57 protein-coding genes and 1 tRNA gene (2 of these 58 cut by a window edge) are annotated in these 56,147 nt (G+C 69.6%); 10 read left to right on the top strand and 48 right to left on the bottom strand.

What is annotated here, in order from left to right; genetic code table 11:
- Positions 1-67: the 5' end (the start) of a 2,4-dihydroxyhept-2-ene-1,7-dioic acid aldolase gene (gene hpaI, locus QN206_03580; GenBank protein MDR7613885.1), read on the bottom strand. 845 nt of this gene lie to the left of the window's left edge; 67 of the gene's 912 nt are visible here — the first part of the coding sequence; it begins with the start codon at positions 65-67; its stop codon lies off the left edge, out of view.
- On the bottom strand, positions 64-780 hold the full coding sequence (locus tag QN206_03585) for a GntR family transcriptional regulator (protein MDR7613886.1): 717 nt from the start codon (positions 778-780) through the stop codon (positions 64-66). The genes hpaI and QN206_03585 overlap by 4 nt, the downstream gene beginning before the upstream one ends.
- 74 nt (positions 781-854) lie before the next feature.
- On the opposite strand from QN206_03585, the gene hpaD reads away from it, so the two are divergent.
- Genes hpaD through QN206_03605 form a run of 4 tightly spaced genes read left to right on the top strand, consistent with a single transcriptional unit; the run spans position 855 to position 5,333 of the window.
- Positions 855-1,796 (top strand): 3,4-dihydroxyphenylacetate 2,3-dioxygenase, encoded by a 942-nt coding sequence (hpaD, locus tag QN206_03590; protein ID MDR7613887.1) that lies wholly within the window; start codon positions 855-857, stop codon positions 1,794-1,796.
- A complete protein-coding gene (locus QN206_03595; protein MDR7613888.1) occupies positions 1,793-2,689 on the top strand; it encodes a branched-chain amino acid ABC transporter permease in 897 nt (298 codons plus the stop codon). Before hpaD ends, QN206_03595 begins: the two co-directional genes overlap by 4 nt.
- Positions 2,686-4,548 (top strand): branched-chain amino acid ABC transporter ATP-binding protein/permease, encoded by a 1,863-nt coding sequence (locus QN206_03600; GenBank protein ID MDR7613889.1) that lies wholly within the window; start codon positions 2,686-2,688, stop codon positions 4,546-4,548. The genes QN206_03595 and QN206_03600 overlap by 4 nt, the downstream gene beginning before the upstream one ends.
- Positions 4,545-5,333, top strand: coding sequence for an ABC transporter ATP-binding protein (locus tag QN206_03605; protein ID MDR7613890.1), 789 nt, complete (start codon positions 4,545-4,547; stop codon positions 5,331-5,333). Before QN206_03600 ends, QN206_03605 begins: the two co-directional genes overlap by 4 nt.
- 1 nt (position 5,334) lies before the next feature.
- Here the strand turns inward: QN206_03605 and QN206_03610 are convergent, their stop codons facing one another.
- The 8 genes from QN206_03610 to QN206_03645 all read right to left on the bottom strand — a co-directional run bounded on the left by QN206_03610 (position 5,335) and on the right by QN206_03645 (position 13,436).
- Positions 5,335-6,051 carry an ABC transporter ATP-binding protein gene (locus QN206_03610; protein ID MDR7613891.1) on the bottom strand — a complete coding sequence of 239 codons (717 nt, stop codon included), beginning with the start codon at positions 6,049-6,051 and terminating at the stop codon, positions 5,335-5,337.
- Positions 6,048-6,782: an ABC transporter ATP-binding protein gene (locus QN206_03615; GenBank protein MDR7613892.1), complete on the bottom strand. Its 735-nt coding sequence runs from the start codon at positions 6,780-6,782 to the stop codon at positions 6,048-6,050. Before QN206_03615 ends, QN206_03610 begins: the two co-directional genes overlap by 4 nt.
- A gap of 5 nt (positions 6,783-6,787) precedes the next feature.
- Entirely contained in the window at positions 6,788-7,708 is a 921-nt protein-coding gene (locus tag QN206_03620; protein MDR7613893.1) for a branched-chain amino acid ABC transporter permease, read from the bottom strand.
- The gene (locus QN206_03625; GenBank protein ID MDR7613894.1) at positions 7,705-8,571 is read right to left on the bottom strand and encodes a branched-chain amino acid ABC transporter permease; all 867 of its coding nucleotides are present in this window, start codon (positions 8,569-8,571) and stop codon (positions 7,705-7,707) included. The genes QN206_03620 and QN206_03625 overlap by 4 nt, the downstream gene beginning before the upstream one ends.
- 8 nt (positions 8,572-8,579) lie before the next feature.
- Positions 8,580-9,869 carry an ABC transporter substrate-binding protein gene (locus QN206_03630; protein ID MDR7613895.1) on the bottom strand — a complete coding sequence of 430 codons (1,290 nt, stop codon included), beginning with the start codon at positions 9,867-9,869 and terminating at the stop codon, positions 8,580-8,582.
- Between the two features lie 64 nt (positions 9,870-9,933).
- Complete coding sequence (gene ftsH, locus QN206_03635; protein ID MDR7613896.1) at positions 9,934-11,856, bottom strand: ATP-dependent zinc metalloprotease FtsH; 1,923 nt, start codon at positions 11,854-11,856, stop codon at positions 9,934-9,936.
- Positions 11,857-11,865: 9 nt separating this feature from the next.
- Positions 11,866-13,317, bottom strand: a complete 1,452-nt coding sequence (gene tilS, locus QN206_03640; GenBank protein ID MDR7613897.1) for a tRNA lysidine(34) synthetase TilS — start codon at positions 13,315-13,317, stop codon at positions 11,866-11,868.
- Positions 13,318-13,360: 43 nt separating this feature from the next.
- Positions 13,361-13,436 (bottom strand) — tRNA-Met (locus QN206_03645).
- A 71-nt stretch (positions 13,437-13,507) separates the two neighbouring features.
- On the opposite strand from QN206_03645, the gene QN206_03650 reads away from it, so the two are divergent.
- Positions 13,508-14,695, top strand: coding sequence for a phospholipid carrier-dependent glycosyltransferase (locus tag QN206_03650; GenBank protein MDR7613898.1), 1,188 nt, complete (start codon positions 13,508-13,510; stop codon positions 14,693-14,695).
- Positions 14,692-15,486, top strand: coding sequence for a glycosyltransferase family 2 protein (locus tag QN206_03655; GenBank protein ID MDR7613899.1), 795 nt, complete (start codon positions 14,692-14,694; stop codon positions 15,484-15,486). Before QN206_03650 ends, QN206_03655 begins: the two co-directional genes overlap by 4 nt.
- On the opposite strand, the gene QN206_03660 is transcribed toward QN206_03655, so the two are convergent.
- Complete coding sequence (locus QN206_03660) at positions 15,374-16,534, bottom strand: hypothetical protein (GenBank protein MDR7613900.1); 1,161 nt, start codon at positions 16,532-16,534, stop codon at positions 15,374-15,376. The two genes, QN206_03655 and QN206_03660, sit on opposite strands and share 113 nt — an antisense overlap.
- A gap of 59 nt (positions 16,535-16,593) precedes the next feature.
- Between QN206_03660 and ald the strand changes: the two genes are divergently transcribed.
- Positions 16,594-17,712 carry an alanine dehydrogenase gene (ald, locus tag QN206_03665; protein ID MDR7613901.1) on the top strand — a complete coding sequence of 373 codons (1,119 nt, stop codon included), beginning with the start codon at positions 16,594-16,596 and terminating at the stop codon, positions 17,710-17,712.
- Here ald and rpoZ read toward each other — a convergent pair.
- Genes rpoZ through infC form a run of 16 tightly spaced genes read right to left on the bottom strand, consistent with a single transcriptional unit; the run spans position 17,709 to position 32,498 of the window.
- Positions 17,709-17,930, bottom strand: coding sequence for a DNA-directed RNA polymerase subunit omega (rpoZ, locus tag QN206_03670; GenBank protein ID MDR7613902.1), 222 nt, complete (start codon positions 17,928-17,930; stop codon positions 17,709-17,711). The two genes, ald and rpoZ, sit on opposite strands and share 4 nt — an antisense overlap.
- 45 nt (positions 17,931-17,975) lie before the next feature.
- Positions 17,976-18,701, bottom strand: coding sequence for an endonuclease III (nth, locus tag QN206_03675; GenBank protein MDR7613903.1), 726 nt, complete (start codon positions 18,699-18,701; stop codon positions 17,976-17,978).
- Positions 18,698-19,480 carry a DUF72 domain-containing protein gene (locus QN206_03680; GenBank protein ID MDR7613904.1) on the bottom strand — a complete coding sequence of 261 codons (783 nt, stop codon included), beginning with the start codon at positions 19,478-19,480 and terminating at the stop codon, positions 18,698-18,700. Before QN206_03680 ends, nth begins: the two co-directional genes overlap by 4 nt.
- Before the next feature lie 4 nt (positions 19,481-19,484).
- The gene (gene tyrS, locus QN206_03685) at positions 19,485-20,708 is read right to left on the bottom strand and encodes a tyrosine--tRNA ligase (protein ID MDR7613905.1); all 1,224 of its coding nucleotides are present in this window, start codon (positions 20,706-20,708) and stop codon (positions 19,485-19,487) included.
- A complete protein-coding gene (locus QN206_03690; protein MDR7613906.1) occupies positions 20,705-21,199 on the bottom strand; it encodes a QueT transporter family protein in 495 nt (164 codons plus the stop codon). The genes tyrS and QN206_03690 overlap by 4 nt, the downstream gene beginning before the upstream one ends.
- Positions 21,196-22,308, bottom strand: a complete 1,113-nt coding sequence (locus QN206_03695; protein MDR7613907.1) for a mandelate racemase/muconate lactonizing enzyme family protein — start codon at positions 22,306-22,308, stop codon at positions 21,196-21,198. The genes QN206_03690 and QN206_03695 overlap by 4 nt, the downstream gene beginning before the upstream one ends.
- A complete protein-coding gene (locus tag QN206_03700; GenBank protein ID MDR7613908.1) occupies positions 22,305-24,647 on the bottom strand; it encodes an endonuclease MutS2 in 2,343 nt (780 codons plus the stop codon). Before QN206_03700 ends, QN206_03695 begins: the two co-directional genes overlap by 4 nt.
- 2 nt (positions 24,648-24,649) lie before the next feature.
- Complete coding sequence (locus tag QN206_03705) at positions 24,650-25,264, bottom strand: DNA-3-methyladenine glycosylase (GenBank protein MDR7613909.1); 615 nt, start codon at positions 25,262-25,264, stop codon at positions 24,650-24,652.
- Positions 25,261-27,003 (bottom strand): DNA polymerase/3'-5' exonuclease PolX, encoded by a 1,743-nt coding sequence (polX, locus tag QN206_03710; GenBank protein MDR7613910.1) that lies wholly within the window; start codon positions 27,001-27,003, stop codon positions 25,261-25,263. Before polX ends, QN206_03705 begins: the two co-directional genes overlap by 4 nt.
- Positions 27,004-27,516, bottom strand: coding sequence for a CvpA family protein (locus QN206_03715; protein ID MDR7613911.1), 513 nt, complete (start codon positions 27,514-27,516; stop codon positions 27,004-27,006). It lies immediately after the preceding gene.
- 50 nt (positions 27,517-27,566) lie between these two features.
- Positions 27,567-29,636 carry a phenylalanine--tRNA ligase subunit beta gene (gene pheT, locus QN206_03720; GenBank protein MDR7613912.1) on the bottom strand — a complete coding sequence of 690 codons (2,070 nt, stop codon included), beginning with the start codon at positions 29,634-29,636 and terminating at the stop codon, positions 27,567-27,569.
- A gap of 9 nt (positions 29,637-29,645) precedes the next feature.
- Entirely contained in the window at positions 29,646-30,629 is a 984-nt protein-coding gene (gene pheS, locus QN206_03725) for a phenylalanine--tRNA ligase subunit alpha (protein ID MDR7613913.1), read from the bottom strand.
- 55 nt (positions 30,630-30,684) lie between these two features.
- On the bottom strand, positions 30,685-31,422 hold the full coding sequence (locus tag QN206_03730; GenBank protein MDR7613914.1) for an RNA methyltransferase: 738 nt from the start codon (positions 31,420-31,422) through the stop codon (positions 30,685-30,687).
- Positions 31,419-31,775, bottom strand: coding sequence for a 50S ribosomal protein L20 (gene rplT, locus QN206_03735; GenBank protein ID MDR7613915.1), 357 nt, complete (start codon positions 31,773-31,775; stop codon positions 31,419-31,421). The genes QN206_03730 and rplT overlap by 4 nt, the downstream gene beginning before the upstream one ends.
- 12 nt (positions 31,776-31,787) lie before the next feature.
- Positions 31,788-31,991 carry a 50S ribosomal protein L35 gene (gene rpmI, locus QN206_03740; protein MDR7613916.1) on the bottom strand — a complete coding sequence of 68 codons (204 nt, stop codon included), beginning with the start codon at positions 31,989-31,991 and terminating at the stop codon, positions 31,788-31,790.
- Between the two features lie 12 nt (positions 31,992-32,003).
- A complete protein-coding gene (gene infC, locus QN206_03745; GenBank protein MDR7613917.1) occupies positions 32,004-32,498 on the bottom strand; it encodes a translation initiation factor IF-3 in 495 nt (164 codons plus the stop codon).
- Between the two features lie 263 nt (positions 32,499-32,761).
- Here infC and QN206_03750 point away from each other — a divergent pair, with 263 nt between their 5' ends.
- Genes QN206_03750 through QN206_03760 form a run of 3 tightly spaced genes read left to right on the top strand, consistent with a single transcriptional unit; the run spans position 32,762 to position 35,717 of the window.
- Positions 32,762-33,508 carry an ABC transporter permease gene (locus QN206_03750; GenBank protein MDR7613918.1) on the top strand — a complete coding sequence of 249 codons (747 nt, stop codon included), beginning with the start codon at positions 32,762-32,764 and terminating at the stop codon, positions 33,506-33,508.
- Between the two features lie 11 nt (positions 33,509-33,519).
- Complete coding sequence (locus QN206_03755; GenBank protein ID MDR7613919.1) at positions 33,520-34,293, top strand: ABC transporter ATP-binding protein; 774 nt, start codon at positions 33,520-33,522, stop codon at positions 34,291-34,293.
- Positions 34,290-35,717 carry an MlaD family protein gene (locus tag QN206_03760; protein MDR7613920.1) on the top strand — a complete coding sequence of 476 codons (1,428 nt, stop codon included), beginning with the start codon at positions 34,290-34,292 and terminating at the stop codon, positions 35,715-35,717. Before QN206_03755 ends, QN206_03760 begins: the two co-directional genes overlap by 4 nt.
- A gap of 245 nt (positions 35,718-35,962) precedes the next feature.
- Here QN206_03760 and QN206_03765 read toward each other — a convergent pair whose 3' ends face one another.
- From QN206_03765 to pyrH, 21 genes are all read right to left on the bottom strand, one after another.
- On the bottom strand, positions 35,963-36,991 hold the full coding sequence (locus tag QN206_03765; GenBank protein MDR7613921.1) for a GntG family PLP-dependent aldolase: 1,029 nt from the start codon (positions 36,989-36,991) through the stop codon (positions 35,963-35,965).
- A 6-nt stretch (positions 36,992-36,997) separates the two neighbouring features.
- Complete coding sequence (locus QN206_03770) at positions 36,998-37,294, bottom strand: hypothetical protein (GenBank protein ID MDR7613922.1); 297 nt, start codon at positions 37,292-37,294, stop codon at positions 36,998-37,000.
- Between the two features lie 33 nt (positions 37,295-37,327).
- A complete protein-coding gene (locus tag QN206_03775; protein MDR7613923.1) occupies positions 37,328-38,143 on the bottom strand; it encodes an S-methyl-5'-thioadenosine phosphorylase in 816 nt (271 codons plus the stop codon).
- Complete coding sequence (locus tag QN206_03780; GenBank protein MDR7613924.1) at positions 38,140-40,806, bottom strand: VWA domain-containing protein; 2,667 nt, start codon at positions 40,804-40,806, stop codon at positions 38,140-38,142. The genes QN206_03775 and QN206_03780 overlap by 4 nt, the downstream gene beginning before the upstream one ends.
- Positions 40,803-42,581: a BatA and WFA domain-containing protein gene (locus QN206_03785; GenBank protein MDR7613925.1), complete on the bottom strand. Its 1,779-nt coding sequence runs from the start codon at positions 42,579-42,581 to the stop codon at positions 40,803-40,805. Before QN206_03785 ends, QN206_03780 begins: the two co-directional genes overlap by 4 nt.
- Positions 42,578-43,462: a DUF58 domain-containing protein gene (locus tag QN206_03790; GenBank protein MDR7613926.1), complete on the bottom strand. Its 885-nt coding sequence runs from the start codon at positions 43,460-43,462 to the stop codon at positions 42,578-42,580. Before QN206_03790 ends, QN206_03785 begins: the two co-directional genes overlap by 4 nt.
- Complete coding sequence (locus tag QN206_03795; protein MDR7613927.1) at positions 43,459-44,463, bottom strand: MoxR family ATPase; 1,005 nt, start codon at positions 44,461-44,463, stop codon at positions 43,459-43,461. Before QN206_03795 ends, QN206_03790 begins: the two co-directional genes overlap by 4 nt.
- Positions 44,460-45,974 carry a hypothetical protein gene (locus QN206_03800; protein ID MDR7613928.1) on the bottom strand — a complete coding sequence of 505 codons (1,515 nt, stop codon included), beginning with the start codon at positions 45,972-45,974 and terminating at the stop codon, positions 44,460-44,462. Before QN206_03800 ends, QN206_03795 begins: the two co-directional genes overlap by 4 nt.
- Complete coding sequence (locus tag QN206_03805; GenBank protein MDR7613929.1) at positions 45,971-46,648, bottom strand: hypothetical protein; 678 nt, start codon at positions 46,646-46,648, stop codon at positions 45,971-45,973. The genes QN206_03800 and QN206_03805 overlap by 4 nt, the downstream gene beginning before the upstream one ends.
- A complete protein-coding gene (locus QN206_03810) occupies positions 46,645-48,018 on the bottom strand; it encodes a hypothetical protein (protein ID MDR7613930.1) in 1,374 nt (457 codons plus the stop codon). The genes QN206_03805 and QN206_03810 overlap by 4 nt, the downstream gene beginning before the upstream one ends.
- Positions 48,019-48,151: 133 nt before the next feature.
- Entirely contained in the window at positions 48,152-48,430 is a 279-nt protein-coding gene (locus QN206_03815; GenBank protein MDR7613931.1) for a zinc ribbon domain-containing protein, read from the bottom strand.
- A gap of 47 nt (positions 48,431-48,477) precedes the next feature.
- A complete protein-coding gene (locus tag QN206_03820; GenBank protein ID MDR7613932.1) occupies positions 48,478-49,680 on the bottom strand; it encodes a methionine adenosyltransferase in 1,203 nt (400 codons plus the stop codon).
- 30 nt (positions 49,681-49,710) lie between these two features.
- Positions 49,711-50,379: a rhomboid family intramembrane serine protease gene (locus tag QN206_03825; GenBank protein MDR7613933.1), complete on the bottom strand. Its 669-nt coding sequence runs from the start codon at positions 50,377-50,379 to the stop codon at positions 49,711-49,713.
- A gap of 12 nt (positions 50,380-50,391) precedes the next feature.
- Entirely contained in the window at positions 50,392-51,048 is a 657-nt protein-coding gene (locus tag QN206_03830) for an MgtC/SapB family protein (GenBank protein ID MDR7613934.1), read from the bottom strand.
- Positions 51,049-51,063: 15 nt separating this feature from the next.
- Positions 51,064-52,098, bottom strand: coding sequence for an RIP metalloprotease RseP (gene rseP / locus QN206_03835; GenBank protein ID MDR7613935.1), 1,035 nt, complete (start codon positions 52,096-52,098; stop codon positions 51,064-51,066).
- Positions 52,098-53,246 (bottom strand): 1-deoxy-D-xylulose-5-phosphate reductoisomerase, encoded by a 1,149-nt coding sequence (locus tag QN206_03840; GenBank protein MDR7613936.1) that lies wholly within the window; start codon positions 53,244-53,246, stop codon positions 52,098-52,100. The genes rseP and QN206_03840 overlap by 1 nt, the downstream gene beginning before the upstream one ends.
- On the bottom strand, positions 53,243-54,034 hold the full coding sequence (locus tag QN206_03845) for a phosphatidate cytidylyltransferase (GenBank protein ID MDR7613937.1): 792 nt from the start codon (positions 54,032-54,034) through the stop codon (positions 53,243-53,245). Before QN206_03845 ends, QN206_03840 begins: the two co-directional genes overlap by 4 nt.
- The gene (locus QN206_03850) at positions 54,028-54,843 is read right to left on the bottom strand and encodes an isoprenyl transferase (GenBank protein ID MDR7613938.1); all 816 of its coding nucleotides are present in this window, start codon (positions 54,841-54,843) and stop codon (positions 54,028-54,030) included. The genes QN206_03845 and QN206_03850 overlap by 7 nt, the downstream gene beginning before the upstream one ends.
- A gap of 1 nt (position 54,844) precedes the next feature.
- Complete coding sequence (locus tag QN206_03855) at positions 54,845-55,060, bottom strand: PASTA domain-containing protein (protein ID MDR7613939.1); 216 nt, start codon at positions 55,058-55,060, stop codon at positions 54,845-54,847.
- 1 nt (position 55,061) lies between these two features.
- Positions 55,062-55,619: a ribosome recycling factor gene (gene frr / locus QN206_03860; protein ID MDR7613940.1), complete on the bottom strand. Its 558-nt coding sequence runs from the start codon at positions 55,617-55,619 to the stop codon at positions 55,062-55,064.
- Positions 55,616-56,147, bottom strand: the 3' portion of a protein-coding gene (gene pyrH, locus QN206_03865) for a UMP kinase (protein ID MDR7613941.1). The gene runs 200 nt beyond the window's last position; only the last 532 of its 732 coding nucleotides appear in the window; its start codon lies off the right edge, out of view; the stop codon is at positions 55,616-55,618. The genes frr and pyrH overlap by 4 nt, the downstream gene beginning before the upstream one ends.

The raw sequence follows: 56,147 nt of genomic DNA on the forward strand, positions 1-56,147 counted from the left end.
CGAGCTGTCCATTTTGGAAGGGCGTGACCAGCGGGACGATGGAACCCCGCAGACGTTGCAAGTTCATCGTGTCCCCTCACGCGCTTCGACGAGCGTTTCCCATCTCTCCCCCCGCACGCGTTCCTCGGCGTCCATGTGCCTTTTCCATCTCAAGTAGGCTTCTAGGGTGCGGAGCTTGTGCTGCCGTGCGAAGCGCTCGATCTGCAGCGGATCCGCTCCTTGCTCGATGAGGTCCACCAAGCGGTCATGCTCCTTTACCGAGTCCAGCCCTCGGTGCGGGATGAAGGGGAAGATGCTGCGGCGGATGGTGTCCATGCGGTTCCAGGTGGCCCGGAGAAGCTCCAGGAGGTAGCGGTGATCACATCCCGCGCAGAGGGTCATGTGGAACCGACGGTTGAGGCGATCGAAGAGGGGAAGATCGAAGGAGGCCATCGCCTGGCGCATGCGCTCGTTCATGCGTCGCAACTCCCGCAGGGTCCTCGGGGCAAGTCGGGGGGCAGCCAAGGCGGTAGCGTACCCCTCCAGAAGGGCCAGCAACGAGAGGGTCTCGGTGTAGGCCCGTTCGTCCACCTGAGCTACCCGGGCCCCTTGGTAGCGCTCGTAGGTGACCACCCCTTCCGCCTGAAGGCGCCGGAGGGCTTCCCGTACGGGGGTGGGGCTCATCCCGAACTCTCTGGCGAGGGCCTCGATGCTGAGGCGGTAGCCGGGCCCGTACTCTCCCCGCAGGATGCGCTCATAGATGCGCCGGTAGGCCTCCGCGTACTTCCCGCCTTGTTTCATATTGACAATCCTATAGGATTTCGCCTATAAACCTAGCCAGGTTGTTGTCTGTTGTCAACCCACGGGGTGGGGGGATGGAAATCCGAGCGCCGCGAGTCGTCCGGGCAGGACACGTGGTCCTCTACGTCTCGGATCTCCAGGCCGCCCGTCGGTTCTACGTGGAGTTGCTGGGCTTCTCCATCCTGCATGAGGGCCCCGACGCCCTTTACCTGCGGGGATACGAGGAGCGGGAGTGGAGCCTGAAGCTCCAGCTGCACCCCCGTCCTGGGCTTCGGCACATCGCCTTCAAGGTGGCCGAGGAGAAAGACCTCGACTCGGCCATCGAGATGGCCAAAGGGTTCGGACTCCCGTGGCGGGAGGAGGAGGAGTTCGAACGCCCCCACATGGTCCGCATCCAGGACCCATTCGGATTTCCCGTGGCCTTTTACCGGCGATCCAGCCGCCACCCTCCCCTCCTGCAGGAGTACCACCGATATCGAGGGCCCGGGATCCAGCGGCTGGACCACTTCAACCTCTTCAGCCCGAAGGTGCCGGAGGTGGTGCGGTTCTATATGGACGTGCTGGGGTTCCGGCTGACGGAGTATACCGTGGACGATCACGACCAGCTGTGGGGGGCCTGGCTCCAGCGGAAAGGGAACGTGCACGACCTCGCCCTCACTTCCGGTCCGGGACCCCGTCTCCACCACATCGGCTATTGGGTGCAGGACGTCCACGGAATCCTGCGGGCCGCGGACATCCTGGCCTCCGCGCGGTGTGTCCACCAGCTGGAACGTGGGCCCGGCCGACACGGAATCAGCAACGCCATGTTCCTCTACCTCCGGGATCCAGACGGCCACCGGGTGGAGCTGTACACCTCGGACTACCTCACTGTGGATCCCGAGTTCGAACCGGTCCGCTGGCACCTGCGTGACCCCCGCCGCCAGACTCTCTGGGGGCAAGCAGCCCCCGAGAGCTGGTTCCAGGAAGGGAGCGCGGTCGAGGGCTTCACCGGCCAGTTCGTGGAACCCTCGTCATGAGCCTCGGTCAGCAGCTCACCCAGTTCATCGCCGTGGGGGTCGTCAACGGAGCCATCTATGCCTTGCTGGGATTGGGTCTCGTGGTCATCTACTCCGTTACCCGTGCGGTAAACGTGGCCCAAGGGGAGTTCGCGGCGTTGGGGGCCCTCCTCGCCGCGACCCTGGCAAGCGCCGGTTGGCCGGCGGAGGTTGTCCTCCCCGCAGGAACCGCGGCGTCTGCCCTGCTCGGATTGCTGACCTACCTCGGTGGGATCCGTCCCGTCCGCACCGCAAGCCCCCTCGTGCTCATCATCGTGACCCTCGCCATGCACCTCACCCTCAAAGGCCTCTTGCTGCTGGTCTGGGGAACGGATCCCTACGCGCTCCCGCCCTTCTCTCAGGGAGCCCCTCTGCGGATCCTGGGCGCCGTGGTGGCCCGCCAGAGCCTGTGGATTCTGGGGACCGTGGTGGCGGCCCTCATGGTCCTGTACGGGTTCTTCGGGTACACCCTGTACGGCAAGGCCCTGCGGGCCTGCGCCATCAACGAGCTCGCCGCGCGCCTGATGGGCATCCGTCCCCAGACCATGGGTGCCATCGCTTGGACCCTGGCCGGAGCCCTAGGAGGCCTCGCGGGAGTGCTCATCACCCCGCTCACCCTCGCCACCTACGACATGGGACTGATGCTGGGACTCAAGGGGTTCGTGGGCGCGGTGGCCGCGGGGCTCACCAGCTATCCACTAGCCGTGCTCGGGTGTTTGCTGTTCGGCATCGTGGAGTCTCTGGTGGCCGGGCTACTCCCCTCCGGCTATCGAGACGCCATCGCTTTCGGGGTCCTCGTGGTTGCCCTGCTCACCCGAGCGGTCCTGGCTCTCCGTCAGGGCGTGCTGGTGAAAGAGGAGGTTCTCTCCGAATGAACCGCGCATGGTTCCTCCGGGGAGGAGGTCTATTGCTCCTGCTCCTTTTGCCCTGGGTCCTCCGGGATCGTCTCTCCCTCACCGTTCCCTTCGTTATCGGGCTCCACGCGGTCCTGGCCATCGGGCTCGCCATGCTCGCCGGCCAGGCTGGTCAGGTCTCCCTGGGACAGGCGGCCTTCTACGGCATCGGGGCGTACACCGCGGCGCTCCTCACCGTCCGGCTGGGATGGGATCCCTGGATCGCCCTCGGGATGGCCGTACTGGTGGCCGCTTCCCTGGCCTTCATCCTGGGAGCGCCCGTGATGGCCCTGCGTGGCCACTACCTGGTACTGGGAACCCTGGCCCTGAACGTGGTGGTGGAGGTGGTCCTGCGCAACTGGCAGTCCCTCACGGGTGGGGCGAACGGCCTGAGCGGGGTTCCACCGCTTCACCTGGGCCCCTTCGGCGCGCTTCAGGGAACCCTTCCTTACTACTACCTGAGCTGGGGACTCGTGCTCCTCTCCCTCTGGCTCGGCCACAATCTGCTGCGCTCCCGGGTGGGGCGGGCGCTGGCGGCCATCCGGGCAAGCGAGGTGGCCGCGGTCAGTCTGGGGATTCCGCCGACCCGCTACAAGCTGCAGCTGTTTGCCTACAGCGCCGGGTGCGCCGCAGTGGCCGGCGGCCTGTACGCCTACGAACTCGGGTTCGTGAGTCCTTCCCCCTTCGGATTTGAACTCTCCATCGCAATCCTGGTCATGGGCGTCCTCGGCGGCATCCATCACCTTCCGGGTGCAGTGCTGGGAGCCGCGGTCGTCACCCTCCTCCGGGAGCTGCTCCGCAGCCTGCTCCCCCGGTTTTTCCGCGGGGGAGCGTCCGCAGAGTACGAAGCCGTGGTGTATGGCCTCCTCCTCGCCGCCACGGTCATCGCCGCGCCCATGGGGCTGTGGCCCTTCCTCGCCCGCTGGACGCGCCGCCCGGCACCGGAGCGCTGGGCCCAATCAGCGCATCCAGCCCCCTCGCCGCTCGTCCCGACACCCGTGGATCCTCCCGGCCCTGAAGACACCGGAGACGCCGTGGTAGAGACCCGGAGCTTGACCAAGCGCTTTGGCGGACTCGTGGCGGTGGACGATCTCTCCTTCGCCGTTCACCCGGGCGAGATCTACGCCATCATCGGACCCAACGGAGCGGGGAAGACCACGGTGCTGAACCTGATCACCGGCCTGCTCCGCCCTACCGCCGGGACCATTGCCCTGTTTGGATCCTCCGTTCATGCGCTGTCCCCCGAACGCATCGCGTCCCTCGGCGTGGCGCGTACCTTCCAGACCCCCCGGGTGGTGTGGGAGCTCACGGTGCTGGACAACGTGCGGCTCGGCATGCACCTCCACCTGCGAGCGGGCTTCCTCACCTCCCTGATGGGCCTCAACCACAGGGAAGAGGTCTGGTCCATCCGTCGGGCTCTAGCCCTCCTGGATCGGTTAGGGCTCGCCGCGGAAGCTCACGAGGCCGCCGAGAACCTCCCCTTCGGATCCCTGCGTCTGCTGGAGCTCGCCCGGGCCCTGGCCCTCCAACCCCGTCTCCTCCTGCTGGACGAGCCCGCCTCCGGTCTCAGCCAGGCGCAGCGGATGGAGCTGGCCCGACTCATCCGGGAGATCCGCGCGGAGGGTGTGACGGTGGTACTGGTGGAGCATGACGTGGAGATGGTGCTGCAGACAGCGGATCGGGTCCTGGTTCTGCACCAGGGACGACGCATCGCGGAGGGTCCCCCTGCGGTGGTCCGGTCGCACCCGGAGGTGATCTCCGCCTACCTGGGTCCTGACGTGGCGGAGATCACTACGGCAGGACCCAATCACCTTCGGAGGAGCCGAAGGGCACAGGCATGAAGCCCTCCCGGGATCGCGGGAGTCTGGAAAGTGCCCGAAACACCGGGGGACACCTACAGGTGTACGACCTCCACGCCTCCTACGGGCCCGTGCAGGCCCTCCGGGGTGCCACCCTGGAATGCACCCCTGGGGAGCTCGTGGCCATCATCGGCCCCAATGGGGCCGGCAAGAGTACCCTGCTCCGGGCAATCCTGGGCCTTCTCCCCCATCGCGGGGATGTCCTGCTGGATGGCCGATCGCTTAGGGCGCTCTCCACGGAGGATCGGGTTCGGTGCGGTCTGGCCCTGGTCCCAGAACGCCGGCAGCTTTTCGACACCCTCAGCGTGCGGGACAACCTCCTGCTGAGCGGATTCGGACGGGGGCTTGCGCGGTCCCGGATGGAGGAGCGGCTGCGCCTGGTGTTCTCCCTATTCCCCGCGCTGGCCGAGCGTCCACGGGCCCCCGCCCGGTCCCTCTCCGGCGGACAGCAGCAGATGCTGGCCATCGGACGGGCCCTTATGGGGGAACCCCGCGTGCTCCTGATGGACGAGCCCCTCCTCGGACTCGCCCCCCTCATCGTCTCGGAATTGCTGGGGCTCCTGCGGAAGCTGTGCACTGAGGGGCTCTCCGTGGTCCTGGTGGAACAGAATGCCCGGGCGGCGCTCGCGGTGGCCGACCGGGCGTACGTCCTGGAACGGGGACGGATCGTCCGGAGCGGCTCCACCCGGGATCTGCGGTCAGACCCCACGGTGCAGAGCGCCTACCTGGGCGGTCCCATGGAGCCCGAGGCCACTCGGGGAAAGTGAGCTAACGCGGGGATCGCCGCACGCCCAGTGCGCGGATCAGGCGCTCGGGTTCGCGGGAGATCTCCTCCTGGGTGCCGAGGGGATGGATGCGTCCGCCCTCTAGGAGAAGCCCGCGGTGCAGAACCCGGAGGGCCGAGCCCACCCGCTGCTCCGCCAGCAGCACCCCCACCCCCTCCTGGGCGAGGTGGGTGAGCACCTCCAGGACCCGCTGGACCATCCCGGGCATCAGCCCTTCCAGGGGCTCGTCCAGGAGGAGCAGGATCGGGCGGAGGCAGAGGGCGCGGGCGATGGCCACCATCTGCTGTTCGCCGCCAGACAGTCTTCCCGCAGGCTGATCCCACCGTTCCCGCAGGACGGGGAACAGCTCCAGCACCCACGCCAGGGCCTCCCCCTCCGAACCCCGAACCCGCAGCCCCATCCGCAGGTTCTCGCCCACCGTCAGCTCGGGGAAAAGCCGACGACCCTGCGGGACGTACCCGATGCCGAGCCGGGGGATCTCATGAGGGGCAAGTCCCGTGAGCTCCACGCCGTCCAGCCGGACGCGACCCTGCACGGGCCGCACCAGTCCCATGATGGCCCGCAGCAGGGTGGTCTTGCCCGCGCCGTTGCGGCCGAGGAGTCCCACCACCTCCCCGGAACCCACCTCCAGGGAGACTCCCCGCAGGACCGGCGCACCCCCGTATCCGCAGACCAGCCCCTCCACGCGCAGGGTTCTCATCCCCCCGCTCCCAGGTACACCCGCTGCACCGCGGGCTCCTCTTCCACCTCCCTGGGGGTCCCCTCAAAGAGGATGCGGCCTCGGTCCATGACCGTTATCCGGTGCGCGAGTTCCAGCACCACGGGGAGGTTGTGCTCGATGAGGAGGACGGTGGTGGTTTGGGCCACCCGACGGATCAAGGCGATCCAGTTGTCGATCTCCTCGGGGCTCAGGCCCTGCGTGGGCTCGTCGAGCACCAAAAGGCGCGGCCGGAGGGCGAGCGCCATGGCCAGCTCCAGGAGCCGCTGGTGGCCGTACGGGAGGGCCCCCGCGCGCTCCTCCCGCAGATCTCCCAGCCCCACCGCATCCAGCACCGCGCGAACCCGGATCCTCAAAGCCTCCTCCTGCGGTCGCAGGAAGTCGAGGGGGCGGCGGAGCTCGGTCCGCTGGAGGGCGAGCAGGACGTTCTCGAACACCGACAGGCCCCGCAGCACCGAGGGGATCTGCAGGGTGCACACGATGCCCATCCGCACGCGGCGGTGGGGGGGGAGGAAGGTGATCTCCTCCCCCTCGAAGTACACGCGGCCAGAGGTGGGGCGCAATCGGCCGGTGAGGAGGTTCGCGAGGGTGGTCTTGCCTGCGCCGTTCGGGCCGATGAGGCCCCGGATCTCTGCCACCTCCACCCGGAAGTCCACATCGTCCACGGCCACGATCCCCCCAAAGGTGCGCCGGACCTTAACCGCCTCCACCATCGGCCTCACGGGAGCCACCGCCACCTCCGATCCCGTAGGCTCCCCAGGATCCCCTGAGGGAAGGCCCGGATGAGGAGGACGAGGGCGATCCCCACGACCACGAGATACGCGTTCAGAAGGCCGCTCGCCGCCTCCACCGTGTACGTCACGAGGGCTACGCCCAGCAGCGGCCCCAGGGTGGTGCCCGCCCCGCCCACCAGGACCCACAGCAAGGGGTACACGGAGTACAGGACGGAGGCGAAGGCGTTCCCCACGTAGGCGAACAGCAGGGCATAGGCGGCCCCCGCGGCTCCGGAGAGGGCGCCGGAGAGGAGATGCGCCGTCCACCGGTAGAGGAAGGGATCGTATCCCAGCAGGTGTGTGCGCTCCTCGTGCTCCCGCAGTCCCATCAATACCCGGCCGAAGGGTGATCGCACGAGCCACAGGGTGCCGAGAAGCGCGCTCCCGAACAGCAGCAGGGCGAGGTTGTAGCGGAGGGGAGGAGGGACCTGGACGGGGAGGGTAAGGCCCTGGTCGGCCCAGGTGATCCGGTTGAAGTACAGGGTCAGGAGATACCCCGTCTGTCCGAACAGCAGGGTCACGATGGAGAAGGCTAGCCCCGCGGTGCGGAGGGCGGGAATTCCCAGCAGGGCCGCGACCGCCATGCTCCCGAGCATGCCCACGAAGAACGCCCCTACGGCATCTAGACCCAGGTAGTACACGGGGAGCCCGGCGCCGTACAGACCGGCGGCGAAATAGAGGGCGTGCCCGAGGCTCAATAGACCCGTATAGCCCAGTAGGAGGTTGTAGGCCACGGCGTACGTGCCGAACAGGAGGATCCGGGTCACGACGCCGTGGTGGTACGGAGGCAGGAGGAACTGCAGCACGCCCAGGCCCACCAGGACCCCGAGGTGCAGGCCCCAGACCCGGCGCGCCTGCACCCTCATCCCGCCCGCTCGTCCCACAGCCCTCCCCGCCGCACCACCAGGACCAAGGCCACCACCAGGGTGGCGAGGATGCGGGCGAGGGTGGGGGTGAAGAACAAGGAGATGAACCCGTCCATCCACCCGACGAGGAGGCTCGCGACCACCGTTCCCCCGAGACTCCCCAGCCCTCCCAGGATGACCACCACGAAGGAGAGCAGCAGGACATCGAGACCCATGAGGTAGTGGGCCTGTTGCACGGGCACCACCAGAACTCCCGCCACCGCGGCCAGCCCTGCACCGAGGGCGAACACCGTGGTGTACACCCGCTCCACCGGAACGCCCAAAGCAACCGCCATCTCCGGATCCTGCCGGGTGGCCCGCATCACCAATCCCAGATCCGTGCCCCGCAGCAGGACGCCCAGAGCGGAGAGGAGGGCCGCGGACAGGCCCGCGATGGCCAGCTTGTAACCGGAGTACCCAAACCACGGGAACTCCACGGTGCCCCCGAAGGGCGCGGCGATCCCTCGGGCTTCGGGACCGTACAGCAGGAGGGTCAGCTGCTGGAGCACGTAGAGCACCCCCAGGGTGGCCACCACGGTGGGTTGGGCCGCGTAGCGGAGGGGGCGGAGCACCAGCCGATCCACCCCGACGGCCAGGGCCATCACTGCAGCCGGCGCGAGCAGCAGGGCCAACGGGAAACTTCCCGTGACCGTGACGACCGCCCACGCGAGCACGGCGCCCAGCATGAAGAACTCGCCGTGGGCCACGTTCACGATGCGCAGGATCCCAAAGCTCAGGGAGAAGCCCACCGCGGTGAGGGCCAGCAGGAGCCCGTTCGTGGTCCCGTCCAGGAGGGCGAGGGCAAGGGGCCCTGGAAAGGGCATGCGGGGAGCTACAGGGACTGCCTGCGGTAGTCCGCCTCCGGCGGGTACAGGCTGTCCTCGATGCGGGTCCGGTGCACCACCCGCAGCTTCCGGCCCTCCACCCGGGAGATGAACTGCTGTCCGAAGGCCTGATGGATCTGGCCCACGAACCGCTTGGGCCCCTGCGGGTGGCCGAGCCCCTCCTCGAATCGCTCCGTGGCCTCCAGGGTTTCGATGAAGGCGCGGTAGTCCCGGAGGTTCCGGTTGCGGTAGCCGCTGCGCTCCACGATCTCTTTGATGACGAACAGGGTCTCCCACACTCCGAACATGTGGGAGTAGGTGGAGACGTCCCGGGGATCCGTTTTGCTGGCACCGTTGGCATCCACCCCCACCGCCTCCCGGAACGCCCGCTCCCAGGGGGTGTCGTACTGCCCCGCGTAACGGGGAAGGGCCTCCCAGAAGTAGGTGCCCTCCAGGAACTCCAGGCCTGGGCTCGCGAGGTCCACCCCCTCCAGGGAATCGATGAAGCCGAAGAACTGCGGTCGGCGTCGGCCGAAGTACTCCCCCATCTCCCGGACGAAGGTGAGCACCGCGGGCCCCACCATCACGTGGTAGACCACCTCCACATTGCGGGGAATCCTGGGGAAGTACTTCGTGAAGCTGGTCTCCGTGGGGGGAATGGGCACCAGCGCCACGATCTCCGCGCCCAGGCGGCGGGCGGCCGCGGTGAAGAAGTCCCGATGGTCGTAGCCGAAGGCGTAGTCCGGAAAGATCATGGCGATGCGCCGGCCGAGGTTCCTGACGATCCAGGGAGCCACCGCGGTCACCTGGGATCGCACATCCGTGATTCCGGGTTGAAAGGTCCACCGGTTGAGCCTCCCGCTGGGCACGTGGTAACCCTCGCTCACCACCAGGTACGGGATCTTCAGCTCCGCGGCCCGGGGAGCAGATGCCACCACCACGTTGGAGAACAGGGTGCCGAAGATGAAGTCCACCCGGTGCTGCAGGGCGAGCTTCTCCACCACCTCGATCCCGCGCTTGGGATCCGTACCGTCGTCCTCCACCACCAGCTGCACGGGCCGACCTCCGATGCCTCCCCGGGCGTTCAGGGTCCGCACCGCGGCCCGGGCGGTGCGTTCATACCACTTCCCGTACACGGCCCCGATCCCCGTGCGGTGGGCCTGCAGTCCTACCCGGAGCGGGGGTTGCCCAGCGGTTCCCGCGTACGCGTACGGCGCGAGCAGGCGGAAGGCGCTCGCCCCCACAAGCGCCCCTACGGTCCTAAGCATCTCCCGTCGGGTCAGCAACTGGGCGGACATGCAGACCACCTCCGCCTGTTTATTGTAGAAATCCCGTGTGGGGCCGTGCGGGACGGATCTCCGTTTACCCGGCCTCCGGCTTGGGCCGCAGGCTCGGAAGGGGTGGAGCCACAGGCCTCACGGGCTCCGGAGCCGCTTGAGGAGCCGGCGGAGACGGAGGGGTGGATACGGGCTCCAGGGGTTGCCCGCTCACCAGGCGATCCAGCTCTTCCGCGTCCAGGGTCTCCTTCTCCAGCAAGGTGCGGGCGATGCGCTCCAGCTTGTCCCGATGGGCCTCCAAGGTCGAGCGGGCCCGGGTGTAGCACTCGTCGATGATGCGCCGCACCTCCTTGTCGATCTCGTAGGCCACCTCCTCGCTGTAGTTCCGGCTCTCCACCAGGTCGCGCCCCAGGAAGATGGGACCGTGGCGCTTGCCGAAGGACATGGGGCCCAGCTTCTCCGACATCCCGTACTCCGTGACCATGCGGCGGGCCATGTCCGTGGCCTGTTCGAAGTCGTTCTCCGCCCCGGTGGTGATCTCCCCGAACACGAGCTCCTCCGCCACCCGGCCGCCCATGGCCACGGTGATCTCGTCCAGGAGCTCCGCCCGGGTGCGGGTGTACCGGTCCTCCGGTGGCATCCCCATCACGTAGCCCAGGGCCATGCCCCGGGAGACAATGGTGACCTTGCTGGGCGGATCCGCGTGCGGCAACAGCTTGCGGAGCAGGGCGTGCCCGGCCTCGTGGTAGGCCACCAGCTCCCGCTCCCGGGGGGAGAGCACCCGGCTGCGGCGCTGCGGTCCCGCGATGACCCGCTCGATGGCCTCGTCGAACTCCGCCATGGTGATCCTGCGCTTGTTGCGGCGTGCGGCCAGCAGCGCCGCCTCGTTCACGAGATTCGCGAGGTCCGCGCCGGAGAACCCCGGGGTGCGCTTGGCGAGCAGCTCCACGTTCACATCCTCGGCGAGAGGCTTGCCCCGCAGGTGGACCTCCAGGATGGCCCTGCGCCCCTTGGTGTCCGGGTTGTCCACCACGATACGGCGGTCAAAGCGGCCCGGACGCAGGAGGGCGGGATCCAGGATGTCGGGCCGGTTGGTGGCCGCGATGACCACGATGCCCGCGTTGGGGTCGAACCCGTCCATCTCCACCAGGAGCTGGTTCAGGGTCTGCTCCCGCTCATCGTGGCCGCCTCCGAGCCCAGCCCCCCGCTGCCGGCCCACCGCGTCGATCTCGTCGATGAACACCAGGCACGGCGCGCTCTTCTTGGCCTGGTCAAAGAGGTCCCGGACCCGGCTCGCCCCTACCCCGACGAACATCTCCACGAACTCCGAACCGGAAATGGAGTAGAAGGGGACTCCGGCCTCCCCGGCCACCGCCTTAGCCAGGAGGGTCTTGCCGGAACCCGGCGGCCCAACCAGGAGAACCCCTCGGGGGATCTTGGCGCCCAGGGCCTGAAACTTCTTGGGGTGCTTGAGGAACTCGATGATCTCCTGGAGCTCCTCCTTGGCCTCGTCCACGCCCGCCACGTCCTCGAAGGTCACCCGGGTCTTGGATTCGTGGTGGAGCCGGGCCCGGCTCTTCCCGAAGGACATGGCCTGGTTGCTGCCGGACTGGGCCTGCCGGATCATCAGAAACCACAGCCCGATGATCAGAAGCACGGGCAGGAAGCTGCCGAGGAGGTTGGGCCAGGGCGAGTTGCGGGCGGACGCCTCGATGCGGAAGGGAATCCGCCGCTCCCGCAGCATCTTCTGGATCTCCGGAGTGGTCTCCCGGGAGTAGGTGGTGCGGAAGGGCTGTCCGTCCCGGGTGGTGCCGTAGATGGTGCTGGAATCCTCATTGAACACCACGGTGTCCCGAATCCGGCCCGCCTCCACCCAGCTCAGGAACTGACTGAAGTCCACCTGATGCGAGGTCGTCCGGGTGCTCCGGTACATGGGCACCAGGACGAACAGCACCACGGTGATCACCAGGGACCAGATCACCAGACTGCGTAGGTACCGGTTCGCCACGCTCTCCTCCTACCGGCCACCTCCGGCCGCCCCATTATAACACCCCGAGCCCCCGCCGCCCGCTTCGAGCCGCCACGCCCGCATCCGCAGGCATCTGCCCTCCCGGGGGGGAGGGAGGGCGGCCGCGCAGTAGCCGATCACCCAGAGGACCTCTCCATCCCGGGTAGCCACGATTCCCACCCCATCCCGCTCCCACCGGGGAACCCCGGCCTCCGTAAGGACGTCCTGCACCTTGCGATGCCCCCCCCGGAGCCGGATCCGATCCCCGGGCCGGCGGTTGCGGAGGACCAACCCCCGCTCGCTCACCGCGGGGTCCAGTTCCACCTCCCACTCCCCCTGTACGGCCCCGGCTCCCTCCACCGGCTCGATCCTCGCCTCCACGAGAAGCCCAAGCTCCGTGCTGAGCACCTCTCCGGGCACCGGAAGCGGCACCTCCACGGGCGGACGAGATCCCGTGTCCCCCCGATCCACGATCAGCACCTCCCGGGCCACCCGGACCCGCACCCCGTGCGGCAGGATGAACTCGTTCCCCGTCTCTCCCCGCAAGACCGCGCGACGGATCCGCTCCACGTGAACGAACGTGACATCTGCTCCGATTCCGAGCTCCTCGACCAGTGCCCGGAGCAGCCGCCGCTGGAGGGCGGGGGCGAGTTCCTGGAAACCCAGGCGGTCCACCCGCAAGGCCCCTTCCCCTCTGCGGGCCACCAGGGTCTCCCGCAGGGTCTCCAGCTGTTCCTCCCACCACGCCTCCTCCGCCCGCACCATCTCCGCCAGATGCGCCAGGGCTTCCCGGATCCGCGGATTCTCCCTCTCCAGCAGGGGGAGGATGAGATGTCGGATCCGACTGCGCGGGCGCGCGAGGTCCGCGTTCGTCGGGTCCTCCCGCCAGGAGAGGCCGAGGGCGGAGAGGAAGGCCCGGAGCTCCTGGCGTCGGGTCCACAGCAAGGGCCGGACGACCGCGACCCCTGGCCGAAGGGGTCGGAGGGGCAGGATTCCCCCGAGCCCCGCCACGCCCGTACCCCGCACCAGCCGGAGGAGCACCGTCTCCGCCTGATCGTCCAGAGTGTGGCCCGTGGCCACCACGGAGGCACCGACGGCCTGCGCGATCTGGCCCAGGGCCTGATAGCGGGCCTCCCGGGCCCGGGATTCGAGGTTGGGGTCCTGTGGCTTGAGATCCGTCAGGCGCGCCAGGTGAAAGGGAACCCCGAGCTGCGCGCACAGGGCTTGGACGAAGGCCGCGTCCTCATCCGCCTCCGGGCGAAGGCCGTGGTGCACGTGGCCCACGGCGAGCTGCAGGCCCCAGAAGTCCGGAAAACGCCGCAGGATGTGAAGGAGGGCGGTGCTGTCGGCCCCACCGGAGCATGCCACCAGGATCCGCGCACCGGGTGGAAACAGGCGGTACTCCGTCACCGCTTCCTGGATGCGGGCGATCAGACGATCCACGGACACCGAAGACGCCATTTCCGGGGTTCACGGTCCGCGCGAAACCGCGCGTCTTTGCCGTTGGTGGCGGCGGTGGGACTCGAACCCACGACACCGCGGGTATGAGCCGCGTGCTCTGACCTCTGAGCTACGCCGCCCCCTTCTTTTTTATCACCCTCCGCCCCGGGGAGGAAGCCAAGACCGGAAGGGAATGGCTACAATAGCGACGATGCGCCCGGTCTGGGGAATGGTGCTCCTCCTGCTGGCGGCCGCCGTGTTGCGGTTCTGGCGGCTCGGGGAGCCCCCCAAGCAGTTCTTCGACGAGATCTACTACGCCCGGACCGCCCAGGAGTACCTCACGGGCCGCCCCATCTACGAGTGGACCCACCCGCCCCTCTCCAAGCTCCTCGTGGCGGGCAGCATCCGGGCCTTCGGCTTCACCCCGTGGGGGTGGCGGTTCGCATCCGCCCTGGCGGGGGTGCTGGGGGTGGCGGCCCTCTATGCCCTGGGATGCGCGGTGCTCGGGGATTCCCGTAAGGGCCTCACGGTGGCGGCCCTGGGCGCGTGGGACAGCCTGCTCCTGGTGGAGTCCCGGATCGCAAAGCCCGAGATCTTCCTCCTGCTCTTCGGCACCGCCGCCTACGCCGCGTGGTGGACGGCCCTCCGCACCCGCCGCCCGGGATGGTATCTCGCCGCAGGGCTCTGCGCGGGCGCGGCGATGGCCACGAAGTGGACGGGGCTCACGAGCGCGGGAATCCTGCTGGTCGCTAGCCTCCTCGCCTGGCGAAGAGGGGAACTCGCGGCTCCCGGGGCTAACTTCGCGGCCCTGCTGCTCCTCCCCGCGGTCCCCTACACGGCCTCCTACCTCCCCCACCTCCTGCGGGGGGAGACGCTTGGGGATCTTCTGCGCCTCCACGAGAACATGTACCGGTACCACAGCACCCTGGTGGCCACCCATCCGTACGCGAGCCGCTGGTGGAGCTGGCCGCTCCTGCTGCGGCCCATGTGGTACCACTACGAGGCGCACGCGGGGATCATGACGGGAATCTTCGCGGTGGGAAACCCGATGGTGTGGTGGGCCATCCTCCCTGCGGTCGGGTTTGTGGCCTGGCGCACGGCCCGCAAGAGCCGCCCAGAGGACCCGTTCATCCTCGCGGGATTCCTCCTGTCCTACCTCCCCTATGCCTTCATCGGCCGGCTCCTCTTCGTCTATCACATGTTGCCCGCCCTCCCTTTCGCGTATCTTGCCATCGCGGAGGCCCTGGACGCGGTGGAAAGGCGGATGGGAAGGAAGTGGAAGCGAGCGTACCTCCTCGTGGTGGCCATGGTCTTCGCGTTCCAGCTGCCGGTTCTCGTGGCCTATCCCGTGCCCGCCCGGTGGCTGCGGTGGTGGATCTGGATGCCCACATGGGTATGAAGCCTTCCCTGAGTGCCTTCTTTCCCGCCCACAACGAGGAGGGAAACATCGAGGAAACCGTCCGGCGGGCACTCGAGGTGCTGCCCGCGTACGCGGAGACGTTTGAGGTCATCGTGGTAGACGACGGGAGTACGGACCGCACCGCGGAGGTGGTGCGCCGCCTCATGGAGGAGGACCCTCGCGTGCGGCTCGTGCAGCACGAGCGGAACCGGGGCTATGGAGCGGCCCTACGCACGGGATTTGCGGTCGCCCGGTACGAGTGGGTGTTCTTCAGCGACGCGGATCTGCAGTTCGATCTCGCGGATCTGGGCCGGCTCGTTCTCCACACGGATCGAGGGGACCTCATCGTGGGCTACCGGCTTCGACGTCGGGACCCGCCTCATCGTCGTCTCATCGGCCGGGCCTGGAACCTGCTGGTGCGGTGGGGATTCGGGGTGCGGGTGCGGGACGTGGACTGCGCCTTCAAGCTCCTGCGTCGGGAAGTGGTGCAGCGCCTGCCCCTGCGAAGCGATGGGGCCTTCATCAGCACGGAGTTGCTTTGCCGGGCCGCAGCCTTAGGAGCCCGCATCGTAGAGGTAGGAGTCCCGCACTACCCCCGGCGGTGGGGCCGACAGGGCGGGGCAAGCCTGCGGGTGATCCTCCGAGCCCTACAGGAGCTGTGGCGGCTTCGACGGGAGCTCAGGCAGGCTTCCGGGTCAGGAGAACCAGCATCCACCCCAGCGCCGTCAGATGGAGGAGGGAGAGGACGGTGGTCACGGGGGGGAGGAAGAGGTTCCACACCGCGTGGGTAAAGGGGGTACGGGTTGCGGGGTGCGTGCTCAGGTAGGCGAGGCCGTAGACGAGATCCACAAAGAGCAGGAAGGTGAGGGCGCCGACCGGTGGAAGCCCGATCCGCCCGCGGCCCCAGGCGAGGAGCCCGAAGGGCAGGGCCGGAAAGAGATAGCGCTCGTGCATCCGGGTGCCCAGGGTGAAGGCGCCCAGGAAGAGGGCGGCCGCGGCGAGATCATAGGACCCAGGTCCTCCCTCCCGGGCACACCGCCACAGGACGATCCCTCCGACCGCGCCCACCAGCAGCAGCCCCCACACGTTCGCCGGCATGCCCATCCACGGGATGGCATCGGATTTCCAGTTAAACCCGAGGAGGTGCCACAGGTTGAGGGCGTTGACGGACCCGTAGGGGTAGACCCGGACGGCCTGGACGACCAGGGCGAGAAGCCGTGTGGGCGTCAAGCCAAACCCGAGGGAGGGGAGCACCACGGCCGCGGCTCCGGTTGCCAGAACCCGTCCCCAATCCTCCCGAGGCAGTACCCTGGAACGGATCCCCCAAAGACCCATCAGGGGCAGCACCAGGGCGTACTGGGGTTTGGTGAGGATCCCGAACCCGAGGAGCGCTCCCGCCAAGGTAGCCTTGCGGCTCTGCAGTGCCCACCAGCCCCCGAGGAGCCAGGCCACGGCCACGCTCTCCGCCTGCCCCCACAGGGCCCCGATGCAGAGCACCGCGGGGTTCCACAGGTACCACGAGGCCGCCCGCGCCCCGCCCAGTCGCGCCACCAATCCCGCCACCGCGAAGTCCGCGAGGGCAGGGGGGAGCTTGACGAGCACCGGCCCGGCCTGTGGCACAAGCCGCATCAGGATCCCCACGGGCCACAGCACCAGCAGGTAACCGGGGGTGTAGTCCACGAAGGTGTCCGGAGCGTAGAAGCGGAGGGGGCCGGTCTGGGCCATCCGCACGGCCCAGGACTGGAAGGTGGCCACGTCTACCGCGTGCCCGGGGAGGAAGAGGAGCACGCCTCGCAGGAGAGCGGGCCACAGCCAGAAGGAAGCCGGTGGAACCTCCACGGCACCATGGTAGCGGATCGCCAGGAAGCAGGCGGAAACGGTTAGGAGGAGAGGCCGCGATGCGGATCGGAGTGCCCAGGGAGCGCAAGGAGCAGGAGTACCGGGTGGGGATCACGCCCGCGGGCGTGATGCAGCTGGTGGAGGCCGGCCACGAGGTCCTCGTCGAGGCGGGAGCCGGGGAGGGCAGCGGGTTCTCGGACGAGGAGTACGGGCGCCGGGGTGCCCGGGTGATCCGGGACCCCGCGGAGGTGTGGGGCGCAGACCTCGTGCTGAAGGTGAAGGAGCCCCTCCCGGAGGAGTACCGGTATCTGAGGCCTGGACTCGTCCTGTTCGCCTTCCTGCACCTGGCCGCGGATCCGCAACTCACCCATGCCCTGCTCGGTTCCCGAGCGGTGGCCATCGCCTACGAGACCGTGCAGCTCCCGGACGGGGAACTGCCCCTGCTCACCCCCATGAGCGAGGTGGCCGGGAAGCTCGCCGTCCAGGAGGCCGCTTACCACCTGAAGCGCACGGGGGGCGGGAAGGGGACGCTCCTGGGAGGGGTCACCGGTGTCGCGCCGGGCACGGTGGTCATCCTGGGGGGCGGCGTGGTGGGCACCAATGCCGCGCGGGTGGCACTGGGCATGGGCGCTCAGGTCACCGTTCTCGAGAAAAACCCCCGGAGGATGCGGTTCCTGGATGAGGTGCTCCACGGCAGATTCCAGGCCCTGGCGAGCAACCCCTACACCATCGAGCAGGCGGTGGCGTACGCGGACGTGCTGGTGGGCGCGGTCCTGGTCCCCGGGGCGCGCACGCCGCGGCTGGTGACGGAAGAGATGGTGAAGGCCATGAAGCCGGGGTCCGTCATCGTGGACGTCTCCATCGACCAGGGCGGGTGCGTGGAGGGGATCCGGCCCACCACCCACCGCGACCCCGTGTACGTCCGGCACGGGGTGGTTCACTACGCGGTTCCAAACATGCCCTCAGCTGTCCCCCGGACCTCCACCGTGGCCCTCACCAACGCCACCATCCCCTACGCCCTGCAGATCGCGGCCAAGGGATGGATCCGGGCCTGCCGGGAGGACCCGGCGCTCCGGAGGGGGCTCAACGTGGTGGAGGGTGCCCTCACCCATCCGGGTGTGGCCGAGGCCCACGGGCTCCCGTATGCTCCCGCGGAGGAGATCCTGGAACCTCGCTAGACGTCCCGGAAAATGGCGAGAGGCTCCCGCGGCCACTCCGGCCGGACCCGCCCGGCCGCGACTTCCTCGAGGGCGATGGTGACCGGGTTCTGGGAATCGACGTCCACAAGCGGCAGCTGGCCCGTGCCCAGCTGCTGGGCCCGCTTCGCAGCCAGCATCACCAAGGCGTACTTGTTGGGCACGCGCTCCAGCAGCACCTCGATGGGCGGTCGGATCATCCCCATCACCTCGCAGGGCCCATTGTAGCGAGTCCGGAGAATCCGTCAAAGTCCAGCTCGCGGGGGCCCCGGGGGAGCAGGTTGGGGAGAAGTCCGGCCGACATAGGCCGCGCAGGCTCTGCGGAGGGGGCACCCCGTGCACCGGGGCGCGTGGGCCCGGCAGATCTCCCGGCCGTGGCGCACCAGCAGGAGGTGGAAGGGGGCGTACCGCTCGGGCGGAACCAGGGCCTCCATCCACCCGTGCGCGGCCTCTCGGGACATCCCGGAGGGCACGAGTCCCACCCGCCGCGTCACCCGGTACACGTGGGTGTCCACGGGGAAGGCAGGGAGCCTCAGGCCGAACAGGAGCACGATGGCCGCGGTCTTCGGTCCGATCCCGGGTTGTCCGAGCAGCCACGCCCTCGCCTCCTCCGGGGAGGCACTCCGGAGGAAGTCCAGGGAGGGTTCACCTCCTGCTTCTGGGAGCGCCCGGAGGAGGGTCCGGATGCGGCGGGCCCGGACCGTGCTCAGGCCCGCGGGCCGGATGAGGGCCTCCACCGTGCGGAGGGGCGCGTCCCGCACCGCGCGCCACGTCCGGAGGCGCTCCCGCAACCGGGTAAAGGCCCGGTCGCTGTTCCGGTCGGAGGTGTTCTGGGAAAGGACCGCGCGCACGAGGACCCCCACCGGATCCCGGACCGGGCGGATTCGAGGCGGTCCGTAGAAGGCCTCCAGCAGGCGGTCCACGGTCCGGGCGCGGCGTCGGAGGGCCGGGGAGGGAGCGTACTCCGTCATGCGCTGGACACCTCCGCCCACACCCGCCCCGCGAGGGAGAGGGCGTCGCGCACCGCGTGACCTCCCACGTCGTTGTTGTAAAACACGTATACGTCCCGTCCGGCCTCCAGCTCCTTTCGGATCCAGGTGGCATCCGCCCGGATGTGTTGTTCGGTGTAACCGCTGCCGTAGAGGGATCCCGGGCCATGGCGGCGCAGGTAGCTCCAGCGGGCCGTGTGTGGCACCCGCACCGGAGACCGCTCGAGGGGCTGCGGATGCATCCCGGGAAGCAGCACCTGAAACGGCCAGTCTGCCCCCACCACCGCGGCATCCCTTGCCTCCAGCCGGCGGTACACGGCCTCTGAAAACCATGAGGGATCCCGGAACTCGAAGGCGTGCCGGACCGAGGAGGGGAGCAAGCCCAGGAACGCCCCCAGCCGCTCCGCATCCGCGGGGAAGCGGGGCGGGAGCTGCCACAACACGCAGCTCAGGCGATCTCCCAGGGGCTCCGCGTGCGCGAAGAACCGGTCCAGGGCCTCTTGGACCTCCCGCAGACGGCGGAGGTGCGTGATGAAACGGCTTCCCTTCAGCACGAACCGGAACCCTTCTGGAACCTCTCGGGCCCAGGCCTCAAAGGTCCTGCGCGGCGGCAGACGGTAAAAGGTGACGTTCATCTCCACCGCGTTGAAGTGCTCCGCGTAGCGCGCAAGCCACCGGCGGGAGGGAAGACCCTCCGGGTAGAGCACCCCCACCCAGTGCCGGTAGTTGAACCCTGAGGTCCCGATCCACGCGGTGGCCACGGGGTCACTCCCTCAGGCGGATGCGGGCGAACCGACGCTTGCCCACGCGGAGCACCATGCCCTCCCGAACCTCCACCCGCGCTTCGGGGTCGTCCAACCGTGTCCCGTCCACCCGTACCCCCCCCTGCAGGACGAGCCGCCGTGCCTCGCTGCGGCTGGAAGCGAGTCCCGCGCGGACCACGAGCTGCACGATGGGCATCCGTCCCTCCACCAGCTCCGATCCTCGGAGGGAGACCTCCGGGATCTGTTCTGGGAGCTCCTTCCGGGCGAAGACCCGGTCGAAGGCCTCTTCCGCATCCCGGGCCTCCTCCTCCCCGTGCCAGAGGCGCACGATCTCCCGGGCGAGCCGGCGTTTGGCGTCCCGAGGGTGCACCGCGCCCCGCTCCAGGCCCTCCACCAGGGTTCGGATCTCCTCCTCGGGAAGCTCCGTGCACAGCGCGAAGTAGGTGGGCATGAGGGCGTCCGGCAGGGACATCACCTTCCCGTACATCTCCTGCGGGGGTTCCGCGATCCCGATGTAGTTGCCCAGGGACTTGCTCATCTTCTCCACGCCATCCAGCCCCGGCAGAAGCGGCATGAGGAAGGCTACCTGCGGGGCTTGGCCGAACTCCCGCTGGAGGTTCCGCCCCATGAGGAGGTTGAACTTCTGATCCGTGCCTCCCAGCTCCACGTCCGCCCGGAGGGCCACGGAGTCGTACGCCTGGCAGAGGGGGTAGAGGAGCTCGTGAAGGCCGATGGGAATCCCCTCCCGCCAGCGCTCCGTGAAGTCGTCCCGCTCCATCACCCGGGCCACGGTCACCTTGCTGGCGAGCCGGATCACGTCCGCAAACCGCATGGGCGCAAGCCACTGGCTGTTGAACACCACCCGGGTGCGCTCGGGATCCAGGATGCGGCTGTACTGCGCCCGGTAGGTGGCGGCGTTGCGCTCCACCTCTTCCGGGGTGAGCATGGGCCGGGTCTGCTTCTTGCCCGAGGGATCCCCGATGAGGGCGGTGAAGTCCCCGATCACGAGGATGGCCTCGTGCCCCAGGTCCTGGAACTGCCGCAGCTTCCGGAGGACCACCGCGAACCCCAGGTGGATGTCGGGCGCCGTGGGATCCAGCCCGAGCTTCACTCGGAGCGGCCGACCCTCCCGCAGCTTCTCAAGCAGCTCCTCTTCCGAGACGATCTCCGCGGCACCCCGGCGCAAAAGCGCCAGCTGCGCCTCCGGAGAGGGCCGGGGAGTCATCGCGGCCTCCGGGAGGGCCAGCCCAGGATCTCCGGCCGGGCCTGGAGGGCCAGAAGCAGCGGGTACCCGATCCCGTAACAGGCCACGAGCTGGCCGAGGAACACCGTGCCCACGGTGGGCCAGTACGGCACGCCCGCGAGGAACTGGAGGTAAAGCGGCACGCCCAGGGCGTTGACCACCACCGGGGGAAGCGGCGCAAGCCACGCCCTAGGCATACGGGCGGTGAGGAGGGCCGCCCCCAGGCTGAGGAGGGTCCCCAGCACCACGTCCACCAGTCCGTACGGGCCCAGCAGGTTCGCGATGAACACCCCGAGCGCCAGCCCCAGGGTTCCGGAGACGGGGTCCAGGTAGGGGAGCACGGTGAGGGCTTCGGAAACCCGTACCTGCACGGGCCCGTAGCCGAGCTCCCCCAGGGATACGGTGACCGCCGCGTACACGCCCGCGATGATCCCCGCCCGGACCAACCATCCGATCTTCGTCGTCCCTCTCATCCCCCTTCCCCCTCCGTGGCGAACAGCAGCCGCAGCCCGCTCCGATCCACCTCCACCCCAAGACCCGGCCCCGGAGGCGGGGCCCCGAACCCGCCCTGGGAGCGGGGTTGATGCCCCGCCACGTGCTCCAGAACCCAGTCGTTCATGAAAGAGGCCGCCAGAAACGCCTCGGGCCGGGTGCTGGCGGCCAGGTGGCTTGCGGCCGCCGTCACGAGGTCTCCCCCCCATGTGTCCTCGATGATGAGGGAGAGGCCCAGTTCCTGCGCCAGGTCCCGCACGAGGCGCGATCCGGTGAGACCCCCGAACCGGCTGATCTTGAGGTTGATCCCCACCGCCCCCATTCCCACGGCTTCCAGCACCTCCCGCACGTCCGTCACCACCTCGTCCAGGATCAAGGGGAGCGAGGCTCCTCCGCGGAGTGCCCGGCACTCCTCCAGGGTGGGGCAGGGCTGCTCGAGGATGACACGGTCCACTCCCGCGAGAAGGCGGGAGAGCACCGCGGCTTGGTGCAACCGGTACGCTCCGTTCGCGTCCGCGATCACCACCTCCTCCTCCCCGGTGACGTCCAGGACCGCCCGCACCCGGGCCAGATCCTCCTGAGGCGCGGTGCCGACCTTCAGCTGGAACCGACGGACGCCCAGAGCACGTTGCTCCCGCACGAAGTCCGCCATCTCCCCGGCGTCCCGCAACGGAACAGCCACGTAGAGGGGAAACCGCTCCTGCCACCGTCCGCCCAGCAGCAGGTAGACGGGAAGCCCCGTGGCCTTCCCCACCAGATCCCAGCACGCCATGTCCACGGGGCTTTTGGCGAACGCGAATCCCCGCAGGGTGCTGTCCATGCGTCGGTGAAGGACCGCGAGGTCCCGGGGGTCCAGACCCACGAGAGGCGGAAGGAGTTCTCTGAGCGCGGCCCGGGCTCCTTCCGCAAAGGCCGGGAGGTAGGTAGAACCCAGAGGGCAGACCTCCCCCCACCCCTCCAGTCCTTCGTCCGTGAGGATCCGCACCACGGTGGAGGGCAAGGTGCGGACCACGCGGCCGCCGGACATCCCGTAGGTCCCGTGGCGGTAGGTGAGCTCGTACCCGTACACCTCGATGCGCACGATCCTCACGGCTCGAGCTCCACCACGGTCACCCCCTCTCCCCCCTCGCTCGGGGGAGCCAGGTGGAACCGGATGCCTGGGTGGGCGCTCAAGGCCTCGTGAACGGCCCGCCGGAGGGCCCCCGTGCCCTTGCCGTGCACCACCACCAGGCGCCGCACGCCCCGGACCAGCGCGGTGTCCAGGGCCCGCTCCAGCTCGTAGACCGCGTCGTCCGCCTTCATTCCCCGGAGATCCAGACGGGCGGCGGATTCCACGGCAAAAGCCCGCTGTGCGGGCATCCGCGGCTGGGAAGACGGTGCGGGACCGGTGGGCAGCCGCAGGTCCGCCCGAGGGACCCGAACCCTCCACCGTCCGACCTGCACCTCCACCTCATCCCGCTCCGTAACGCCCACCACGATCCCCTCGGCCCGTAAGGAGGCTACCCGCACCCGATCCCCAGGGACCACGGTCTCCACGGGTTCCCCCGCCTCCAAGGCCTGCCCGGCCCTTAAGGCCTTCTGGAGCTCCGCGAGCCGGGAGTGGGCCTCCTGCGCCACCTGAGCCCGGCGCTCCTCCCGCAACTCCGCGAGCACCCTCCGGACCTCCTCCCGGGTCCGCTCCAGGAGCTCCCGGGCCTCCTCCCGGGCCCGGGCGAGCAGCCGCTCCCGCTCTGACCGGAGTTGCGCCTGCAGCGCTTCGTAGCGTGCTCGCTCCTCCTCCGCCTCCCGGCGCAACCGCTCCGCCTCCGCCCGGGCCAACTCCATCCGCCGCCGGTCCTCGTTCAACCCCGTCAGCACGGTCTCCATCTCCACCATCTTCCGCCCGAGCGATTCCCGCGCCCGGTCCAGGATCTCCGGAGGGAGCCCCAGGCGCTGGGCGATGATGAAGGCGTGGCTGCTTCCCGGAACTCCGATCCGTAGCCGGTAGGTGGGGCGCAGGGTCTCCGCGTCGAAGTCCACGGAGGCGTTCTGCACGCCCTCCAGGCTGTAAGCGAGGGATTTGAGCTCCCCGTAATGGGTGGTGGCCACCACCCGGCAGCCCCGCTCGTGTAAGGTCTCCAGGACGGCTCGGGCCAGGGCCGAGCCCTCCGCGGGGTCCGTGCCCGCCCCGATCTCGTCCAGAAGGACCAGGGCACCGGGCCGGGCCCGGTGCAGGATGTCCACGATGGCCCGCATGTGGCCGCTGAAGGTGGAGAGGGACTGCTCGATGCTCTGCTCATCCCCGATGTCCGCGAAGATCTGGGGGAACACGCCCATCCGACTACGGGGGGAAGCGGGGACGAACAACCCTGATTGCAGCATGAGCTGCAACAGGCCGATGGTCTTCAGGGCCACGGTCTTCCCCCCCGTGTTGGGGCCCGTGAGGAGAAGGGTACGGAAATCCGTTCCCAGCCACACGTCGATGGGAACCACCGGCCGTTGCGGATCCCGCCGGTGGGCGTAGACGAGGAGGGGATGTCGGGCCTCCACCAGCTCCAGCCGCGGCTCCGGCAGGAGTTCCGGATCCACCGCGTCCAGCTCCTCCGCCAGGCGCGCCTTGGCGAGGGCGAGATCCAGTCGGGCCAATCTCCGCACGGCCTCCTCCAGGGGGACCGCGCAGGCCGCCACCCGTTCCGAGAGCCAGGCCAAAACCCGCTGGATCTCCCGCTCCTCTGCCCCCCGCAGGGCCCGGAGGCGGTTTCCGAGCTGCACGGCCACCAGCGGCTCCATGAAGGCGGTCTGGCCGGTACCGGACTGGTCGTGGAGGATCCCGGGGAACTGGTGCGCGTACTGCTGCTTCACGGGCACCACGTACCGGTCGCCCCGCACGGTGATGATGGGATCCTGCAGCATCCGGGCCCACCGGGGGGAGCGGAGGAGCTCCTCCAGCCGAGTGCGCAGCTCCTGCTCCGTGGCCCGCAGCTGTTTTCTGATCCGGGCGAGCTCCGGGCTCGCGGAATCCAGCACGCGGCCGTCCTCCCCGAGGGCCCGCTCCAGCTCCGCCTCCAGCGGTTCGAAGGTCGGCAGGTCCCGAACCAGGGCGGACAACTGCGGCACCCGCTCCGCCCGGGAAAGGACTCCCCCCTTCACCCTCCGGGCGACCCGGACCGTGTGCAGGACCCGGAGCAGGTCCTCCGGCGAAAGCACTCCTCCCACCCGGACCCGGGCGAGAAGGGGCCGGAGGTCGTACACCCCGCGCAGGGACAGCTCGCCCGCCCGCAAGAGCTCCCGGGCCTCCGCGGTCTCCTGCAGCCGCTCCTGCACCGCGCGGAAATCCGCGGTGGGCCCGAGTTCTGCCACAAGCTCTGTGCCCACCGCGGTCTCCGTAAGCTGCCGCAGGCGGTCCCGGATCTTTTCGAATTCCAGAACCCGGAGGGTGCGCTCATCCATCCCTAATTCCCCGCGCCATTGTATACCGGCCGGGAGAGAAAGGGGCTCTCGGGGTCCACGAACCGCCAGGGGCGGTCCCGAGCACGCCGGATTCCGATGCGCGGGGTGGTGAGAAGGCGGCGGGGGGGAATTCCCGCGGCAAGGTAGAGGGGGCCTGGCTGCGTGAGATCCGCTCCATGATGGGAGAGATCGATGCCGAAGGCCTGGGTGAGGCGGCCCGGACCGCTACACAGGAGCCGTACCTCCTCCACACCCCGGAGCCGCCGCATGACCTCCAGCCCCTCCATGGGCTCCGCGGCTCGCAGGAGCACGGCCCCGGGTTTGCCCTCCGGCTCCGTGACCACGTTGATGCAATGGTGGTTGCCGTACGTGAAGTACACGTAGGCGATCCCCGGAGGGCCCCACATGATGGCGCTGCGGGCGGTACGGCGGTAGGCGTGGCTTGCGGGATCCTCCGGTCCCAGATACGCCTCCACCTCCACGAGGCGCCCCACCAGCCGCACGCCCTCGGGAAGGAGGCGCACCAGGAGGGCTCCCACCAGTTCCGGCGCCACCTCCAGGGTGGGGCGGGCGAAGAAGGGGCGGGGAAGGGGACGGAGGGAACGTCCCGGGATCATCCGGAGCGCTTCCCGCGGGCGGCAGGACGTTTGCGGCCCAAGACCTCCAGGAGCTTCCGAAGCGGCAGGGTGTTCACCACGTCCTTCGCCTCTGCCCATCCCCGGCGGGCGGTGCCCACGCCCAGCTCCATGTGCCGGAGCTGTGCAGGGCTGTGGGCGTCCGTATTGATGCAGAGCAGCACTCCGTGCTCTCTGGCCAGTCGCACGTGCACGTCCTTCAGATCCAGCCGCTCCGGAGCCGCGTTCACCTCCAGGATGGTGCCGGTCCTGCGGGCCGCTTCCACCAGCCGCTCCACGTCTACGGAGTATGGGTCCCGCTGCTGGACAAGCCGGCCCGTGGGGTGCCCGAGGATGGTCACGTAGGGGTTGTGCATGGCCCGCACGATGCGCTCCGTCATGGCGCGAGCCTCCATGCGGAAGTGCGTGTGCACGGAGGCCACCACCACGTCCAGATCCGCCAGGACCTCATCGGGGTAGTCCAGGGACCCATCCGGGAGGATGTCCACCTCGGAGCCGATGAGGACCGTGATCCCCTCCAGCCGTTCGCTGAGCCGTCGCACGTCCCGGATATGCCGCCGGAGATCCTCCACCGTCACCCCGCCTGCGAACTTCAGGCTCTGGGAGTGATCCGTGATGCAGATGTACTCGTAGCCCATCTCCCGGGCGGCCCGGGCCATCTCCTCCACCGTGGCGGCCCCGTCGCTCCACCGGGTGTGCATGTGGAGGTCGCCCCGGATGTCCCGAAGGGTCACCAGGTCCGGAAGCTCCCCCCGTTCCGCGGCCTCCAGTTCCCCCTGATCCTCGCGCAGCTCCGGCGGGATCCAGGGAAGTCCCACCGCGGCGTACACCTCTTCCTCCGTCCGGCCCGCGATGCGCCGCTCTCCCCGGAAGACCCCGTACTCGTTGATCTTGAGGCCCATCCGCACGGCCCGCTCCCGCAGTCGGATGTTGTGCTCCTTGCTTCCCGTGAAGTACTGCAGGGCCGCGCCGAAGGAGACCGGCTCCACCACCCGCAGGTCTGCCTGGACCCCCACCCGGAGCAACACGCTGCTCCGGGTGGAGCCGTGCGACAGCACCTCCCCCACCTCCGGCATCCGCACGAAGGCCTCCATGGCCTCTTCTGGGGCGCTGCTGGTCACGAGGATGTCGATGTCGCCGATGGTGTCCTTCATGCGGCGGAGACTCCCGGCCACGTGGATCTCACGGACGGACGGCAGCCTCTGCAACCGTGCCACGATCTCCTGAGCGTAGGGCCGCACGGTTCCCAGCGGGAGCCGCTTTCCCGCCCGGCGCACCTGCTCGATCCCCCGCAGGATGTTCTCCACCGTCTTCTGGCCCATCCGGGGAAGGCCCGATAACCTCCCGGACCGTGCGGCCTGTTCCAGCTCCTCGAGGGTGGTGATCCCCAGGTGCCGGTAGAGGAGCATGGCGGTCTTCGGCCCCAGCCCCGGGATCCGCAGGAGGGTGGTGATGCCCGCGGGGAGCTCCCGCAACAGGTCCCCGTGATAGGCGATCTTCCCCGTGCGGAGGTATTCCTGGATCTTCTCCGCGATGCTCTTCCCGACCCCGGGGATCTCTTCCAGGGCTCCACGGGCCGCCAGTTCCTCCACGTCCTCCGTCAGGCTCTCCAGGGCCCGGGCCGCCCGGCGGTACGCGTTTACCCGGAAGGGGCTCTCTCCTTTCAGCTCCAGCAGGTCCGCGATCTCGTTGAGCAGGGACGCCAGCTCCAGGTTCTTCATTCAGAAGGACTCCCCCCCGGGCCCCAGCTCCGGGATCCTCCAGGGAAGGACGGTGTTGAGGCTCCGCACCGCAGCCGCCTCCCAGCTGGCTATGGAGGGCGCGAGCACGGATCGCTCTACATCCGGACGTACCGCGGCCCGGAAGGGCGCGGCCAGCAGGAACACCAGGAAGACCATGGAGAGCACGGCTCCTTTCAGCACCCCCACAATCCCCCCCAGAAGGATCCGGATCCCGGTGGCCGCCTTGCGACCCGCTATGGCCGCGGTGAGATAGTTGCCCACCACCACGAGCACCACCAGCATCGCCAGAAAGGTCAAGGTCGCCGCCCAGTCCGGCCAGGGGAAGTCCCGGCCGAAGAGGGCCTCCGCCACGGCCTTGTAGAACCGGCTCGTGAGCCCGAAGGCGAGGGCCAGAAAGCACGTCTCGAGCAGGGTCCTGAGCGGACCCCGCTGAAGCCCCGAGAGGATCATGAGCAAGGTCAGGGCGAGGATGATCCAGTCCACCCACGTCATGCCGCTCCCTCCACCGCAGGATTCGCGGCACCGCGGGGAGTTCCTGCGTTCTACGCGCCCCGGATCCGGGCTCCGAACCGCTGTCGCAGCCCCTGGCGGATCCCTTCCAGGACCGCCTCCACCTCCCGGGCCTCCAGGGTGCGGTCCGGGGATCGGAACCGGAGGGAGAAGGCGATGCTTTTGTGGCCCGCAGGGACCTGGGGTCCCGTGTACACATCGAAGGGCTCCACCGCCTCCAGCACCGGCCCTCCCGACCTCCGGATCTCCTCCACGAGTTCCGCCGCGGTCACCCCCTCCCGCACCACCACCGCGAGGTCCCGATCCACCGCGGGGTAGCGGGGGAGGGGGCGGAGCTGCGGAGGTCGGGTGTGCGCGAGCAGGGGCATGAGGGCCACCTCTGCCACATACGCCCTTCCCCGCAGGTCATAGGCCTCCGCCACCTGTGGGTGCACCTCCCCCATCCATCCGATCCGCTCTCTTCCAATCCACAGGGAGGCGGCGCGGTAGGGGTGGAGCCACGGAGCGGATTCCGGCACGAGACGCCAATCGGGAATGTGGAGCTCCTCCAGGAGGGTCTCCAGGACCCCCTTCAGGTGGTAGAAGGTGGTCTCCCCGAACTCCTCCGGGAGGTTCCAGCGACCCAGGAGCACCCGGCCCATGCGGGCGATCCCCACCACCTTGCGCTCCTCCCACCCCTCCCCGGAGGGAAAGTACACCCGGCCGATCTCGAAGATGTGCACGTCCGGGATTCCCCGGGCGCGGTTCGTGCGCAGGACCTCGAGGAGGGACGGAAGGAGCGTGGTGCGGAGGTGTGTGTGTTCCTCGGTAAGGGGGTTCAGGAGCCTGGGGGCCTTCCGGAGCGGGTGGTCCGGCGGAATCCGGACGCGATCCAGGTCCCGGGGGTGGAGGAGGGAAAGGGTGAACACCTCCGTGAGGCCGCCGCGCAGCAGCGTCTCCCGCACCTCCCGCTCCCGCGCGAGCTCCTCGGGGAGCCTTCCCACTCCCATCTCAGCCACGGGCATGGTCTCCGGGATCCGGTCGTAGCCCCACAACCGGGCGACCTCCTCGATGAGGTCCTCCTCCCGCTCCACGTCCCGGCGGTGGGAGGGAACCCGAACCAGGGCGCGGTCCTCCAGGCTCTCCAGATCGAATCCCAGCCGTCTGAGGATTTCCTCGGCCTCCTCCCGGGGAATCTCGGCCCCTAACACCCTCCGGAGGCGCCCGTACCGCAAGGCCACCACCCGGGGTGATTCCGGGTTGGGGTAAACGTCCACCTCGCCGCGTAGGACCCGGCCCCCGCAATAGCGGCGCATGAGCTCCGCGGCGCGGGCGGCGGCAACCCGCACGCGCTCCGGATCACCCCCCCGCTCGTGTCGGGTGCTCGCCTCCGTACGCAATCCCACGGCCCGGGCCGTGCGGCGCACCGCCACGGGGTTGAACCACGCGGACTCCAGCAGCACCCGCCGGGAAGTGGGCCGGATCTCGGTGTCCGCGCCCCCCATGATCCCGCCCAGGGCCACGGGTCGCTCCGCGTCCGCGATCACGAGCGCCCCTTCCGGCAGCACCCGCTCCACCCCGTCCAGGGTCACGAGCCGCTCTCCCGCTCGGGCGGCCCGCACCACGATCCTGCCGCCCAAGATCCCCTCGTAATCGAAGGCGTGGAGGGGCTGACCCAGCTCCAGCATCACGTAGTTGGTGATGTCCACCACGTTGTTGATGCTGCGGATCCCGCACTTCTCCAAGCGGTCCGCCATCCACCGGGGGGCCGGGCCGACCTGGACCTCCACGATCACCCGGGCCACGTACCGGTAGCAGAGGTCGGGATCCTCGAACGTCACGGAGGCCAGGGTCTGGGCCGGAGGATCCTCTTCCTCCAGGGCCACGGAGGGGACCAACAGCTCCCCACCCGTGGCGGCCGCCACTTCCCGGGCGATCCCCACCATCCCCAACCAGTCGGGCCGGTTCGTGGTGGTCTCCAGGTCGAACACCCAGTCGTCCCCCCACCGCTCCACGGCCTCCACGCCCAGCCCCAGCATGGGGAACCGCTCCACCCATGCCTCGGGGTCGAGGGGGTCTGAGGTGCGCACCAGTTCCCGGAGCCAGGTCCACGGAACCCGCATCCCGCCCTCCTAGAACTGGTTCAAGAACCGCAGGTCGTTCTCCCAGAAGAGGCGGATGTCCCCGATGCCGTAGCGGACCATGGCCGGCCGCTCCACGCCGAGCCCGAAGGCGAAGGCGGTGTACCGCTCGGGATCGATCCCCGAGAATTCGAGAACCCGGGGGTGGAACATCCCGCATCCTCCGATCTCCAGCCACCGGCCGCCGAAATACACCGCGATCTCCGCGCTGGGCTCCGTGAAGGGGAAGTAGGAGGGCTGGAAGCGGACCCGGGTCTGGGGCCCCCACATCTCCCGCGCGAACCGGGAGAGCACCCCTTTGAGGTCCGAGAACCGCACGCCTTCGTCCACCAGGAAGCCGTCCACTTGGTGGAACACGGGCGCGTGGGTGGCATCGAGGGCATCCCGGCGGTAGCACCGGCCGATGCTCACCACCCGGAGGGGAGGCCTGCGCACCGCCATCACCCGCACGTCCACCGCGGTGACCTGGGTCCGCAGGAGGTGCTCACGGTCCAGGTAGAAGGAGTCCTGCATGTCCCGGGCGGGGTGGTCCTCCGGGATGTTCAGTCGGCGGAAGTTGAACTCCTCCGTCTCGATCTCCGGTCCCTCCACCACCTCGAATCCCATGGACCGGAAGATCTCCAGGATCTCCTGAATGGTCCGGCCCAGGACGTGCGGCCGTCCCGGGATGGGGCGGCGGCCGGGAAGGGTGACGTCTATGGCCTCCGCGCGAAGCCGATGTTCCAGGGCGAGCGCCCGGACCACCTCCGCCCGAGCTTCCAGCTGGGCCACGAGCCACGCCTTGGTCTCGTTCAGGAGGGCACCCACCCGGGCCCGCTCCTCCGGAGGAAGACTTCCAAGACCCCGCAACAGCTGGGTAAGCCGCCCCCGCTTGCCGAGATATCGGCGCCGGACGGCCTCCACGGCCTCCGGGCTTTCGGCCCGCTGGATCTCCTGCCCAGCCTCCTCCCGCAGGGTCCGGATCTCCTGCTCCACGCTTTCTCCCCCGGACGTGCGCGGTCTTCTGAAGTATATCAGGGGCAGGATGACCTCAGCCACCGCGCCGGGCCTCGTACAGAAGCACGGCCGCCGCGGCCACCACGTTTAGGGATTCCGCCCTGCCGTAGATCGGGATCCGAACCCGGGAGGAAAGGGGCCAGGGATGGCGGGGCCCGCTCCCCTCACTGCCCAACACGAGGGCCACGGGAGGCGTGTAGTCTGCCTCCCGGTAATCCACCTCCCCCCTCGGGTCCGCCACATACACCCGCCCCTCCCGCACTTCCTCCGGCGTGGCCCGCGCAATGGGAAGCGCAAAGCAGGAACCCGCGCTCGCGCGGACGGCCCTCGGGTGGAAGGGATCCACGGTCCCCTCGAGCACGGCCAGGGCGTCAAACCCCGCGGCGTCCGCGGTGCGGATTAGGGCCCCGAGGTTTCCCGGATCCTGGATCCCGTCCGCCACCACGAGCCGGGACCACCGGAGGGCAGAGAGGGAGCGTACCTCGGGGATCCGGACCACCGCGCATACGGGTTGGGGGGTCTCCACGTCCGCCAGGGCCTCGATCACCCGCGGCCCCACCCGGAGTATCCGCACCCCCGTGCGCTGAGCCAGGCGCTCCAGCTCCGGCAGGGGTTCTGCCACCAGGAGTTCCTCCACCCGTCCCCCCACCCGGAGAACGGTCTCCACGAGCCGGATCCCGCTCACCACCAACCGGCCTTGGGCCCACCGCTCCCGCCGACGGGCCAGGGCCCGGAGTTCCCGGATGTGCGGGTTCTTGGGGCTGGTGATCACCCCGGACGGGCCGTGGCGCTGCGGACGATCTCCGCGAATGCCTGGGGATCCCGAACCGCCAGATCCGCCAGGACCTTGCGGTTCAGGGCGATGCCGTTCTGGCGCAGGGCATGCATGAGCCGGCTGTACGACAGGCCGTGCTGGCGGGCAGCCGCGTTGATGCGGACGATCCACAGGCGTCGGAAATCTCGCTTGCGCTGCCGGCGATCCCGGTACGCGTTGCGGAGGGCCCGCATCACGTACTGGTTTGCCAGCTTGAACCACCGGCTCTTCTTGCCCCAGTAGCCCTTGGCGAGCTTGAGGATCTTCTTGTGGCGGCGGCGTACGGTCTTTCCCCGCTTCACCCTCGGCATGTTCCGCTCCCCTCACTCCAGATCGTACGGGATCAGGGCCCGGATGCGCCTCGTGTCCTGGGGTGCCACCGGCACCTCCTGGGCGAGGCTGCGCAGCCGCCGGGCCCGTTTCTTCTCCTTCAGATGCCCTCCGCCCTGACGCCGGCGGAGGAGCCTGCCGCTTCCCGTTACCTTGATCCGCTTGCGCGTGCCCTGATGGGTCTTGGCCTTGGGCATCCTCCAGCCTCCTCACCGCCGGGCCGGGTTGTACACCACCACCATGTTTCGCCCCTCCATGGAGGGGGGGCGCTCCACGGTGGCGATGGGCGAGACGTACTCCGTGAGCCGGTCCAGGATCATGCGACCCAGCTCCGGGTGCACCGCCTCCCGGCCCCGGAACCACATCTCCACCTTCACCTTGTGCCCTTCCTGCAGGAAGTTGTAGACCATCTTCGCCTTCGTCTGGAAATCGTGATCTCCGATCTTCGGGGTCATCCGGATCCGTTTCAACTCCATGATCCGGGTCTTGCGGTGCGCCTCCCGGTCCCGCTTGCTCTGCTCGTACTTGTACTTCCCGTAGTCCATGATCCTGACCACGGGCGGATCCGCCTGAGGCGCGACCTCCACCAGATCCAACCCCGCCTCCCGGGCCCGCTGCAGGGCCACGTGGATGGGAACGATCCCGAGATTCTCTCCGCCCGGCCCGATCAGCCGGACCTCATGTGCTCGAATCCGTTCGTTCACCCGGGGTTCCCGATGGATGCTCTCCCCTCCCTCTCTTGGGGCATCCTCGGAGGATGCCCCCATGATCCCGGTAAAATGAAAGCGGGCAGCAGAAGCCGCCCGCAAGATGTGTCCCGCGCGGAATCTCCCTGTCCCATCACGCGGGCATGGGATCCCCGTCGCGGAAGGAATCGCCAGGCTTCTGCGCGCACCCGAGCCGCGATCACCCTAACATGGGCGTGGAGGTCCGTCAAGCCAGGTCACGGCCGTCCCTCTGGGAGGCGATGGGGCGCGTTGTGCTGGGCTGGCTCGAGGAGCTGGGCGCGGGAACGCTGCTCCTCCTGCGGGTCCTCGGGGCCCTTGCCCGCTTCCGGTGGGAGGGCCGGGAGACCCTCCGCCAGATGGACCGGGCGGGCGTGGAGTCCATCCCCCTGGTCCTGCTCACCGGGACCTTTTCCGGCATGGTCCTCGCCTTCCAGACCGCCCGGCAGCTCCTGGCCATGGGAGCCGAAGGGTTCGTGGGGGGACTTGTGGCGGTGTCCATGGCCCGGGAGGCGGCTCCCGTGTTCACCGCGGTCACCGTGGCGGGCCGGGTGGGGGCAGGGTTCGCCGCGGAACTGGGCACCATGAAGGTCACGGAGCAGGTGGACGCCCTGGAGGTCATGGCCACGGATCCCGTGGAGTACCTGGTGCTGCCCCGGGTGACGGCCCTGGTGGGGATGTTGCCCGTCCTGGTCCTCCTGGCGAACGCGGTGGGCGGATTGGGGGGCTATGTGGTCGCGGTCCTCGCGGGGGTGCCGGGGAGCATGTACCTGAGCTCCGTGCGGGAGTTCCTGGACTTCACGGATGTGCTCAAGGGGCTCGGAAAGGCTGCGGCCTTTGGGGCGGCCACCGGCCTCGTGGCCTGCACCAAGGGGCTGCGGGCCTCCGGCGGCGCGGAGGGGGTGGGGCGGGCCACCACGGGCAGCGTGGTGACCGCCATCGTGCTCCTCCTCGTCCTCAACTACTTCCTGGACCTCCTGCTGTTCTGAGCGGTGGAGCCATGATCCTGGAGGGTCGCATCGAGGTGGTAGACCTCCACAAATCCTTCGGAACGCAAGCGGTGCTGCGGGGCATCTCGCTCGTGGTGGAGCCCGGAGAGTCCGTGGCCATCCTGGGGCCCAGCGGTGCTGGCAAGAGCGTGCTCCTCAAGCACATGGTGGGCCTCCTGCAGCCGGATCTGGGCGAGGTCCGGATTGACGGGCACCCGGTGCACACCCTGCGCGGCCCGCAGCTGGGTGCCCTGCGCATGCAGATGGGGATGGTCTTCCAGGGTTCCGCCCTCCTTGACTCGCTCACCGTGGGGGAGAACGTGGCGTTCCCCCTTCGCCGCCACCGCCGGATGGACGAGGGTACCCTCCAGGAAAAGGTCCTGGAGAAGTTGAAGCTGGTGGGCATGGAAGGCGCGAAGGATCGGATGCCGGCGGAACTCTCGGGAGGCATGCGCAAGCGGGTGGGCATCGCCCGGGCCCTGGCGCTGGAGCCCCGCATCCTCCTCTACGACGAGCCCACGGCAGGACTCGACCCGGTCACCGCCCGCGCGGTGGACGAACTCATCCTCCGTGTCCAGAAGCAGACCGGGACCACCACGGTGCTGGTCACCCACGACCTCCTGACCGCCTTGCGGGTGGCCCAGCGCATCGCGGTGCTGGACGGAGGCCGGTTCATCCTCGTGGGCCCTCCGGAGACCCTCTGGCGGTCGGATCACCCTCTGGTGGTGGAGTTCCTCCGCGCGAGCCGACTGCCCACCCGCCCTGAAGAGGAGGGAAGGTCATGAAGCCGGAAGCCCGGGTCGGGCTCGCGGTCCTGCTAGGTCTTTTGCTGCTGGGAGCCCTGGCGGGATTCCTGGGACGGATTCCGCTCTTCGAACGAGGGTATGAATTCACCGTGGTGTTCGAGAGCGCGGAAGGGCTCGGTCCCGGCACTCCCGTCCGCATGGCCGGGGTGCCGGTGGGGGAGGTGCGCGCCCTCCGCCTCACCCCCGATCACCGGGCCGCGGTGCGGGTACGCGTCCGGCCCGAGATCCGTATCCCCGCGGGATCCCGGTTCCAGATCGCCAGCAGCACCTTGCTGGGAAACCGTTACCTGGCCATCCTCCCCTCCGGGGAAGCTGAATCCATCCCGCCGGAGGCGGTGGTCCCGGGAGACCGGGCCTTCACCGTGGAGGACCTCTACCGGAGGGTGGAGGCTCTCGCGAGGGAGGTGGAGACGGCGGTGCGGGATGTGCGCCGCCTCGTGCGATCCGCCCAGGGCGTGGTAGAGCGTCTGGATCGGACCGTGGGCGCCGTTCAGGAGACGGTGGCCGATCCCCGGCTCCGGGCCCGACTGATCCGAACCGCGGAGCACCTGGAGGGCGCGGGCCGGTCCGTGGAGCGGACGACCAGGCACGTGGAGAGGGTGGCGGAGGAGGTCGGGACGGAGGTCACCCAGGCCGCCCGCAGCCTGAGGGACTTCGCGCGGGACCTCCGGGCCACCGCCCAGGAGATCCGCCGGTTCACGGAGGACGTCACCGCCCGGGGGGAAACCGCCTCCCGGATCCGCCGTTCCGTGGCCTCCGCGGAGGAGGCCATCCTCGCCGCCCAGCGCACCGCGGCCAGCGTGGAGCGGACCGCCCGGCGCGTGGAGGAGATGAGCCGCGATCTCCAGGAGGGGCTCATCAACGAGGCACGGCTGCGGGAGGCCCGGGGAGTTCTCGCAGACGCGCGCACGGCCGCCCGCCGGGTGGACGAAGTGATGGGCAAGATCGAGCGGACCGTGGAGGGTTTCACCCCCATCCTGCAGCGGGTCCAGGAGGGGATCCTTCTCCTCCCCAACCTGCACGTCACCTACGCGGTGTGGTACAACACCCGGACCCAGCTCCGCCACGATCTCGACCTCTGGGTGACCCCGGGAGAGGGCCGCTCTTACCGGTTGGGGATCCACGACGTGGGACGGGAGAACCTGCTGCAGCTCCAGGCGGGGTTCCGCCTCACGGATGCCCTGGCGTGGCGGGTGGGGCTTGTGGATTCCCAAGTGGGCATGGGACTCGACTACCAAGGTGAAGGGGGGTGGCGGGTTGCCCTGGACCTCACGAACTTCAACCGCCCCACCCTCCACCTCTCCCTTTACCACGCGGTCCAGCCCGCCTTGGCCATCGGCCTGCACCTGCGGGACGTGCTCCGGGAGCCCTCGTACGGGATCGGCCTGCGGTACCGGTTCTAAAACAGAAAAGCCCCGGGACCGTGGAAGGTCCCGAGGCAAGCACGAGCGCTCGGGGAAGCGTTACCGCTTCTTCTTCGCGCTCTTCTTCGCCGTGGACTTGGCGGAGGTCTTCTTGGCGGTGGCCTTCTTGCTGGCCGCCTTCTTCGCCGCCATGGCTCGGCTACCTCCTTTCCGTTTGGTTTGTAAGAAGTATACGCAGGGAGTGCGAGAATTCCTCCTCCCTTTTCGCAAATTCGTTCGGGATTTCACGCGAAGGCCTGGACCCGTCGGAAGGCTTCCACCGCCCAGGCCACGTCCTCATCCGAGATGTGCCGGTGGGTGACGAGCCGGATCTCATGCGGGGAGAGGGCAAAGCAGAGAACGCCCTGGGCCGCGAGCCGGGCGACGAGCGCGCGGGCATCCCCTTCCACCCGCACCAGGACGATGTTCGTGTCCACCTGGTCCGGATCCACCTCCACGCCGGGGAGGCGGGAGAGTCCCCTGGCCAGCGCCTTGGCCCGTCGGTGATCCTCCGCGAGGCGGTCCACCATCTCCTGGAGGGCCACGATTCCCGCGGCGGCCAGCACCCCCGCCTGCCGCATCCCGCCGCCCACCACCTGCCGCCAGCGCCGCGCACGCTCGATGAAGGATTTGTCGCCACACAGCACGGAGCCCACGGGTGCGCTCAGTCCCTTGGAGAGGGAGAACATCACGGAGTCCACCGGCTCCGCCAGAGCCCTCGCGGGGACTCCCAGGGCCACCGCGGCGTTGAAGATGCGGGCCCCGTCCAGATGCACCGCGAGCCCCGCCCGGTGGGCGGCGGCGGTGGTGGCCGCGATGCGATCCGGGGAGAGGACCACGCCTCCCGCCCGGTTGTGGGTGTTCTCCAGGCACACGAGGCGCGGAGGCGGGGAGTGGGAACCTGCGGGGTGCAAGGCCGCTTGCAGGGCCTCCGGGGAGATCCAGCCGCGCTCGCCCCGGATGGGACGCAGGGCGGCTCCCGCGAGCGCGCTGAGGCCTTGGCGCTCGTGCTCGTAGACGTGCGCGGTGGCCTCGCACAGCACCTCGTCTCCCCGCTGGGTGTGCGTGAGCACGGCCACCAGGTTCGCCATGGTGCCGCTCGTGCAGAACAGGGCCGCCTCCTTTCCCATCCGCTCCGCGGCGAGCTCCTCCAGAGCACGCACGGTGGGGTCTTCCCCGTACACGTCATCCCCCACTTGGGCCTGCGCCATGGCCTCCCGCATCCGCTCCGTGGGCTGGGTGACGGTGTCGCTGCGCAGGTCCACCTCCCGCATTCTCCCTCACTCCTGGGGTTCCGGGGCTCGGGCCGCCTGGTACATTCCGATCCCCCGCCCCGCGATGGCGGAGGCGAGGTACCCGAGGAGGAAGAGGAAGAGGGCGCGCACCAACAGGGCCAGGACCAGGTTGAGATCCGGCCCCTGTTGCGGGGCCGGGGAGGTGAGCCGGCTCAGGGCGCCGGCCGCCAGCTCCGCGTACGCGGAGTAGAAGACGTAGATGAGCAGGAGTACCCCCACCACGAACACCACCATGCCCAGGATGCGGCCCGGCGGGTCCGCGGTGCTCCTTCCTCCCGGCATCGCCTCACCTCCTGCCGATTGGGGTTTCGCGGCTCATCGCGCCTCCACCCGGGCCCGATCCAGGGCGTTCGGGCAGAGGGGACAGGTGTTGTCCTCGGGCAGCCGCGTGATGGCCTCCAGGATGAGCGCGCGCAGCTTTGCGTTGTTCGCCGAGAACATGCGCATCACCTCCTCCGCGCTCACGGGCTCCACGTCCGCCCTCCCCTCCAGGCCCACGTCGTAGTCCGTGACCAGGGAGATGTTCACGTAGCAGATTCCCAGCTCCCGGCTCAGGATGGCCTCCGGATACTGGGTCATGTTGATCACCTCCCACCCCTGCGCCTGGAACCAACGGCTCTCCGCCCGGGTGCTGAACCTGGGCCCCTGGATCACCACCACGGTCCCCCGCTCGTGCAGGGGAAGCCCCTGCTCCCGGGCCACCTCCGCCACCAGCTTCCGCAGGGTGGGGCAGTAGGGATCCGCGGCGCTCACGTGCGTGGTGATGGGACCGTCGTAGAAGGTGTCCGCCCGCCCCCGGGTGCGGTCCACGAACTGATCGCACAGCACGAAGTCCCCGGGCCGGATGTGGGGCTGGAGGCTGCCGACCGCACAGGGCCCGAAAATCCACCGCACGCCCAGCTCCCGCATGGCCCACAGGTTCGCCCGGTAGTTGATGCGGTGGGGCGGGATGCTGTGGTCCCGGCCGTGCCGGGGCAGGAACGCCACGCGCTTGGTGCCCACCTGTCCGATGGTCACCGCGTCGCTGGGAGGACCGTAGGGCGTCTCCACCCGGTACTCCTCCACCTCTTCCAGGAGCTGGTAGAACCCCGAACCTCCGAACACGCCCACATCCGCGCGAACCGCCCTCATGCTTCCTCCTGCTCATCCCTGGATTGCCTCAGCCGGGCGATGTACAGGCGCGTGAGCGCCTCCGTGGAGGCCGGCAGAGGCTCCTCCGGGAACCTCCACCGATCCGCCTCCTCGTACGCCCGGTCCTCTTCCTGCCTCCCCGACCCGCGGAGGCGGGAGGCCATCCACCGCCACGCGGCCTGGAGGGCGGGGATCCGGCGGATGGCCACTTCCCCCAAGAGGAGGCCGAGGGCGACCCCCACCAGCAGGTCTGCGAGATTCCGGCGGGTCTGGGCGGAAGGGTCCCGCCGGAGGGCCTCCGCGGGGTGCCGTACCACCTGTCCTCCCGTCACCTCCGCGATCCGTTCCAGAAGGGACGTCCCGTCGGAACCATACCGCAGCTCCGGCGAGTAGGGGAGCACCACGGGGACCGTGGAGGACCCCACCCTCCGCCCGTCGAGGAAGGCGGAAACCCCAAGGGCGTAGGTCCCGGGCCCGGGGAGCCGGACGCGCGCCTCGTACCACCCGGGCCCGGCCTGCATGAACCGGATCCGCTGCGTCTCCCGTCCCACCAGGGTGCCCGTCACCGTGAGTCCGTCGAGTGGGTTGCCCTCCGCGTCCCGGGCGTCCACCACCGCCTCCAAGGCAGCGCCCCTTAAGTTTACCCGCACGTCCAGGGGCTCCATGTGGGATCGCATCGCCCACCGGACTGCCCGGGACCAGAAGGCGGCGAAGTACGGCCACTGCCGCCACTCCACCGCCCACCGAACCCCCGTATCCGAGGTGAAGGCCACTGCCCGCCCCAACCCGTACCGCCAGGAGGCGAGGAGAGGATCCCGATATGGGGAGAGGAGGTAGACCTGGCTTGCGGGTTTCGGGGAGGTCGCCACGTATCCCCGCAGGGGAGGGACTGCGGGAATCCCGGGGAGAAGGGCGGTGTCGGTTTGCCGTGGGACAAACCGCTCCTCCACGAGGTAGGCCCGGCGGGTGAGGGTGACCTCCGCGGTCAGAAGCTGCGGGACGGTGTAGGGATCCCGGGCATGGTAGTGCCGGCCTCCCCCCCACTCCGCGAGCCGGCGCATGAAGGGGACGTCCGCATCCCGGCCCACAGAAACCGCGGTAAGGGTGATCCCTGCCCCGCGCATGCGGAGGGCGAGGCCCTGGAAATCCCCGGGATCCGTCTGGCCATCGGAGAGGACGATGACGTGTCTCACCCGGGCCCGAACCTCCCTGAGGGCTTCTGCCGCGGCCCGCAGGGCCGGCCACATGTCCGTTCCTCCGCCCGTGCGCAGCCGGGCCACCCGCTCTCCGATCCGATCCCGATCCCGGGCCGGGGTGAGGGGGACCAGCCACCGGTACTCCTGGTCGAAGGCGATGATCCCGATGAGATCCTGCTCCCCGAGGAAGTCGAGGACGCTCCGAGCCGCTTCCTTCGCGAGCTCCACCTTGGCGGGCTCGTTGCTGAGGCCCGCCATGCTGGCGGAGGTGTCCAGCACCAGGACCACGGCCGCGTGCACGAGCCCCACCCGGTGTCGGACATCTGCGGAGACGGGCAGCGCCTCCTCCAGCGGGGTTCCCGCGTAGCCTCCGGGCCCGTACGCGTGTGGCCCTCCCGCGACGACCAGTCCTCCCCCCAGGGAAGCCACGTACGCGCGCAGGGCCTCCATCTGGGCCCGGGAGAGCCGGTGGGCGGGGACATCGTCCAGGACGACGGCCTCGTACCGTGCCAGAGAGGCGGCGTTGCCCGGAAGCCGCTCCGGACTCGCCTCTTCCACCCGCAGGCCTTGAGCCCGAAGGACCCCGGGAAGGTCCCCGGACCCTACGTACAGGACCTCGGGCACCCCGTGCCCCCGGACGAACGCCTCCGCCACGTTGTTCTCCAGAACCCCGTCCTGCTCGGGAAACAGGTCGGCCCGGAGGGGAAGCCACCCGCTCGGGGCGCTCACGGTGAACGGTACCGCCGTCCACCCCTGGGTCAGCCGGACCTCCTTGCGGGCCACCCGGCGTCCCCCGGCTGCGAGTTCCAGGCGGGCCCGCTGCGGCCGGGAGGACCAGAGGAGGACCTGGATCTCGAACCGCTCCCCTGCCCGAACCTCCGCGGGCGTCAGGAGATCCTCGATGCGCGCCCCGTCCCGGTCGAAGGCGGACCGCAACGGCACGACGAAGATGGGCACCCCGGCCGCGGCCACACGACGCGCGGCCTCCATCGCTTTGCCCCGCAGATCCAGCCCATCGCTCAGAAGCACGAGCCGCCGACCGCCCTCTTCCGGGAGGGCGGCGAGCGCGAGGTCCAGGGCAGCCCCGATGTCCGTGTCCGCGGGATCCGGACGGGAGGCAGGAGAGGGGTCGAATCGCTCCGTGGGCGCCTGCTCGACCACGGCCCTCCCGCCAAAGGTCACGAGGCCGAGCCGGTCGCCCGGTTGTCGGAACCTGGTGGCAGCCGCGAGGAACCGCTCGGCCCGCACGGCCTCCTCCGGAAGAAGGCTGTCGGATCGGTCCAGGACGAACACCACGGAGATGGGTCCCCCGGGAACGGCAACCTGTGTTCCCGCGAGGGCCAGCACCACGCATCCCAGGGCCACCATCCGGAGGGCGGGGCCGACCCGGAAAGGGCGGGAAGCCCGCCACAGGAGGGGGAGGAGAAGGAGCAGGAGCAAGGCGGCGGGAGAGGAGAAGCGGATCACCGTTTCCCCCCAGGAGCCGCAGAACCCCGCTGTCTCAGGAAGAGCGCCCACTCCCCCACCAGGAGCCCCAACAGGACCCACAGGAACTCCCGGGAGAGGTCGCGGCCTCCTGCACGGGTCTCCTCGGGCCTGAAGGAAGGAAGGGAAGCCGTGGGGGGAGGCGCGAGGGGACGCCGCTCCGCCGCGGGCTGCACCGCGACCGTACGCACCGTCCCAGAGCCCGTCCTCAGGCGGTAGATGCCCGCGCGATCCAGAGGCGGGGTGCGGAACACGCCGGCCACGGCCAGCAGGCGCCGTGGGCCCAAGGGCCCCTCAAGCCAGGCTTCGGGATGCCCCCCCGCGGGAAAGGTGAGGACCTCCCCGGCCTGCACCACGGACCGGCTCGGACCGCCCAACCAGTCGAGGACGTTGGACAGGAAGATGGGGAACGCGGGCCGAAGGCCGAGGTCCGAGCCCGTAAGATCGAAGGCGAGCAGCACTACCCGGTGGGTTCCCGACTCGTACGCCCACACCAAAGGGCCGGCTCCTTCCGCCAGCACCTCCCCGGCCCGGGTCTCCAGGGCTAAGGCGTCCCGGATCCGCACCTCCGAAAGGTCCACGAACCGGAGGAGGGAATGCGTCCGGTGGAAGCGGACCACCCGCGGTTCCCGGACGATTCCGGCCACCTGCACCGGAAGGTTTTTGGGGACGGTGCGGACCAGGAGCGCGTTGCCGGGCGGGAGCGCCCGCACGGGGACCCGGTCCACGATGACCACGTCGGAGGGGGGCCATTGCCATGGATCCGGAGAGTCGGTCCGCGCCACCTCCCGCACCCCCATGGCCCGCAGGGCCTCCAGGAAGAACGCGGGGGAGCGGCCCACCACCAGCACGGTGGGGAGGGGACGTCTCCCCAGGGCGATCCGTCGGTCGTCCGCGGGCAGGTCGTCTCGGCCGAGCAGGCGTCCCTCCACCACCTCCCCTTCCGGCACGTCGAGCCGCACCACCCGCTCCCCTCCCGCGGCAAGATCCACCGGAGCCCGCCACACCTCCTTCCCGTCCACCCACACTCCAAGGGGGACGTGCGAGGGTGCGGAGGTGTCGTTGCGAACCCGGAGGACCACCCGTAGCCGGCCAGGCCCCCGGGGGTAGGCAAGGATCTCGACGAGCCCCAGGTTGCGGGCAGCTCCGCCGAAGAGGTGCGCCACGGCTCCGGGAACCGGCCGGTCCGAGAAGACGTGGACTTCCAAGGAGCGGCCCGGCCGGGCGAGGGCCCGCGCCAACTGAACCGCACCTTCTAGATCCGCCTCTCCGTCCGTGGGCTCCAGCTCCCTGAGGGCCCTGAGGGCCTCGGAGGGAGGGCCGAGCGGGCGGATCAGGCGGGGCGTGCGGGCGGCGCCCAGAAGGGCCGCGGCGTGGCCGGGTCCCACCCTTGCCAGGAGCTCCTGGGCCCCGCGGCGGGCCGCCTCGAACCGGCTGGGCGGGAGATCCCGGGTTTGCATGCTCAGGGAGAGATCCATCACCACCGCCACATCCGCCCCTACGCCGCCGGGGAGGAGGAGGCGGGGGCGCGCGAGAGCGAGGGAGGCGGCGCAGACCGCCAGGATCTGCAGCAGCAGGAGGAGGTTGCGCTCGAGTCGCCGGACCGGCCGGCGCACCAGCAGCTCCCTGGCCGAGCGTTGCCAGAGGAGCAGGCTGGGAACCACCACCTCCGTGCGCCGGGGCCGTAGGAGGTACAGGAGCACCAGGAAGGGAATGCTCGCCAGCCACCACAGGGCAGAAGGATTTTGAAGCGTCATCCCCGCACCAGTCCCGCGGCCCGCATGTAGCGCAGCACCAGCTCCCGCACCGGCACACGGGTGGTGGTCCGGAGGTAGGCGATCCCGTGCCGGAAGCAGAACTGCCGGCACGCCTCCAGGAACCCGTCCCGGGCTCGCACGAAGGCCTCCAGGCTCTCCCGGGAACTCGTCCACTCCAGGACGGACCCCGTCTCCGCATCCACCAGCCGCAGCTCTCCCCGGAGGGTTGGGAAGAGCTCCTCCTCGCTGAGGATCTGGACGAGGAACGTCTCGAACCGTCCGTAGCGCAGCCGTCTCAGCGCTTCCTCGTAGCCCGCGGGGTCCAGAAGATCCGTGAGCAGGATCGCCACGCCCCGACGCCGGGTGCGGGCGGTGTAGTCCGCGAGGGCGGAGGCCAGGGCCGTGGGACCTTCCGGCCGGACCTGCTCCAGGAAGGAGAAGAGGGTGTGTGCGTACTGCCGACCCCGGCGGGGCGGAAGCACCTGGATGCGGCGGCCCTGCAGGACCACCACGCCCACCCGTTCCAGGTTCACCAGGGAGATGTACCCCAGAGCCGCCGCCAGTTGCTTCGCATAGTCCATCTTGGTCGGGGAGCCGAACCCCATGGAAGCGCTCGCGTCCAGAAGGAGGTGGACGTCAAGGTCCTCCTCCGTGGTGGTGAGCTTCACGAACAGCCGGTCCAGACGGGCGTACGCGTTCCAGTCCACGAACCGGTAGTCGTCGCCCACCTGGTAGGAGCGGTAGTCCGCGAACTCCACCCCGCGGCCCACGAGCGCGCTGGGCCGATCCCCGCCGGACCGGCTGCGGACCCGCCGGCGCACGAGGAGGGTGAGGCGCTCCAGCTCGCGGAGGAAGTCGGGATCCAGCAGGAGGGCGCTCACGGCGTCGGGAGGGACTCCGCGGGCTCGAGCTCGGGGGTGTGGGCGAGGACGTCCCGAAGGATCCGGTCCGGATCCACCCCCTCTGCCTCGCCCTCGAAGTTCAGGAGGATCCGATGCCGCAGGGCCGGCAGCACCACGGACCGGATGTCCTCCGCGCTCACGTGGGCCCGGCCCGCCGCGAGGGCCCGTACCTTTGCGCCGAGGAGGATGGCCTGGGCTCCCCGGGGGCTGCTGCCGTACCGCACGAACCGGGAGACGAGGGCAGAGCAGCGGGGGCTCGTCGGGTGGGTGGCCTCCACCAAGCGGGCCACGTAGCCGAGGAGATGCGGAGCCACCGCCACCTCCCGTACCAGGGCCTGCATGGCCAGTACGGTGGCGCCGTCCGCCACGGGCTCGGCTTCCGAGAGGACCGCCCCCGTGGTACGATCGAGGATCTCCACGAGGGAGTCCACATCCGGATACGGGACGCGCAGCTTGAAGAAGAACCGGTCCAGCTGGGCCTCGGGAAGCGGATACGTTCCCTCCATCTCGATGGGGTTCTGGGTGGCGAGCACGAAGAAGGGACGCTCAAGAGGGTAGGACACTCCGGAGACGGTCACCGCCAGCTCCTGCATGGCCTCCAGCAGGGCGGACTGGGTTTTGGGCGTGGCCCGGTTGATCTCGTCCGCGAGCACCAGCTGGCTGAACACGGGCCCGGGCTGGAAGGTGAAGTGCCGGCGGCCATCCTCATCCGTCACGAGGACGTTGGTGCCCACGATGTCCGCGGGCATGAGGTCCGGGGTGAACTGAATCCGCGAGAACCGCAGATTCAGCACGCGGGCCACGGTCTTCACGAGGAGCGTCTTGCCCACACCCGGAACCCCTTCCAGGAGCACGTGTCCCCCCGCGAACAGAGCCACGAGGACGAGCTCCACCAGCTCCTCGTGGCCCACCATCACCTTCCCGACCTCTGACCGGATCCTCCGATAGAGGTGCTGAAACTCGTGGATCTCCAACCTCATTCCCTCCGTCGTCCGAGCTCCAGGAAGTACCGCCCCACCAGATCCCGATACGGCCCGGGGATCCGTTCGCGGGCCATGGCCTCGTCCAACCGCCGCACCACCAGGGGGGAGACGTGGACGGGAGCGGTCCGAGGCGGGTTTCGCACGCCCGTACCCGGCACCTCTACGAGGGTAGGCTTTCCCCTTCCGGGGCTCCCCTGAAGGCGCTCTTGCCTGAGCCCGGTCCCCAGCCGCCCCGTGGGCTCCCCCAGTTTCTCCCGCACGCTCCCCTGCCCGGCCCGAAGTCCCTCGTCCGGGCCCTCCGTGAGCCCCCCCGGTCTCGGCCCAGGGCGCTCCCTGGCCCGCCCGGCGCCCGCGGGGGATGCGGGGAAGGGAACGGCTCCCGTCACGATGTCCCGCTCCTCCATCGCGGTGTGGGTCTCCGTCGGTGCCTGGATGCGTTGGAGGGTCGCCTCCGTCTCCCGCGCCAGCATCCGCAGGGTTTCGACCTCCGAGACCAGGCGTTGCACCTCCCGGAGGTCCTCCCGGGCCTGACCAAGAGCCTGGAGGGCGGAGGGCCCATCCGATCGTCGCACGGCTTGGCGGGCTCTCCGGAGGGAGGCCCGGACGGGCGGAGGGAGATCCCGGCTGTGGACCAGGTCCCGGAGGGCTTCCTCGATCCGCCGCCGCTCTTGAGGGGAGGGGGCAGTGCTCAACCGTAGCTGGAGAGCTTCCAAGCTCTGGATGCGCTGGTCCAAAGCCTCCCGGGAGGGCAGCCGAGGAACATTGGCTTCCTCCCTGAGCAGCTCCTCGGCTTGAGAGCGGGCACCCTCCACCTGGCGCACCAGCGCCTGCAACCGCCCCACCGCCTCGTGCCGCGTGGCCCGTCCCTGCCGCAGGGTCCGGGCCACCTGCCGAGCCCGCTCCGCCTGCTCCGCCGCGCGCGACAGCCTCTGCGCCCGCGCCCTCTCCCCGATCTGTCCCACCCTCTGTTCCAGTCGCCGGCTTTCCGCCCGGACGACCTCCTGCACCCGGCGGGCAGGAGTCCCCGGGAGGGTGACCCCTCCCAGCAGCAGGTCCCAGATCAACAGCCCAGTAGCCAGCACGAGAACCCGGGGATCCAGGGCCGTCCGGATGGGGACGGCGCGGCGTGCGTCCGCACGGAGGAGGGCTTGAGTCGCCTCCTCCAGCACCTGGTCCCGGAACCGGGAACGGACCCGGCCCATGGCGATGCCGAGGGCCGTCGTCAACCGGTCCTCCAGCCCGCAGGTCCGGTCTAGGAGGTGGGCCGCGTAGTACAACGAGGGAACGAAGAGGAGGCGGCCCACGAGGAGGCTCACGAGGGCCGCGAGGGCACTCCCCCCGAAGATCCACCCCAGCCGCACCTCCAAGGGGAAGGCCAGGGAGAGGGCCCGGACGGCGATCCCCCACCCGAGTCCGCCCAGGCTCACCACGCTGGCCAGCCGCACGGCCCGCTGCCACGCCATGCGGCTCCGGGCGTGGTGCAGGGGCCGGAAGGCCAAGGTGCTCAAGGACTCCTCCGGAGGCGCTCCACCTGTCGGGCGCACAGCCAGAACACCGCCGTGCCCACCACCGTCCATTCCCCGACCCACAGGAGCCGGACGGTCCCGGGGGCAGAGGGATGCACAGCCTGGAGGGAGGAGGGACTGGCCCACAAAAACAGAGAGCCCAGGACCCCACCCACCACAGTCCAGACCGCGAGGGACCGGAGGAGGTCGTTCTCCACCACGCCCCCCAGCCAGGTCCCAATCCCCGCAAAGGCCCATCCCACCGGGACCGCCGCCACCACCTGGCCCGCGGCCGCCGTCCAGGGGAGGGCCCGTAGACCCGCGAGGAACGCGAGGGCGGGCAGGGCCAGAAAGGAGAGGAGGAGGGCATACAGGAACCCGGCAAGGGCCTTGCCCCGGGCGATCTCGCGGGCAGGGAAGAAGGCGGTGGCCAGATCCGGCAGCCCCTTTTCGCCCGGGATCGCGACCTCCCCGCTCGTCACCGCCACGCACAGGAAACTCACCGCGGCGAGGAAGATCCAGGAGGCCACGCCGAGGGCGGGCTGATCCGCGCTTCCATCGGGAGCGGTGCCGAACAGGGCGAGGAGGTGGAGGACCGCAAGCCACACGGCGAGCACGGCCACGCCCTTCGCGGTCGTGAGCCGGGCACGGAGGTCACCCCGTGCCACCGCCATCATCGCAGGCCCGCCACGAGAACCACCCAGCCGCCGCCCGACTCCGCGAGCAGAACCGGGTGGAAACCTATTATAGCATCCCAGGCGGGGACCATCCGACGCCCTTCCTGGATCCCGGGGCGGGTGCCGTCCACGGGTCGCCACGCTCCGGGATCCAGGGGCGTGCGCCCCTCCCGGAGGCCAGAGAACTCGATCTCCCGGCCCTTCCACACCAGCCAGCTCCTCCCCAGGCGACCTCCTCGGAGGTCGAGCCAGCGGCCTTGTCTATCTACCTCCGCCGAGAGTTCTTCCCCGGAGACGCGCTCCCACCGGAGGAAGAGGGGTTGGGCGGGCTGCTGGTGAAGGCGTACCCGGACCCCTTCTGTGTCCTCCCAGACGTCCGCTTCCAGAAAGCTGCCCTGGAAGAGGACGGAGGAGCCCGGAGGAAACACGGCGGATACGGGTCCCCCGTAGGCGGAGCGGTGGCTTGCGACGCCGTACGTCCAAGCGATCCCCTCCACCACCACCGTCACCCACCTGCGATCCGGAAGGGTCACCTGGCGGCGCACCTCCGCGGCCAGCAGGAGAAGCCCGGCGGTGGCGACGCCGACCGCCACGGGGATCCCGATCCATCCCCCCGGGTGCCGCGCCCCTGCCCGGAGCGCGAGGAAGAGGGCAAGCCATGTGCCCGCAAGCCCCAAGGCCACAAGCCCGAAGGGCGGGCGCGGCCGGGCCGCTTCCAGTGGGCTCCACTCCACGGACCTGCGGGGGGGTCTAGCTCTTGGGTCTTCCGGCCAGGGGTCTGCGGGATCCCAGAGCTGGACGCTTCCAAGTCCGACAGGGGAGCTGGCCACCGCCCGTAGCCAGACTCCCAGGGGGCCGGAGGGGCGAAAAGTCCGCTCCAGCAGGACCCGACCTCCGTGCAGGACCCAGGCCTTGAGGGCGTCCTGCTGTCGCTGGTTCAGCTCGCGTTCCTCCAGGGTCCGGATCGCCAGAGCGTCGAGGGAGGTGTAGGCCAGTGGGTCTTCCGGGAGATCCCGCTCCCGCACCACGACCGCGGTGCGCCGGCCGGGATCCGCAAGGCGGCCCGGGCCCCGCCCCTCCTGGTCCACCACCGCCACCAGGCCTTGTGCTATCCGCTGGGAGGACACCCTCACAGCGGTGCGGACAACGGTTCGCCCCTCCGTCTCCAGGGAGATCCCCACCGGAGCCCGGAGATCCAGGAGGGGGAGGGTCAGCAGGAACCCCCTCGGGGAATTGCCCGGAAGGTGAACCGGGCGGCGGTAGCGCAGCCGGCTCCCGGAGCCCGCGGAGATCTCCACCACCACCCACCCGTCCAGGGGTGAGGACGACCGAAGGAGGACGAGGACGGGATGCCAGAAGCCGGGACGCACCCATCCCTCCCATCCCACCCGTGCCTGCAGGCGGGCGGAGGCAGCCTCGCCTGGTGCGGGGAGGAATCCCAAGAGCAAAAGAGGCGCACAGCCGAGCACCGTGCGCCCCAGCGCTTTGATCCACCCGGAGGCTCTACCGGTCCGCGTCCGACCCCGCAGGCGCGCCCTCAGATTTCCCTTCCCCCTTCTCCTTGGGCTCGGATCGCGACGCCTCGTTGCCGCCCGAGGACCGCCCGTAATCCGTACGGTAAAACCCGGAGCCCCGGAACACGAGGCCCACGGATCCGTACGCCTTCCGGCTGGGTGCGCCGCAGACCGGGCACGGCTCCGGAGGAGCCCCCACCGGTTGGATGCGCTCGAAGTGGTGTCCGCAGTGCGTACAGCGGTACTCGTAGAGCGGCACCTCCGTCACCTCCGGAGCCTCATTCTCCGGAATCGCGGCCCCCCCGTCAACGCCTCTCACAGCATGGCGTACTTCCCCGCCACGAGGTCCTGCACGAGCTGGGGGAGGCGGAGGAGCTCCCGCTCCATGATCTCCCGGATCTGCCGGAACGCCCGGCCCTTTTGCACGCCCCGCGCGAGGATCACCTGGGCCGCGGCCACCCGCGGGCGGTGGATGGGCTCCCCGATCTGGCTCGCGAGCCACACGTAGCACTCCCGGACGCCCCTCACCTCCTCGTGCACCTTCTGGGCCATCTGGTGGGCCAGCACGGTGTAGATCTTCCCCACGTGGGAGACGGGGTTCTTGCCCGCGGCCGCCTCCGTGCCCATGGGCCGGTTCAGGGCGATGACCCCGTTCACCTTGTTCCCCCGACCCACCTGCCCGCTGTCCCCGCCCTCCGCGGACGTCCCGGTGACGGTGAGGTACATCCCGCCCAGGCCCCGACCCGGCTGGTCCGCGTTGTTGATGGTGAGCTTCACCTCCAGGGGGCACCGGCTTCGGACGAATTCCAGGACCGCCTCCTGCATGTGGGCCTTCCGTCGGAAGTAGGTGGCCTCGCTGTCCACGAACCGGTCCACGAAGGCCACGGCCACGGTGAGGTGCAGGGTGGATCCGATCCGGATTCCCATCACCTTGATGTCCTCCCCTGCCTCCGGGAAGGTCCGCTTGAACTCCGGGCTGTTCATGTAACGCTCCACCTCCAGCACCGCCTGCTCCGTGACGGTGAGAGGGGCATAGCCTACGGCCGCGGAGGTGTCGTTCGCCCCGATCTCCTCCCGATGGAAGATGTCCACGAGCTCCGGAGAGCCCGGGCGCAGGAGGCTCTCATAGCGCACGTGTCGGTCTGGATCCACGAACCGCAGGTGCTCCCGGATCCACCGCTTCGCGGTGGCGATGGCAATCTCGTGCACGGGGATCTCCACGTCCTGAAGCCGGAAGGTGGCCCGGTCGCCGAAGATGAGGCGCATGGGCTCCCGGACCTCTCCCCCCCCGAGGCGAACCTCCGCCTCCCCGGCCACCAGGAGGGCTTTGTCGATGTTGTGGTGCAGGATGGCGCCTGTGCGTTCCAGATACGCCCGGCAGAGCTCCACGGAGACCTGTTCCATGATGGCGTCACAGATGGAGTCCGGGTGCCCGACCCCCTTCCGCTCCACCAGCTCCATCTGGTGCTCGGAGACCGGAGGACCGGGAAGCGACTCCACAAGGATGCGATCCGTCATCTTCACCCCTCCCGCGTCTGAGGTCTCTGATCATCCGGATCTGCGGGGACGACGGGCGAACACCCGGATGCACACCAGGCCCGCCACGAACCCTCCGATGTGCGCCCAGAAAGCCACGCCCCCGCCGAACTCGCTCCGCACACCCAGGGACGCGATCCCATACACCAGCTGCAGGAGGAACCACATGGGGAGGAAGAGGAGGGCGGGGACCTCCATCAGCTGCAGGAAGAACCCTAGGGGAACCAAGGCCAGGATCCGGGCTCGGGGATAGAGCACCAGATACCCGCCCAGCACCCCTGCGATGGCCCCGCTCGCTCCCACCATGGGCACCCGGGAGGCGGGCTGGATGAGGATCTGGGCAAAGGCGGCCGCAAGCCCGCACAGCACGTAGAACACCAGGAACCCCACGTGGCCCGTGGCGTCCTCCACGTTGTTCCCGAAGATCCACAGGTACAGCATGTTCCCCACCAGGTGCAGCCAACCCCCGTGGAGGAACATGGAGGTGAAGAGGGTATAGTAGGGCGGGTCCGGACCCAGGAGCTTCGCGGGCACGAGGCCGTACGTCTCGAAGAGGGCCTGGATCTCCTCGGGAGATCCCAGGCCCACGGTGTACAGGAACACGAGGAGGTTCGTCCCCAGGAGGGTGAGCATCATAACCGGGGTTCGCCGGCCGGGAACGCTGTCACGGAGCGGGATCACCGGACTTCTCCCCTAGGAGGACATCCAGCGGGCCTGGTGGACTCCGTCTGCCTCGAGGAGGGCGGCCAGCAACCGGCCGCGGTCCACCTCCGGTGGAGTCCGCACGGTAAAGGTGAGGTGCACGAGGCCATCCGTGCCCTGCACCACCTCCGCGCCGAGGACCGTGGCCCGGTGGCGGGCGAGGAGGCCGAAGAGGTCCGCGAGCCGGCCGGGCCGGTCCTGCACGGCTACCTGGAGCACCCCGGTGCTCCCCCGTCGCAGCAGGCGGGCGTCAATCCGGGGGAAGAGGTGGAGGATGACCACCACCGCCAGGGTGCCGAGGATGGCGGGAAGGTACAGCCCGGTTCCCACCGCCATCCCGATGGCGGCCACGGTCCAGAGGCTCGCCGCGGTCGTCAGCCCCCCAACCCCCACGCCGTGACGCCAGATGGTCCCCGCGCCCAGAAAACCGATGCCCACCACCACGTTCGCCGCGATGCGGGTGGGGTCCGCCCCGCTTCCCCGGAACCCGTAGCCGCTGATGAGGGTGAACAGGGTGGCTCCCAGGGCGACCAGGATGTGGGTACGGAAGCCCGCGGGCTTCTCCAGGGCTTCCCGTTCCAGCCCCACCACGCCGCCCAGCAGGACCGCCAGTCCAAGACGCAGGACCACCTCCAGGGTCTCGACCACGTCCCTCCTCTGCCCCTAGAACCCAGTGCCGCCAGCCCATCGTAGAATGTCCCGATAGGTGAGCACAAGGATGAGCAGGAGGAGGAGGGCGAACCCCACGAGGTGCGCGTAGCCCTCCCGCCGGGGATCCACCGCCCGGCGCCGTACCGCCTCCACGAGGAGGAACGCGAGTCGCCCTCCGTCGAGGGCGGGAAAGGGCAGGAGGTTGAAGAAGCCCACCATCACGCTGAGGAAAGCGGTCATGAAGAGGTAGGAATCGAGCCCCGTCCGGGCCGCGTCGCCCAGGAGGCGCACCGCCCCGACAGGTCCTGCGAGCCCCTCGAGGAAGGTCCCAGTGGCCACCAGGTGGACGACTCCCACCACGATGTCCCGCATGAACCGCACGGTCTGCCCCGTGGCCCAGACGAGAGCGGAGAGAGGGTGATGGCGCTGCCGGAGGACCCCCGGCGTGATGCCGATGGCCCCTACCCGCAGCCGGGGCTCCAGCTGCGGCGTGACGGTCACCTCGAACACCCGCCCCTCCCGCTCCACCCGGAGCCGGAGGGGCCGTCCGGGGCTCCGGTGGATGGTCTGCACCATCTGCTCCCCGCTGCGGACCTCCTCCCCGTTGATGGCCACGATCCGGTCCCCCACCCGCAGTCCCACCCGCTCCGCGGGCCATCCGGGCCGGACCTCCGTGATCTCGTTCGTCACCCCTGCGGGCAGGCCCCACACGGAGACCACCAGCCCCAGCAGGAGCACGGCCAGCAGGAAGTTCATCAGGGGCCCGGCCGCCACCACCAGCATCCGCTGACCCACCCGCTTTGACCGGAAGGAGCCGGGGCCTGTCTCCTCCTCGAAGTCCTCGCCCGCCAGACGCACGTATCCCCCGAAGGGGAAGAGGTTGATCCGGTAGGTGGTCTCCCCCCTGCGGAACCGCACCAGCGCCGGTCCGAAACCGATGGCAAACCCCTGCACCACCACTCCCACCCATCGGGCCGCGAGGAAGTGTCCCAGCTCGTGTGCCAGGATCATGAGTCCGAACGCGAACACCGCGAGCGCGATCGTCATCAAAGCCCCCTCACCAGCGCCCGGGCCCAGCGGTCTGCCTCCAGGATCTCCTCCAGGGAGGGATCCGGGACGGGATCGTGTAGGTCCAGGGCCAGCCGTACCGCCTTCGGGATCTCCACGAACGCCATCTCCCGCCTTAGGAACCGCTCCACCGCCACCTCGTTCGCCGCATTCAGCACCGCAGGGGCCGTTCCCCCTCGTCCCAGGGCCTCGTACGCGTAGCCGAGGCACGGAAACCGTCGGGGGTCCGGCGGCTCAAAGGTGAGCGCCTGAGGACGGCTCCAGTCCATTCGAGCATACGACACGCCCACCCGATCGGGGTAGGTGAAGGCGTACTGGATGAAAAGCCGCATATCCGGGGGACTGAGGTGGACGAGGGTGGTCCCGTCCACGAGTTCCACCATGCCGTGCACCACGCTCTGGGGATGGATCACCACCTGGATCCGGTCTGGGGGGAGGTCGAACAGCCACCGGGCCTCGATGACCTCCAAGCCCTTGTTCATGAGGGTGGCGCTGTCCACGGTGACCTTCGGTCCCATCCGCCAGGTGGGGTGCTGCAGGGCTTCCTCCGGGGTGACGGTACGGAGGGAGGAGAGGGGCCGCCGCAGGAAGGGGCCTCCGGAAGCGGTGAGCACCACCCTGGCCACGGTGCCGGGGTCCCGCCCTTCCAGGACCTGGAAGATGGCGCTGTGCTCCCCGTCCACGGGAATCAGGCGAACCCCCCGGGCCGCCACCGCCCGACGGATCAGGTGACCCGCGGCCACCAGGGTCTCCTTGTTGGCAAGCGCCACGTCGTGCCCGGCCTCGATGGCGCTCAGGGTCGGACGCAGACCCGCGATGCCGCTGAGGGCCACGAGCACGAGATCCGCCTCCGGCCACCCGGCGAGCCACTCCATGGCCCCCTCCCCCACCTGGAAAGCACCCCGGAACTCCGGCACGTAGGCCCTGAAGGCCTGCGCGGCCCCGGGATCGCTGAGGGCCACCGCCTCCGGTTGGAAACGCCGCACCTGCTCCCCGAGGGTCTCCGCGTCCCGCCGGGCTCCCAGCCCCGTGATCCGCACCCGGTCCGGGATGGCCTCCGCCACCTCGAGGGCCTGGCGGCCGATGGAACCGGTGGAACCCAGGATCACCACGCGCTTCGGGTTCACAGGGCCCCCGTCCAGGTGGCGAAGACGTAGTAGCCCACCACGGCCGCGAAAAGCACGCCGTCAAACCGATCCAAGAACCCCCCGTGCCCGGGGAGGATGGTACCGGAGTCCTTCACCCGGGCCTCACGTTTCAGGGCGGATTCCCACAGGTCTCCCGCCACGGCCGCGGTGCTGCAGAGGGCTCCGGCCACCGCGGCCATGCCGGGCGGGATCCCGAACCCCATCCCCACGGCGAGGGCCCCCAACACCCCGCACACCACGCCCGCGGTGGCTCCCTCCACGGTTTTGTTCGGACTCACCTGGGGGAGGAGCTTACGCCGGCCCAGCCATCGGCCCACGAAATAGGCGGCCGCGTCCGTGGCCCACACGGTTCCGAACACGAGGAAGGTGAACGCCATCCCCTGCCGGAGCTGCCGGAGCAGCAGCAGGTGGGTGGCGAAATAGCCCACGTACAGGACCCCCAGGATGGTGCCCGCGGCGTTGGCCAAAGCCCGTCCGCGGTTCGGACTGAGCTGGGTGGAGAGGACGTACAGCACCACCGCCGCGAGGACCGCGAGTACCCCCCGTCGCTCCCCCAGGTACGCGAGGACCGCCAGGGCAACCCCCGCCACCACCCCCACCGCCCGGCTCGGCGCGTACCCCGCGAGGTCCACGAGGGTGTAGAACTCCCAGAGCCCCAACACGATGAGCGCCGCCACCAGGACCAGCAGGACCTCCCCCCCCAGCCATACCCCCACCACGATGATGGGGATGCCGGTCAGCGCGGTAAGGAGTCGTCGGCCTAGCATCCCGAACCGGGCGCGCCATCGAACTCCGCGGGATCGAGGCCACCGTACCGACGCACCCGCCGCTGGTAGTCCCGGATGGCCGCCACGAGGGTCTCCCGATCGAATTCCGGCCACAAGACGGGCGTGAAGTACAGCTCCGTGTATGCACACTGCCAGATGAGGAAGTTGCTCAACCGTCGCTCTCCCGCGGTCCGGATGATGAGGTCGGGATCCGGGAGGGGGTGGGTCTGGAGGTGCCGGGCCACCACCGCCTCGTCCACCTCCTCGGGCCGGAGCCGGCCCGAGGCGATGGCCACCGCGATCTTCCGGACCGCCCCCGTGATCTCCGCCCGCCCTCCGTAGTTCAACGCTCCCACCAGCACGAGGGCGTCGTTGTGTCGGGTGGCCTCCTCCGCATACTGGATGGCCTCCTGGAGGCTCGGGGGAAACCGGGTGCGATCGCCGATGATGCGAACCTGAACTCCCTGCGCAGCGAGTTCCGGGGTCTCCTCCCGCAGGACCTGCTCGTAAAGGGCGCACAGGGCTTCGATCTCCTCCCGGGGACGCCGCCAGTTCTCCGTGCTGAAGGCGTACAGGGTCAGAATCCGAAGTCCCAGCTCCCGCGCCGCACGGACCGTGCGACGGATGGCCTCCCGGCCCGCCCGGTGTCCCTCGATCCGGTGGAGCCCCCGGGCCTTGGCCCACCGGCCGTTTCCGTCCATGATGATGGCCACATGGTGGGGGATGCGGCGGGGATCCAGTCCCAGACTCCGGAGGACGGATCCACGATCCGGGAGAGAGGTCGGGTCAGCGCGAGACGCGGTGGCCACCTCAGCGGCCTTCGGGTGCCGGAGGAAGCCGCTCATACCACTCCCAGCTCACCACGAGCTCCACCACACCCTCCCGGAGGCGCTGGCGGATCACCCGCTGGCATCCCACTCCCCGTCCCGCCCGGGGCGGAGCGGTCTGCTTGACCTCCACCCTCCATCCCTCGGCCTCCAGCTCAGCCCGGGCCTGGTCCAGGGGATATCCCAGCACGTCCCGCACCCTAGACCTCCAGGATCTCCGCCTCCTTGCGTTGGAGGAGGGCGTCAATCTCCTCGATGAACCGGTCCGTGAGTCTCTGGAGCTCTTCTTGGGCACGCCGGGCTTCGTCCTCCGAGATCTCCCCCTCGTCCTCCAGCTCCTCGATGGTCTCCCTGGCCTCCCGACGGATGTTCCGGATGGCCACACGCCCCTCCTCTGCCAGCTTTCGGGCCAGCCTCACGAGATCCTGTCGTCGCTCCTCCGTGAGGGGCGGGATCGGCACCCGCAGGACGTTTCCGTCCGAGGTGGGATGGAGGCCGAGGTCGCTCTGCATGAGGGCCTTCTCGATGTTCCGCAGGGCGGACCGGTCCCAGGGCTGGATGACGAGCAACCGCGGTTCCGGAGCGGTGATGGTGGCCAGCTGGTTGAGGGGGACGGGGGTGCCGTAGTACTCTACCCGAATGTGCTCCACCAGCCCCGGATGCGCCCGGCCCGTGCGCAGCCCTGCCAGCTCCCGGCGAGTGGCTTCCACCGACTTCTGCATCCGCTGGCGGGCATCCGCCAGAACCTCCTGGATCACGGCACCCCTCCGATCAGGGTCCCCACGTGCTCCCCCCGCACGATGCGCTCCACGTTGCCCGGCTCCGTCAGCCGGAACACCCAGATGTCCATGTTGTTGTCCATACACAAGGATACCGCGGTGGCGTCCACCACCTGCTGGATCCCCCGGTTGAGGAACTCCAGGTAGGTCAGCCGATCCAGCAGCACCGCATCGGGGTAGAGCGCCGGGTCCTTGTCGTAGACCCCGGCCACCCCCTTCTTCGCCATGAGCACGGCCCCCGCCTCGATCTCGATGGCCCGCAGGGCCGCGGCGGTGTCCGTGGTGAAGTAAGGGTTCCCCGTGCCCGCGGCGAACAGCACCACCCGCCCCTTTTCGAGGTGCCGGATGGCCCGGCGCCGGATGTAGGGTTCCGCGATCTCGTGCATGGCGATGGCGCTCTGCACCCGGGTGGCGAGCCCCTCGCCCTCCAGGATCTCCTGGAGGGCGAGGGCATTGATGACCGTGGCCAGCATCCCCATGTAGTCCGCGGTGACCTTCTCGATGCCC

Source organism: Armatimonadota bacterium (assembly GCA_031460175.1).
Lineage (GTDB): Bacteria > Sysuimicrobiota > Sysuimicrobiia > Sysuimicrobiales > Sysuimicrobiaceae > Sysuimicrobium > Sysuimicrobium tengchongense.

Bases quoted from the DNA above. Each gene is read 5' to 3' on its own strand.
- QN206_03795 (MDR7613927.1), bottom strand. From the start codon at position 44,463: ATGAGGTTGGAGATCCACGAGTTTCAGCACCTCTATCGGAGGATCCGG.
- QN206_03845 (MDR7613937.1), bottom strand. From the start codon at position 54,034: ATGCTAGGCCGACGACTCCTTACCGCGCTGACCGGCATCCCCATCATC.
- QN206_03755 (MDR7613919.1), top strand. From the start codon at position 33,520: ATGATCCTGGAGGGTCGCATCGAGGTGGTAGACCTCCACAAATCCTTC.
- QN206_03700 (MDR7613908.1), bottom strand. From the start codon at position 24,647: ATGGATGAGCGCACCCTCCGGGTTCTGGAATTCGAAAAGATCCGGGAC.
- QN206_03760 (MDR7613920.1), top strand. From the start codon at position 34,290: ATGAAGCCGGAAGCCCGGGTCGGGCTCGCGGTCCTGCTAGGTCTTTTG.
- nth (MDR7613903.1), bottom strand. From the start codon at position 18,701: ATGACGGAGTACGCTCCCTCCCCGGCCCTCCGACGCCGCGCCCGGACC.
- pheT (MDR7613912.1), bottom strand. From the start codon at position 29,636: ATGCGGGTTCCGTGGACCTGGCTCCGGGAACTGGTGCGCACCTCAGAC.
- QN206_03690 (MDR7613906.1), bottom strand. From the start codon at position 21,199: ATGAGAGGGACGACGAAGATCGGATGGTTGGTCCGGGCGGGGATCATC.
- QN206_03655 (MDR7613899.1), top strand. From the start codon at position 14,692: ATGAAGCCTTCCCTGAGTGCCTTCTTTCCCGCCCACAACGAGGAGGGA.
- tyrS (MDR7613905.1), bottom strand. From the start codon at position 20,708: ATGACTCCCCGGCCCTCTCCGGAGGCGCAGCTGGCGCTTTTGCGCCGG.
- rpoZ (MDR7613902.1), bottom strand. From the start codon at position 17,930: ATGATCCGACCGCCCATCGAGGTGCTGCTGGAGCGCGTGCCCAACAAG.
- QN206_03625 (MDR7613894.1), bottom strand. From the start codon at position 8,571: ATGCCCTTTCCAGGGCCCCTTGCCCTCGCCCTCCTGGACGGGACCACG.
- hpaD (MDR7613887.1), top strand. From the start codon at position 855: ATGGAAATCCGAGCGCCGCGAGTCGTCCGGGCAGGACACGTGGTCCTC.
- QN206_03770 (MDR7613922.1), bottom strand. From the start codon at position 37,294: ATGCCGGGAGGAAGGAGCACCGCGGACCCGCCGGGCCGCATCCTGGGC.
- QN206_03805 (MDR7613929.1), bottom strand. From the start codon at position 46,648: ATGATGGCGGTGGCACGGGGTGACCTCCGTGCCCGGCTCACGACCGCG.
- QN206_03650 (MDR7613898.1), top strand. From the start codon at position 13,508: ATGCGCCCGGTCTGGGGAATGGTGCTCCTCCTGCTGGCGGCCGCCGTG.
- QN206_03750 (MDR7613918.1), top strand. From the start codon at position 32,762: ATGGGGCGCGTTGTGCTGGGCTGGCTCGAGGAGCTGGGCGCGGGAACG.
- QN206_03620 (MDR7613893.1), bottom strand. From the start codon at position 7,708: ATGAGGGTGCAGGCGCGCCGGGTCTGGGGCCTGCACCTCGGGGTCCTG.
- QN206_03785 (MDR7613925.1), bottom strand. From the start codon at position 42,581: ATGACGCTTCAAAATCCTTCTGCCCTGTGGTGGCTGGCGAGCATTCCC.
- QN206_03630 (MDR7613895.1), bottom strand. From the start codon at position 9,869: ATGTCCGCCCAGTTGCTGACCCGACGGGAGATGCTTAGGACCGTAGGG.
- QN206_03610 (MDR7613891.1), bottom strand. From the start codon at position 6,051: ATGAGAACCCTGCGCGTGGAGGGGCTGGTCTGCGGATACGGGGGTGCG.
- QN206_03615 (MDR7613892.1), bottom strand. From the start codon at position 6,782: ATGGTGGAGGCGGTTAAGGTCCGGCGCACCTTTGGGGGGATCGTGGCC.
- QN206_03595 (MDR7613888.1), top strand. From the start codon at position 1,793: ATGAGCCTCGGTCAGCAGCTCACCCAGTTCATCGCCGTGGGGGTCGTC.
- QN206_03715 (MDR7613911.1), bottom strand. From the start codon at position 27,516: ATGACGTGGGTGGACTGGATCATCCTCGCCCTGACCTTGCTCATGATC.
- rplT (MDR7613915.1), bottom strand. From the start codon at position 31,775: ATGCCGAGGGTGAAGCGGGGAAAGACCGTACGCCGCCGCCACAAGAAG.
- tilS (MDR7613897.1), bottom strand. From the start codon at position 13,317: ATGGCGTCTTCGGTGTCCGTGGATCGTCTGATCGCCCGCATCCAGGAA.
- ald (MDR7613901.1), top strand. From the start codon at position 16,594: ATGCGGATCGGAGTGCCCAGGGAGCGCAAGGAGCAGGAGTACCGGGTG.
- QN206_03600 (MDR7613889.1), top strand. From the start codon at position 2,686: ATGAACCGCGCATGGTTCCTCCGGGGAGGAGGTCTATTGCTCCTGCTC.
- QN206_03775 (MDR7613923.1), bottom strand. From the start codon at position 38,143: ATGAGGGCGGTTCGCGCGGATGTGGGCGTGTTCGGAGGTTCGGGGTTC.
- QN206_03705 (MDR7613909.1), bottom strand. From the start codon at position 25,264: ATGATCCCGGGACGTTCCCTCCGTCCCCTTCCCCGCCCCTTCTTCGCC.
- QN206_03765 (MDR7613921.1), bottom strand. From the start codon at position 36,991: ATGCGGGAGGTGGACCTGCGCAGCGACACCGTCACCCAGCCCACGGAG.
- rseP (MDR7613935.1), bottom strand. From the start codon at position 52,098: ATGACGATCGCGCTCGCGGTGTTCGCGTTCGGACTCATGATCCTGGCA.
- QN206_03820 (MDR7613932.1), bottom strand. From the start codon at position 49,680: ATGACGGATCGCATCCTTGTGGAGTCGCTTCCCGGTCCTCCGGTCTCC.
- polX (MDR7613910.1), bottom strand. From the start codon at position 27,003: ATGAAGAACCTGGAGCTGGCGTCCCTGCTCAACGAGATCGCGGACCTG.
- QN206_03585 (MDR7613886.1), bottom strand. From the start codon at position 780: ATGAAACAAGGCGGGAAGTACGCGGAGGCCTACCGGCGCATCTATGAG.
- rpmI (MDR7613916.1), bottom strand. From the start codon at position 31,991: ATGCCCAAGGCCAAGACCCATCAGGGCACGCGCAAGCGGATCAAGGTA.
- QN206_03605 (MDR7613890.1), top strand. From the start codon at position 4,545: ATGAAGCCCTCCCGGGATCGCGGGAGTCTGGAAAGTGCCCGAAACACC.